The organism is Microvirga sp. GN3 (assembly GCF_055792825.1).
Window position 1 is genome coordinate 1 of record NZ_JBVVAK010000007.1, and the last position, 56,134, is coordinate 56,134.

Below are 56,134 nucleotides of genomic sequence, written 5' to 3' on the forward strand. Positions count from 1 at the left end.
ATCATTGATGCGCGACGAGATCGAACCGAACTCTGCGTTACACCGATGGCTGTGGTTCGTCGGCCTCTGGGCCGTCGGCGTTGGCACGACGGGAGCGGTCAGCCTCGTCATCAGGTTCTGGCTGGTCTAACGCCCCATGCAGGACCCGATGCAACGCGACCGAGCGCGATCAGCGCGTCTCGTGTCCCCGCCCGTCGTCCCGGCGACCTTCTTCGGCATGGTCCTCGGCCTGGGCGGGCTCGGCAACGGATGGCGCGGCGCTACCAGGGTGTGGGGCGCCCCCGCGTTTATCGGCGAGACTCTGTCCCTCGCCGCGACGCTCGTCTGGCTCGCTTGGCTGGTACTATACGTCCTGAAATGGGCGACCTCCCGCGAGGAGGCGCTCGCCGAATTCCGGCACCCGGTCCAGGTCTTCTTCATCGCGCTGGTCCCGGTGGCGACCCTTATCGCCAGCATCGCGGTCGTCCCATACCTGCCCGTTATGGCGTGGACGATGTTCGTGCTGGGCATCGCGAGCCAGATCGTGTTCAGCGCCTGGGTCATGGGCGAGCTATGGCAGGGCGGACGCCACACGGACGCAACCACCCCGACCCTGTACATGCCCACGGTCGGCGGATGCTTCGTCAGCGCCATCGCCTGCGGCTCCTTCGGTTACCCCGAAGCCGGATTGCTCTTTCTCGGGGCGGGCTTCCTGTCGCTTGTCGTGCTGGAATCGATCGTGCTGCACCGCTTGATGACCCAAACGTTGCCTGTTGGCCTGCGTGCCACGATGGGCCTGCACCTTGCGACCCCTGCCGTGGGATCCGTTGCGTATCTTGCCGTCACCGACGGTCCACCGGACCGCTTCGTGCAGATGCTGTTCGGGTACGCCCTGCTCCAGACGCTTGTCATGCTGCGCCTTGTGCCGTGGCTGCGACAACAGCCGTTCTCGCCTGCGGCCTGGGCCTATACCTTCGGCGTCTCTGCCCTGCCGCTCGCGGCCATCCGCTTCGTCGAGCGAGGGCAGACGGGGCCGATCGCCTTCTTCGCCATCCCGCTCTTCATCGGCGCCAACCTGATCATCTGCTGGATTGCGCTGCGGACCCTACGACTTGCCTTCATGGGCAGGCTCCTGCCCGAGCAGTGATCTCGCAATATCCCAGGATATCGGGGCCTGATCCGGCACCGATGGGCGCAAGCCCGTTCTCCAGCGCCGTGTACCAGTGGCGGCCGCGGTAGTAGTTCCACATCTTCGCGATGCCGTAGCAGAGAAGCGATGAAGGGATGAACAGCGCGAGCGTCGCCACGACGGTGCCGGTTCTCTGACAATTGATCGAGGCATCACACTCTGAGGCATCACACTCTGCAAACACCGTCTCAATAGCCTACGTCACTCAAGCGCCAGCGTCGCCTGCTCCTGCTCGAGACTGTCGCCGGTCTCGATCACGCCGCCGTCGAGCACTTCGGCATAGATGCCGCAATCGAAATGGCCATAGGCTTTCATCAGGCTTTTCGGGATTTCCAGGTCGCGGATGCCTCTCTCCGGATCCACATTGGTGGCGGCGCAGCGCGTGATGCGACTGGTGACTTTGAGACGCAGGCCCGAGGGCGCGGTCAGCACCTGGCCGACGAGGTCGAACTCGGCCCACGGCGCGAGACCCTCGACGTGGATGTTGCCGCGAAACCGCAACGGATCAACCGGGGTGCCGACCACATTCTCCAGCTCGCGCACGCTCGCGAGGTTGATGAGCGAGACGAAGCCACGCCTTGAATCGGTGAAGCGGAATCCGTCGGGTGCTGAAAGCACCTTCGGCGGGCCGCGCAGTTCCTTCGGCATAAAGCGACGGAAGTAAGCTTCGATGGCAAGCCGCCCTTCCCGTGTCGAGAGATCGCCGCGCGCCACCTCGCGCCCGCCCTGCTCGATGAAGAGCGTGGTGATCGAATCGAGATAGCGGGTTTTCAGCCGCGCCAGGCTCTCGTTCTTCATCAGCATCAGGAACTTGATCTTGGGCTGATGCTGCGGCTTGTCCGGATCGAACCCGGCCGGCCCGTTCTCGATGGCAAACAGCCGGTCGCCGGGAAAGTAGTCGCCCTTGGTGAGAGTGACGGACGTCAGCGGCTCGGGCGACAGGCCCTTGACCGGATAGCGCTGGAGGGAGGTGATGCGGATGCTCATGGCTTCAGCGATAGAGGGCGCGGGGGTGCGGGGCAAGGGACCTGCTTAAGCGTTCCGCGCCTCTCCCGTCATGGCCGGACTTGTTCCGGCCATCCACGTCTCACGCCAGTGCCGAATAAGACGTGGATCCCCGGGACAGGCTCAGGGATGACCTGGAGGGATTGAACAATGAAAAAGCCCCGCCATTCGGCGGGGCTTTCGCCAAAAAAGCGTAACCGCCACGCTTAAGAAGCGTCGCCCGAGCGGGCCACCTTGGAGCGCTTCATCTGGGGCGTGAAGCCGGCTTCGCGACGAGAATGTTCCACCTCCACCCGGTGCGGATCCTGGTGCATACCCTCGTTCGCGGTCTTATGCTCCGGAATATGGGCGGTGGGTCCGGCCTCCTGCTTCATGCGCAGGGCCTTCTCGGCATTGGCCTTCAGCTCCTCGCGCGCCTTGTCGGCCTGGTCGGCCTTGCGCTTCTTGGGGCTGAGGCGGGACATCATCTTCGACAGAACCATGGTGCATCACTCCTTTGCGCGCGACAGGATGTCTTCGTCATCGTCCGGCCGCTCGGTTTCCAATTCATCGGGGTAGACGGGAACGCGCCCGCTTGGCGGAATTGTTCCGGTGCCTGTGGAATCCCCATCATCTGTCTCAAGAGGCTCGGCACGCTGGGCGGCGGCCTGGTCCCGAGCTTCTTTCCGGGCCATTTCGGTGGTGTCGCCAAAGGTCTCCGGGGTGACAGAGGGTCCTTCCTCGACCGGGCTTTCGGGCACCGCAAGGCCAAGCTCCGCATTGCGGGCAAGGTCGGCGCGGGCTTTCTCGGCGTCTGAGCGCGGATCGCGGATCATGGAAACCTCCTCGAATGGTTGCAGGGTCAATGCCAGCGCCGCGAGCCGGTTCCTCCCCTTGTTGTGACGGATTGGACACACCACCTAAGGTTCGCGGATGCTCCAAAGGGAGGTCCGACATCGCAGGATCGGCCTGTGCCTCCAGGAGGGCGGGCGGATCTGAGGAGGGATGAGAATGAATTTTGAAAAGTATACCGAGCGTGCCCGGGGCTTCGTTCAGGCGGCGCAGAACCTTGCCGTGCGCGAAGGCCACCCGCAGCTCGCTCCCGGTCATGTCCTGAAAGTTCTGCTCGACGATCCGGAAGGCCTCTGCGCGGGCCTGATCGACCGGGCCGGCGGGCGCTCCCGCGACGCGCATGCGGCCGTCGAGCAATGGCTCGCCAAGCAGCCGAAGGTGTCCGGTTCGGCCTCGCAGCCGCAGGCGACGCGCGAGCTGATGCGCTTCTTCGACACCGCCGAGAAAGCCGCCGAAAAGGCGGGCGATTCCTTCGTCACCGTCGAGCGGATGCTGCTGGCGCTTGCCGTCGAGAAGGACACGGAAGCTGGCAAGATTCTGGCCCAGGCCGGCGTGACCGCTCAAGGGTTGAACACCGCCATCAATACTCTGCGCAAGGGCCGCACCGCCGACAACGCGACGGCAGAGAACGCCTATGATGCGCTCAAAAAATATGCGCGCGATCTGACGGAAGCTGCCCGCGACGGCAAGCTCGATCCGGTCATCGGCCGCGACGAGGAAATCCGCCGCACGATCCAGGTTCTGTCGCGTCGCACCAAGAACAACCCGGTGCTGATCGGAGAGCCCGGCGTCGGCAAGACCGCCATCGTCGAAGGCCTGGCGCTGCGCATCGTCAACGGCGACGTGCCGGAATCCCTGAAGGACAAGCAGCTCCTCGCCCTCGACATGGGCGCGCTGATCGCCGGCGCGAAGTATCGCGGCGAGTTCGAGGAGCGCCTGAAGAGCGTGTTGCAGGAAGTGACGGCTGCCGAAGGCGGCATCATCCTGTTCATCGACGAGATGCACACGCTTGTCGGCGCAGGAAAAGCCGATGGCGCGATGGATGCGTCAAACCTCTTGAAGCCCGCGCTTGCCCGCGGTGAGCTGCACTGCGTCGGCGCGACCACGCTCGACGAGTACCGCAAGCACGTGGAGAAGGACGCGGCGCTCGCCCGTCGTTTCCAGCCGGTCTTCATCAGCGAGCCCACGGTGGAAGACACCGTGTCGATCCTGCGCGGCCTGAAGGAGAAATACGAGCAGCATCACGGCGTGCGCATCACCGATAGTGCGCTTGTTGCGGCAGCGACGCTCTCGAACCGCTACATCACCGACCGCTTCCTGCCGGACAAGGCCATCGACCTCGTCGACGAGGCGTCGTCCCGTCTGCGCATGCAGGTCGACTCGAAGCCGGACGAGCTCGACAATATCGACCGCGAGATCGTGCGCCTCAAGATCGAGCAGGAGGCCCTGAAGAAAGAGACCGATTCGGCGTCCAAGGATCGCCTCGAGCGCCTCTCGAAGGAGCTTGCGGATCTGGAAGAGCAGTCGAACGCGATCACCACGCGCTGGAAGGCGGAGAAAGACAAGCTCGGCACCGCGGCCGATCTCAAGAAGAAGCTTGAGGAGGCGCGCAACCAGCTCGCCGCCGCGCAGCGCAACGGCGATTGGGCGAAGGCCGGTGAGCTTTCCTACGGGGTCATCCCGGGGCTCGAGAAGCAACTCGCCGATGTCGAGGCGAAAGCCGATGGCGGCGGCCTGATGGAAGAGGCGGTGACGCCCGACCACGTTGCTGGCGTCGTCTCGCGCTGGACCGGCGTGCCGGTCGACAAGATGCTCGAAGGCGAGCGCGAGAAGCTGCTGCACATGGAGCAGGATCTGGCTAAGCGCGTCGTCGGTCAGGCCGAGGCCGTCTCGGCGGTCTCAACCGCCGTGCGCCGTGCGCGTGCAGGATTGCAGGATCCGAACCGACCCATCGGCTCGTTCATGTTCCTCGGCCCCACAGGCGTCGGCAAGACGGAGCTGACAAAGGCGCTGGCCGCGTTCCTGTTCGACGACGAGACGGCGCTGATCCGCCTCGACATGTCGGAATACATGGAGAAGCACTCGGTCGCCCGGCTCATCGGCGCCCCTCCCGGCTACGTGGGCTACGAGGAGGGCGGCGCATTGACCGAAGCCGTCCGCCGCAGGCCCTATCAGGTGGTGCTGTTCGACGAGATCGAGAAGGCGCATCCGGACGTGTTCAACGTGCTGCTGCAGGTGCTCGACGACGGACGCCTCACGGACGGGCAAGGACGCACCGTGGACTTCCGCAATACGCTCATCATCATGACCTCGAATCTCGGTGCCGAATATCTGGTGAACCAGCCCGAGGGCCAGGACACGGATGCGGTGCGCGACGAGGTCATGGGCGTGGTGCGCTCGCACTTCCGGCCCGAGTTCCTCAACCGCGTGGACGAGATCATCCTGTTCCACCGGCTGAAGCGTTCGGAAATGGGCGCCATCGTGGACATCCAGATGCGCCGCCTGCAGAAGCTCTTGGAGGATCGCAAGATCGTGCTGCAGCTCGACGAGGAGGCACGCAACTGGCTCGCCGACAAGGGCTACGATCCGGCTTACGGCGCGCGCCCATTGAAGCGCGTGATTCAGAAGAACGTGCAGGATCCGCTGGCGGAGCTCATCCTCTCCGGCGTGATCAAGGACGGCGAGACCGTGCCGGTGCATGCAGGCCCCATGGGCCTGATGATCGGCGACGTTACGGTCAGCGGCGCCGAGCGGCGGCCGGAAGGTGCGCGGCTGAACTGAGCTGCGTGTCGGTAACGATTAAGACAATGGCCGGGCCTAAAGCCCGGCCATTTTTGTTTTCGACTTATCCACCGATGTCATTCCCGGCCGGAGCGTAGCGGAGGGGAAGGGAATCCATCGGCTTCGAGCACATGAGTGGATCCCCTTCCCGGCCTGCGGCCGCCCGGGATGACAGTGACGCGTTAACTTGTCGGATTATTCAGCGGCGGCGCGGTAATCGCCTTCGTCATTGGCCGCCGGGATGGTGCTTTCCTCACTCCGCTCCCTGCGGCTCGGCGCCATGCCTTCACGCAGGAGCATGTCCTTGTCGACACGCTCGGCCTTGTCCTCGCGCAGTTCGCGCTTCGAACGGCGAAGCTGCTTGGCAGTCTTCTGCAGGGCCGCACGGAAAGCCGTATAGACATCCTTGTCCTTGGCCTCCCCGGTCATCATCTTGAGTGCGCCCATCTGCATATTGACCGTACAGCGATAGGTGATGCCCTCTCGCGTGACATGCACGGATGCCGCACTCAAGTGACCGAAATATTTTCCGGCGACCTGATGGATATTGGTTTTTGCATATTCGGGAAACATTTCGCCCAGATCGACTGCTGAGCTTTGCACCAGGATGTTGGGTTCGGTGCTATCAGGTTTCATTCGCTCCTCCGTTGGTGAAGGTTCGATGACTAACGATGGGACTGAACGAAAGTTTCGGCCCTGAGGAAACAAATCAGAGCCTGCAAAGTTATGTTCTCTTTATGGTCTGCGCATGCGCGACGTCTGTTCTCCCACGTCGACGACAGCCACATCGACCGTCTGTCGCTCATTGTCCCGGAGGATGGTGAGGGACACGGTCCGACCCACACCGGTCCGTTCAAGCCTGTCCGTCAGATCGGACAGCTGCTTCACGGGTTCATCCTCCACCGCGACGATGATGTCGCCGATCACGCCTGCCCGCGCATCGACACCGTGCAGACCAGCCCGGTCCGCCGGCGAGCCTGGCACCACGTCCGCCACGATCACCCCGTTCACGCCAAGCTGCGCCGCGAGCGTTTCGTCGCCTGCGAGAATCCCGATCCCCGGCGTCGGCACGCGGCCGCTGCGGATCAGTTCAGGCACCACCCGGTTGACCACGTCGACGGGAATGGCAAAGCCGATGCCTGCATTGGTGCCGGAGGGTGAGAAGATCGCCGTGTTGACGCCGATGAGCCGCCCGGCGGAATCGAGCAGCGGACCGCCGGAATTGCCCGGATTGATCGCCGCATCGGTCTGAATCACATCCGCGACTTCACGCCCGCCGCTTGTGGGCAGGCGGCGCTTGAGCGCGCTGATGATGCCGGTGGTGAGCGACTGGTCGAGACCGAACGGATTGCCGATGGCATAGGCCGTCTGGCCCACTTTGAGATCGGCGGAGCTTCCCACCGGAACCGGTGGCGGCAATCCGCCCTGGCGCTCGACGCGCAGCACGGCAAGGTCATAGTTCGGCGCCTGGCCCACGACCTCGGCCGGCAGCACCTCGCCGGAGGCGAGCCGCACCACGAACGAGGAACCGTTGGCGACCACGTGATCGTTTGTCACCACATGGCCCGCCGCATCCCAGACGAAGCCCGTGCCCGAACCGGATGGCTCGCCGCCCGCAGGCCCGCGGCCCGACAATCCGACCACCTGAACGACGGAAGGCGCGACAGCCTCGAAGACATTGATTGTCGACTTCTCATAATCCGAAAGGTCTCCACGCGCCGCGACCGGTCGCGGTTCCCGCGCCGAGAAGAGATAGATGTTCACATAGGGCTGAAACACGAGGATCGCGAGCAATACCGCGACGACCACCATGACAATTCGTGTTGCCCGATCCTTCATCTCATCCCCACAATCGATCTGTCTCACAACGGACACGCTTGCCTGAAGTTCGACCTCTTAAAGATATTAAAGATAAAGGTGAAAACAGGCACCTCGCGAACAAAAACTTTCTGCAAACGTTCGCCCTTACAACTCGTTTGCAGGAGAATTCTTGATGTCACGCTCGCTCGTGATTGCCGGTCTCATCGCCGCCATCGGCCTGCCCGCTATCGCCCAGCAGCAGAACCGGGCCATTCCCTATCCCGCCACGCCGCAGCCTGCCGAGACACAGCCCAATCCGGCCCTAGGGCAGAATGTGCAGGAGCGCCAGCAGCGCACACAGCAGGGCGGCGCGCCTCAGGATACGCAGACGCCCTTGCGCCAGGGCCAGGCGAGCGCGCCAGCCGCCATGGGCCAGCAGCAATCGCAGGCCGATCGACAATACATTCAGCAGATGCTGGCGCTCAGCACCGTTTCGCTACAGCAATCGAACTTCGCTCACGGCAAGGCTCAGAATCCACGTGTGAAGCAATTCGTGGAATTCGAGATCGGGGAACAGAACCTTCTCACCGAGATTATGCAGTCCTTCGCCGATCCTTCTGCGACAGCGTCGACCACGCGAGGCGCTCAAGCTGCCGCCTCGACCGCGCCCGAGCTGCCACCGAGCGATGCGCAGGCCATGGAGCGCCTGTCGAAAGCACGGCCCGGAGCGGCCTTCGACAAGGACTACGTCGCCTTGCAGATCGAGGGGCATCAGAAGTTACTGAAGCTTCAGGAAAACCATCTCCAGCAGGCGTCCGGCAATCGCGAGATGACGAACATCGCCAAGCTCGCACGCGGGCAGATCACGGAGCATCTGGCGCTGCTGCAGGACATCCGGAAAGAGCTTGGCAATTGAGATAAACCGGCCCCGCTTTTTCACTCATGCGGGGTCGGAACACCCGTCCTCGACAGGACGTTGCCTCCTGGACTCGCAGGCTGCGCGAAGCCTGCCCAATCACGAAGAGGAATAACCCATGGCGCGAGACAAGCGCGGACAGCCCACCGAGCCGGATGTGGATGAGGTCATGAACGAGCTGGCTCAGCAGGAAGGCGGCGACGATTTCATCGCCGGCCCGACCCAGCGCAACGATGTCGGCAACGCTAAGCGTGCTGCGGCAAAAGCCACCGGTTCGATGGGCGCCTCGAAGAAACTCGATCCCGATCTCGACATCGACCATGTGGACGACAACCGCGTGACGAGCGGCTCGAAGGCAGGCCTGCGCTCGTTCAAGGAAGTGCCACCGGAGAAAGGCGCGAACGATGCCGGTTTCGAACTCTCCAACAAGGACATCGCCGAAAGCGTGAATACGACCGCGACCAAGAGTCCCGCTCCCCGCGCCGCGCAGACCCGAGGCAAGGTGGGTCCGACCGGCATGAGCGGCGGTGCCACCTCCCGCGCCCGGGTGCCGGCGCCCGGCAATGCGGTGGATGTGCCCAAGGGCACCCTGGTGCGCGGCCATCCCACCGCCAGCCAGTCCGGCGGACGCTCGATGTCCTCCACCGGCGACGAGAAACCACCGAAGCGCTCTGCCCGTGCCGGCGGCGGGCAGCACGAGCGCCATGTGGCCAAGGGCGGCGAGGAGGAGCGGTAAGCCCGCCCTATTCAAGGTGTCATCCCGGACGGTGCAAACCGATCCGGGATCGCAGGACAAGGAAAACACTGTCATCCCGGGGCCGCGCAGCGGAACCCGGAATCCATGACCGCTGACGGTTTTTCATTCTGCCAAGACGGTGTTTATGGATCCCCGCCTGTGCAGGGATGACAGTGTTGAGGTTCAAGCGCTACATTCTGCCGACGATCCCGGATCTCCGTTGTGCTTCGTCCGGAATGACACGAATATGACCCCACTGCATAGCTTGTCCTCTCTTACTGCATATCTGCATCAACGGAAGGCGGAGTGACGCGGCGCGCCTCCCGCTTTATGGAATGTTCAGCCGAACCGGCAGTGACGACATAAATCGGTCGAGGAAATGCTCATGGATAGAAGAAAAGTTCTCAAAGGCGCGGGCCTGGCAGCTGCAGCAGGTGCCGTCGCCTCCCCCGCCATCGCGCAGGCGCAGCCGGAAATCCGCTGGCGCATGACCTCGGCCTATCCGAAGAGCCTCGATACCCTTTTCGGCGCGGGCGAGATGATCGCCAAGCGCGTGGCTGCTGCCACCGACAACAAGTTCCAGATCCAGCCCTTCGCGGCAGGCGAGATCGTCGGCGCGCTCCAGAGCCTGGATGCCGCGCAGAACGGTACGGTCGAGTGCGCCTATACCCTGTCGAGCTTCTTCATCGGCAAGGACCCGACCTTCATGTTCGAGACTTCCGTGCCGTGGGGCATGAACGTGCGCCAGCACAATGCCTGGATGTATTACGGCGGCGGTCTCGACCTCGTGCGCGAGTTCATGAAGGACTACAACATCTATCCGATCCCGGCCGGCCAGACCGGCGCGCAGATGGGCGGCTGGTTCCGCAAAGAGATCAAATCCATCGCCGACCTGCAGGGCCTCAAGATGCGCATCGCCGGCATGGGCGGCCAGATCATGGCCAAGCTCGGCGTGGTGCCCCAGGTGCTCGCCGCAGGCGACATCTATCCGGCGCTCGAGCGCGGCACTCTCGACGCGGTCGAGTTCTCTGGTCCCCACGACGACGAGAAGCTCGGCTTCGTGAAGGTCGCCCAGTATTATTACTACCCGGGCTTCTGGGAAGGCGGCGCGCAGCCCTCGCTCTACGTGAACATGAACAAGTGGAACGAGCTGCCCGCGAACTACAAGGCGATTCTCGAAGCGGCCTGCGCCGAAGCCAACGCCATGTGCGTCGCCAAATACGATGCCCAGAACGCCGATGCGATCCGCCGCCTCGCGAGCCAGGGCGTGCAGCTGCGTCCTTTCCCGCGCGACGTGATGGAGCAGAGCTACAAGGAAGCCTACAAGCTCTACAACGAGCTCGCGGCCTCCAACGCCAAGTTCAAGAAGGTGTATGACTCTTGGAACGCCTTCCGCGAGAAGGAACTGACCTGGTTCCGCATCGCCGAATTGCCCTTCGACTATTTCGTCAACCAGCAGCAGGGCCAGCCGCGCTAGCGCATCGTGCAGAAAAGTGGACCCGGTTTTCCGCGTCCGCGATGCGCTGCTTGGAGGATTGTGCATCGGATGGGTCCCAAAAGCGGATTCCACTTTTGGGTCCGATGCATCAAGGTTTCCTAAAAATGGCGCCGAAAGGCGCCATTCTCTTTTGAAGCGGATCGAAGCTTGGCCTGATGCGTTGTCTTCTCAAAGGAAGTTCCCATCCGAACGGAGACATCACGATGGACAAGAACCGCAAGCCGGACGCCTCGAAGGACAAGCACGAGCGCAAGGACGACAAGTCGTCCGAGAACAAGAAGAAGCACGAGGACGAACTGCTCGACGAGGGCGTGGAAGAGACCTTCCCCGCCAGCGATCCAGTGTCCGTGAAGATCACGAAATAAGTTCGCAAAATAAATTCGATTGCCGACGAAGCCCCGGAGCATCCGCTCCGGGGCTTTTTTACGGTTCAGCTGCGGCTCGCCACCGCGACGCCGAGAGCCGCAAGCGCCATGCCGGCGAGCTGGATCGGGCTCAGGGTCTCGCCGAAGAGCGCGAAGGCCATCAGGGCGGCAACCGGCGGCACGAGATAAAGCAGCGTTGCCACGCCCACGACCGCTCCCTGCCGGATCAGGAAAAGCAGCAGGCCGATGGCACCGATGGACAGCCCGAGCACCGCCCAGGCCATGGCGCCGAGGAGCGGCAGGGTCAGCTCCATGTGTCCTTCCTCGGTCAGGAGCACCAGCGGCAGGGTGACGGCACCCGCGCCGATATACTGGATGGCTGCATTGACCCGCAGGTCGAGATTGCTGCCGGTGCGCTTCTGCCAGATCGTGCCGAGGGTGATGGAGAGCACCCCCAGCACGCAGATGGCAAGCGCCAGGGGCGGCACGCCGCCCGCCCCCAGTTTCGGCGCCACCACGAGCGCTGCGCCCAAAAAGCCGATGCCGATCCCGATCCAGCGCCCGCGCGAGACCCGCTCGCCCAGGAGAGGCCCGGCGAGAAGTCCGGTCGCGAGCGGCTGAAGCCCGGCGACCAGGGCGGAGATCCCGGCTGGCAATCCGTGCTTCACCGACCAGAAGACGCCGCCGAGATAGAGTCCGTGCAGGAGAATGCCGGCGATCAGGCTGTTGCGCCAATCGTGCCAGTGGCGCGGCCAGGATACCCGCGCAACGGCAACGATCACGGCGAGGACGAGCGTTGCCAGCACATAGCGGACGAACAGGAAGGTCAGCGGCTCGGCATAGGGCGCCACGAACCGGGCTACGATGAACCCCGTCGCCCAGATGAGCACGAAGAGCGGCGGCGCAAGGCGGGCGAGGACATTGGGGTTCATGGCTTGATACGAAGGAAGGGACGACAAAGCGAATTAACCGCCTTGTAGGCCTGATCCATGATCCTTGTCGATTGACGATGTCTTAGTCCAAACGTCGATAGGATGGTTCCGGAGACAGGCGTTGCTTCCTTGCCCTTGGCTCTTGGCGCACCATCTCCAGCAGCCTGGAGACCCGTCTTTGAACCGCCTTCGCCTCTCGTTCGAACTCCTGGCCATCGCCTCCACCCGCTTCGTGCTGCACGACGCCTGGGCGATCGCGAGTCACATCGCCCTCTCGGTCCTGACCTCGCTGTTCCCGTTCCTGATCCTGGTCACCGCCATGGCGAGCCTGTTCGGAACCGGATCGCTCGCGGACGAGGTGGCGGACATCATTCTGGAGGCCTGGCCGCAGGAGATCGCCGGGCCGATTGCTCGCGAGGTGCACACCATCCTCACGGGACGGCGCAGCGATGTGCTCACCCTGGGTCTCGTGCTCGCACTCTATTTCGCATCGAGCGGCGTAGAGAGCCTCCGGGTGGGCCTCAACCGCGCCTATGGCGTGCGCGAAACACGGGCCTGGTGGCTGACGCGGCTCGAATCCATCGCCTTCGTGATTGCCGGCGCCTTCATGCTGATCGCTCTTGCCTTTCTCGTGGTGCTCGGCCCTTTCATCTGGCGCTTCGTGCTCTCCTGGGTGCCGGCATTGCAGCCCTTCGATGGGCTGATCGCGTTTCTGCGCATCGGCGTGGCGACCCTTGTCATCGTTGCAGGCCTGCTGCTCTCCCATAAGCTCGTGCCGGCCGGACGACGAAGCTTCCGCGCCGTTCTGCCGGGAGTGGGCGTGACGCTGGTCCTGTGGCTTTTGGGCGGCTTCGCCTTCAGCTGGTATCTCGAATTCTATCCCGGCGCCTATGCCTCCACCTATGGAGGACTGGCCACCGCCATGGTGGCCCTGATCTTCCTCTACACGCTCGGCGCCATCTTTCTCTTCGGCGGAGAACTCAACGGCACCATCATCCTCGCCAAGCGCAAGCGCCTCGGCAAGGAACCGAAGCCTGAAAGCATGAGCGACCTGATTACGCTGCCCTGAGCGTGGATCTCGGCCCTTAACCTAAAAATCCATATCCAATGAGGCTGACGAGACCCAGGCCCACCAGGAAGAGGTGAAACCAGCCCGGGCAGTGAAGAGCACAATCATCCGTATCCAAGCGCTCACCGAAAATATCTTTGCTAAATTGGTTCGTCATGCGGCGCGAATAACGCCGGAATATCTCAGTTTCGTGACGCAGCAGAACGAACGAGTAAGGAGCGGAAGCTCACTCCGCGTCAGAGATTGGGCGCGATCCGCAATTCGAGTTTCGCGGAAGCGACAGGCTGGGTGTTGGGAGCAAGGCCATAGCCCAGCCTGACATTGAGATCGGACCGGAACCGGTCCGCGGGTGAGGTCAGCCGGGTCTGGCCGACGATCTCCGACAAGAAACCGGTGTGGATGTCTCCACTGATGCTGTCCAAATTCATGCTGGGAGAGAGACGCAACTCAGTGCTCCATGTCTGCAGAGAGAGGTCGAGCGGGATGTCCATGGTGCCGATGAAGGATTGCGAATAGCCATTCTGAACGCTGTCGACGAAGCCCGCCGTCGAGAGACCGATCATGACGCCGAGGCCCTGCCAATCCCGTTTCAGATAAGCCTCCCAGCTCGCTTTCGAGGACAGAAGACTCGACTCGCCGCCACCACGGATCAGTTCCGTTCCGACCAGGAAATTGTAGTCCTGAAAGGGTTGCATCTTGGCCCCGATGGCGCGATCGAAATCCGTCGGCAGGAACGCATGCATATCGGAGCGGGCGATGCCGTTCGCCCAGACCTGCGTGCGGTTCAAGCGCGGCGAATGGCGCGGGCGGCCCGCGCGCTTTGCCACCACATGATCGTTCAGCCAGGTGGGGGTGATGTTCGCGCTCCAGATCTCGTCCTCATTGGCGATGGCAATCGTCGACATCACCCCCCATGCGAGCAGACAAAATCCCAATCTGCGAAGAAGCAAAATCATCGACAAAACCAGAATAAAATGAGGATCAAAAACGCAACGATTCCGTCATTCGAAGTATCTCTGGTTAACGCGGCGTTAAATTCGATTCAATCGCCGAGCGCGGTGATCTTGCAGTCAGAATGAGCACAAAAAGATGCAGTCGATTTCGGCCGCGACATCAATCACATGGCGAAATGTGCTGCCTGTTTCGCCATCAGTAGTCAAAGTGACGCAGCAAGCGATCATGCAGGTGTGATTCTTTTCTGCCCATCATCTGCACAAATGAAAACGGCCGGGCATGTGCCCGGCCGCCACGCATCTCGATGAGAAGAGTAATCAGCTCACGATGCGGTACTTCACGAAGCCTTCCGGCGCATCGCCCATCTTTTCGACCTTGATGCCGGCCGGTTGATAGTTGGCGGCGTTCGGGCCGGTGGTAAAGGTCATGGTGACGCCGGCGGGTGCTGCGAGCGACCAGGAGCCGTCCGCCTTCGGCGCCACTTCCTTCTTTTCGATGATGTAGCGCATGATCGCATCGCGGGTGAGATCCGGCGCCTCGAACACGATGGTGGTGCCGTCCGCGCCAGGGAAGTTGCCGCCGCCGCCTGCGCGGTAATTGTTGGTCACGACAATGAACTGCTGATCGTCCGTCACCGGCTTTCCGTTATAGGTCAGGTCCTTGATGCGATGCGCATTGGCATTCACGACCTTACCGTTGTCATCGTAGCGCGAGGCTTGCGTCGGATCGATCTTGTACTGCACGCCCGCGATGACGTCGAAATTGTAGGCCGGGAATTTCTGGTTGATGAGATCCTGCTCGCCGCCCTTCGCCACATCGATCTGGTTGTAGACGCCGGCCGAACGCTCGAGCCATTCGCGCACCTGCGCACCGGTGATCTTCACGACGCGGATCGTGTTCGGATAGATGTAGATGTCCGCCATGTCCTTGATGGCGAGCGGACCGGGCTTGATCTCGGTAAAGTAATTCGGACCGCCGCGTCCACCGGCCTTGAACGGCGCTGCTGCTGAGAGAATCGGCAGGTCCTTGAAGGCGGAAGCTTTGAGCTGATCCGCCACGTACCAGGCCTGCGCCTCGGCCACGAGCTTCACGGAAGCGTCGTCCGCCACGAGCGAGTAATAGGAGTGGATCGGAACGGCCGTGGTGCCGACGGGCTCGCGCACGTATTTCAGCGTCGCGTCGTGACCCGCCTGCGCGGCTGCCATTACGGCTGCATCGGAATCCACCTTCGCGACAACTTTACGGTCGACGCGATCGTAGATCGGGCGCGCCTCAGTGCGGAAATTCGCGACCTTCCAGACATTGCCTTCTTTCGTCAGCTCAAGATCGATGAGGCCGAGATGGCTGCCCCAGAAGCCGGCCATGACGGCAGGCTTGCCATGCAGCGTGCCGGCCTTCACGTCGACGCCGGGGATGTTGTTGAATTCCTTGCCACCCGGGAACGTGAAGTGCTGGTGACCGGTGAGGATCACGTCGATGCCATCGACCTTGGCGAGATGCAGCGCCGCATTCTCCTCGCCCCCTTTTCGCTCGCCGCCGGCGATGCCGGAATGGCAGAGCGCGACGACGATATCGGCGCCGGCCTTCTTGAGATCCGGCACATGCTTGTTCGCCGCATCGACGATATCGATGGTGGTGGCCTTGCCGTCGAGATGCGACTTGTCCCACTGCACGATCTGCGGCGGCACGAAGCCGATCACACCGATTTTGATCTTCTGCTTTGCGCCGGCCTCATCGGTGAATTCGCGGTCGAGCACGAGCCACGGCTTCTGCAGGGTCTCGCCGTTTGCCTTGATGACGTTGGCGCAAACCAGCGGGAATTTCGCGGTGCCGAGTGCGTTCTGCAGGAACTCGAGGCCGTAGTTGAACTCGTGATTGCCGAGCGTGCCGCAATCGTAGTTGAGCTCGTTCATGGCGGCGACCATGGGATGCACATCACCCGCCTTCATGCCGCGGCGATAGGCGACGAAATCGCCGAGTGGCGAGCCCTGGATCAGGTCGCCGTTGTCGAAGAGCAGGCTGTTCTTGGCCTCCGCCCGCGCGCCCTTCACGAGGGTCGCGGTGCGCGCGAGACCCACCGTATCATCGGCCGCATCGCGATAATAGTCGTAAGGGAAGATGTTCACGTGAAGGTCGGTCGTCTCCAGGATGCGGAGCTTTACGACAGGACCGGCCGCCCAGGCGAATTGGGGGATTCCGGAAATAGCGGCAGCGGCCACGCCGGTCTGCAGGACGCGGCGGCGGGTGATGGAGTGAGTCATGGTCTTCCCTCGGCTTGTTCTTTGCGAAACAGGGTTCGCCTGTAGCGGAGAGAAGCACAGGTTTTGTGACAAGATCAATATAGCTGGCTAAGGGGCACCCATTATCCACTGTCCCCCTTCGGCCGTCATCACCGGCCTTGTGCCGGTGATCTCGATTAAGAAAAGTGTGGTGCTTCAAGGATCAGGATGGCCGGAACAGGCCCGGCCATGACGACACGATGTCATCCCTGGCGGTCCGCAGGACCGGGAAGGGGATCCATGATCAGGCGCAGCGCTATGGATTCCCTTCCCCTCCGCTACGCTCCGGCCGGGATTGACAGTGGAGCGTCACCCCCTCAGCGCCTCATCGAGATCCCGGTAAAGATCCTCCATGTCCTCAATGCCGGTGGAGAGACGCAGGAGGTCCGGCGGGCATGGGGTGCCAGGACCTTCGATGGAGGCGCGGTGCTCGATCAGGCTCTCGACGCCGCCGAGGGAGGTGGCGCGCTTCCACAGGCCGACCCGGGCGGCGGTGCGGATCGCGGCGGCCTCGCCCTCGGAGATCTGGATCGAGAGCATGTAGCCGAAGCCGTTCTCCATCTGCCGGGCGGCGATGTCGTGGCCGGGATGCTGCGGCAGGCCAGGATAGAGCACGCGGGCCACCTTGGGATGGGCGGAGAAACGCTGCGCAAGATCGAGTGCGCTCTTCGCCTGCGCGGCCGTCCGTACATGGAGCGTGCGCATGCCGCGCATCAGGAGATAGGCCTCGAAGGGCCCGAGGATCGCGCCCTGCATCTTGCGGATGGAGGCAACCCGCGCCCAGAACTCATCGGCCTTCGCGCCGGCGAGCGCACCCGCCACCACGTCGGAATGCCCGTTCAGCACCTTGGTCGCCGCGTGCATGACGATGTCGGCACCGAGCGTCAGCGGCCTTGTGTGGATCGGCGAGGCGGTGGTGGAATCGACCGCGAGCCGGGCACCTGCCGCATGGGCGATCTCGGCGGCGGCCGCGATATCGGTGATCGTCCAGAGCGGGTTCGAGGGCGTCTCGACCCAGACCAGCTTGGTCTCGCCGGGCTTCACCGCAGCCTTGAGGGCATCGAGGTTGTCGGTCTCCACGAAATCGACCTTGAGGCCCCAGCGCACGGCCTCCGTCATCAACCAGTTGCGCAGGGCCCAGTACATGACCTTGGAGGCGACGATGTGATCGCCGGGGTTGAGCGCCTGGAACACGGCGGTCGCCGCCGCCATGCCGGAGGAGAACAGCAGCGCGCCGGCCTCGGCCTCCTCGAGCATCGCCAGCACTTCCTCCGCCTCGCGGATGGTGGCGTTGTCAGGACGGCCATAGACGAAGCCGGAGGAATAGGCGTTGTCCTCGTCGCGGATATAGGTGGTCGTCACATGGATCGGCGGCACGATCGCTTTCGTGATTGGATCCACATGGCCCATCGCCTGAGCGGTCAGGCTGCGCTTCGACCATGGGGAACGCGATGACGACATGAGGGAACCTCCGCAAGCGTGACAGGTTGCGTCACAGGGACAACGATGCGCCCCTCATAAAGGGATTTCGAGCATGCATACAGACCAAACTGCGCCGGGCAGCCATGCAATGCCGCCGCTGCCACGCTTTCTGGTGGCCGTATTGCTGGTGGTCGCGGTGGCCGTGTCGGCAAGCCTCATCACGCAGCCGAACATCCCGACCTGGTATGCGAACCTGCTCAAGCCCGGCTCCACCCCGCCGAACTGGGCCTTTCCGGTCGCTTGGACGACTCTTTACGCCATGATGGCCTATGCGCTCTGGCGCATCCTCAGCACCCCCGAGAGCCGGCCCGGCCGCTCGGTGGCGATCGTCGCCTTCTTCGTGCAGCTGATCTTGAACGGAATGTGGTCCTTCACCTTCTTCGGCGGCAAGAGCCCGCTCGCGGGGCTCGTGATCATCGCCGCCCTGATCGTGGCGATCCTCGCCACGATCCGCTCCTTCTGGCGGCTCGACCGCGCCGCCGGCCTGCTGCTCGTGCCCTATCTCGCCTGGGTCGCTTATGCGACCCTGCTCAATGGTACGATCTGGCAGCTCAACGGCTGAAGCTTTGGCTGACGCATTTTCTTAACGGCGAACCGGCATCCACTTCGCCTGAAAATGCTATTGTCCCGGCTTGTCGAACAGGTCCGGGCTATCGTCATGGTGATCGAGCACGCCGACATAAGGCAGCTGGCGGTAGGAATGGGCGACATCCATGCCGTAGCCGATGACGAAGACGTCGGGGCAGGTGAACCCAACGTAATCCGGGTGGATCTGGACGGCGCGCTTGCCGGGCTTTTCGAGCAACACGGCGGTCTTCACGCTCTTGGCGCCGCGGGCCATCAGGAGGTCCTTGGCGAAGGTGACCGTGCGGCCCGACTCGAGGATATCGTCCACGAGCAGCACGTCGCGTCCGCGCACGTCGCTCTCCACATCGCGCAGGATCGTCACATTGCCGGTGGAAACGGTGCCGTCGAGATAGCTCGACAGGTGCACGAACTCGACCTGCGGCGCCAGACCGGTGCGATGCAGGGCGCGGATCAGGTCCGCCGCAAACATGAAGCTGCCCTTGAGCACCGCGACGACGAGCAGGTTCTCGGGCTTGGCCGCCGCGATCTCCTGGGCCAGCGCCTCGTTGCGCTTGGCAATGGTGTCTTCGTCGAAAAGGACCCGGATACGGGGGGCAGTGTTCATCGTCATCAATCCAGCAAAGAATACTAAAAGCCTTGGGCTTGCCTCTTCACGACCATGCTTAGACAAGGATGTCAAACGGACTTGGTGACTTTTCGAGCTAATAGACCCTTCAGTGTCATTCCCGGCCGGAGCGTCAGCGGAGGGGAAGGGAATCCATAGCAACAGCGCGTGCAAGTGGATCCCCTTCCCGGCCTACAGCCGCCGGGAATGACACGACGCGTCCCTCCTGCGGCAATCTCCCGCGAAACGCTCGCTTTCCGTCGTCGTTTGCCGAGTTTATGGCTTGCTAACCATACAGGGGCGATAAGAAGGCGAATCGCGGTCCTGTCCGCCACAAGAACCGACAACCTCCAAGGATGGCTTGAGCACGCGTGAGGGCGCTTTACGACGAGGACTATGATGAGGGCGCGGCTCCGGCCGTGCACTTCGAGAATGTGGGCGTGCGCTATGGCATGGGGCCCGAGGTCCTGCGTGACCTGACGTTTTCCATCGAGCCCAATTCCTTCCAGTTCCTCACCGGCCCGTCCGGTGCCGGCAAGACGACACTGCTCCGCCTCATCCTGCTTTCAGTGAAGCCGACCCGCGGCCTGATCTCGCTCTTCGGCGAGGACGTGTCGCGGATTTCCAAGGAGGAGCTCACCGGGGTCCGCCGTCGCATGGGGGTGGTCTTCCAGGATTTCCGCCTGCTCGACCACCTGACAACTTATGAGAACGTGGCCCTGCCCTTGCGCGTCCAGGGCAAGGAGGAGTCGAGCTATCGGGCCGAAGTGGTCGAGCTTCTGCGCTGGGTCGGCCTTGGCGACCGCATGCATATGCTGCCGCCCGTGCTCTCCGGCGGCGAAAAGCAGCGCGCGGCGATTGCCCGCGCGCTGATCGTGCGCCCCGACCTGCTGCTCGCGGACGAGCCCACTGGCAACGTGGACCCGTCGCTCGCCCGCCGTCTCCTGCGCCTCTTCATCGAACTCAATCGGCTCGGAACCTCGGTGGTCATCGCAACCCACGATTTCAGCCTCATGGATCAGCTCGACGTGCGCCGCCTCGTGCTCGGCGACGGCCGGCTGCATATCGACGAGTGAGCCGGATGGGTGCGTCTCCCAAACCCCGCCTCAGAAAGGCCGCCGCTCCGGACGGGCAAAAACGCTCCCTGCCGGCCTCGTTGAGCCGCAACGCGCCGCTCGTGCCGGTGGATTCGGCAGGCGGACAGGCGCTGGCCGCCGTCATCGCCATCCTGACCTTCCTCGCCGCGCTCTGCGCCGGAGGAGCGGAACTCGTTTCCGCCTCCTCCGCCCAATGGCGTTCCGAGATCGCCCGGGAAGTCACCATCCAGATCCGCCCCAATGCCCAACGCCCGATCGATCAGGACGTGGACCGTGCCGTGGCGCTGGCCCGGCAGACACCGGGCGTTGAGCAGGCCCAGGCCTTCTCCAAGGAGGAATCCGAGCGCCTGCTCGAGCCCTGGCTCGGCACCGGCCTCGATTTCAAGGATTTGCCGGTGCCGCGCCTGATCGTGATCAAGATCGGGCAAGACGCGAAGCCCGATTTCAGCACCTTGAGACAATCCCTGCAGCGCGACGTGCCGGGGGCAACCCTCGACGATCATGCCCTCTGGGTCTCGCGGCTCTCGACCATGGCCAACACCATCATCGGCGTCGGCGTGTTCCTGGTAGCATTGGTGCTCGTCGCTGCGGGCCTTGCCGTGATCTTCGCCACGAGAGGCGCCATGGCCGGCAACCGGGAAGTCGTGGAAGTGCTCCATTTCGTCGGGGCGAACGACGATTTCATCGCCAAGGAATTCCAGCGCCGCTTCTTCCGCTTAGGGTTGCGCGGCAGTGCCATCGGAGCCGCCGCCGCCCTCATTCTCACCCTGATCTTGGGCTTCGTCGCCAGTTCCTGGCGGGCCAGCCCCACCGGTGACCAGCTTGAGGCGCTGTTCGGTGCCTTTACCATCAGCTGGCGCGGCTATGCGGTGGTGGTCCTGATCGCGCTCCTCGTCGCGCTCATCACCGGCATCGTCTCACGCTTGACCGTGAGACGCTTTCTTAACGAAAATGGTTGATGGTGACAGTTAACCCGAACCGAGCGCATCATGCGGAAAAGGGGATCCGGTTTTCCGCGGACAATGATGCGCCAGTTAAAAAATGAGCATCGAAACGACCCCAAAAGTGACCTCACTTTTGGATCCGATGCTCTAGGAGGCCGCCTCTCCATTGCCGCATTCTCCATTATGGTCGTCCAGGATGATCTCGCGAACGCAGAGTTGGAGTGCGCCGGGCGCCATGGATCCCACCGAGGCCGTAGGCTGGGGCTGGACGATGCCCGCATCGACTAGGCACCCAGTTGGGCGATCCATCTTAAGCCGCCTGCTCGCCTTCGGATTCTGGAGCTGCATCGCGGCCCTGATCGTCGGGTTCCTCGGTTTTCTCGGTTTCGTCTATCACCTCGACCGCTTCGAGCAGCCGCCCGAGACGCGCGCCGACGGGATCGTCGCCATGACGGGCGGGGCGCAGCGGATCGGTGACGCCATCGACCTTCTCGCCAAGGGCTATGCCAAGAGGCTCCTGATCTCCGGCGTCAACGAGAACACCAGCCGCGACCAGATCGCCCGCCTCAATCCCGGCCAGCGGCGGCTGTTCGATTGCTGCGTGGACCTCGATTACCGGGCCCGCAACACCATCGGCAACGCCATCGAGACAAGGCGCTGGGCCGACAAGAATGGTTTCGATACCATCATCGTGGTGACGTCGAACTATCATATGCCGCGTACCCTGGTGGAGCTCGACCACGCCCTGCCGAACCTCCAGAAGATCCCCTATCCGGTCGCGGCCACCATCGACCCGCACGAATGGTGGCACAATCCAGCCGTCGCCCGGGTGATCTTCACCGAATACCTGAAATTCCTGGCCGTCTGGGTCCGGACCCGCTTCGAGGCCGATCCGGAAAGGTCCTCGGTGGCGAACATCATCAGCGGCGGAGCGCCCATCAAGGCCCAGGTCGTCGCCGAGCCGATGTGGCGCTAGTGAACTCTCAGAAAACTCATTAAGGTGCGCCGCCCACGGAGCCTCATGCTCCGCTTTTCGTTTTCAAGAAATCATGCTGATCGTCCGCTCCCTGCTGTTCAACATTGCCTTCTACGCCAACCTGATCCTGTGGCTGATCATCCTGATCCCAGGCTTCCTGCTGCCGCGCCGCATGTTCATGGAACTGGTCAAGATGTGGGGGCGCACGTCACTCTGGCTTCTCCGCGTAATCGCAGGGACGAAGGTCGTCATTACCGGCAAGGAGAAGATCCCGTCTGGCGGGGCCCTGGTGGCCGCCAAGCATCAGTCGTTCCTGGAAACCTTCGCCCTGATAACGATCCTCGACGACCCGACCTACATCCTCAAACGCGAGCTGATGTGGATCCCGTTCTTCGGCTGGTATCTGGCGAAGGCGCGCTGCGTTCCGATCAACCGCAAGGCAGGTTCGCTGGCGCTGGTGCAGATGACGGCGCGGGCCAAGGACGAAGCCCAGCACGGCCGCCAGATCATCATCTTTCCCGAAGGCACCCGCCGCCCACCGGGCGCTCCCCCGGCCTATAAATACGGCGTGGCGCATCTCTACCAGAATCTTGGCTTCCCTTGCATTCCGGTCGCCATGAATTCGGGCCTGTACTGGCCCCGCCGCCAGTTCATCCGCCGCCCCGGCACGGTCCACATCGAGGTTCAGGATGCCATCGCTCCCGGGCTGCCGCGCGACGAGTTCTTCAAGTTGATGCAGGAGCGGATCGAGTTGGCCTCCAACCGGCTGCTAGACGAGGGCCGGAAGGGACTCGGCATCGGCGCCGGTTCCTCGTCAGAGGCCTCGCTGTCCAAGGTGTGAGGATTGGCAGCACCGTGTCATTCCCGGCCGGAGATGGCGCAGCCATCGGAGGGGAAGGGAATCCATGGTGCTGAGCGTGTGAGGGGATCCCCTTCCCGCGCTTCGCCCGCCGGGGATGACACCCTCTTCACGTCATGGCCGGGCTCGTCCCGACCATCCCAATGCGGAAAGGCGCGGCGCTTTTCCAATTGAGATCACCGGGCACAAGGCCGGTTATGACGCAGGGGTGTGGGCACAGCGGAAAAACCCGCAAACCCAAGCACAGCCAAGCTTTCAGCGACCTTGACGACTCACTTGGCCGTTCTTACATATAAGAACATATGGCGAACAAACGAACCATATCCTGGAATGCGGCCATGCGGGATCTCCGCAACGACCGAATGCGGAGGTCTGGTGTGCGCGAGGAAAGGCTACGGGCGACCGCAGGGCTTCGCTCCTCTTCCACCTTGAGTTCCTGGCGCGGCCGTTCGGGACGCCGCTACATCGTCGGCGTGCATCCGTTGAACGAGACGGAGCTTCTCGAAGTCACCGATGCCGTGATTCTTGCCGTGAAGCGGGACCGGTCGGGCAACGGTATCGTGGTCGATGCCGCGATGGCGGCCTCCGATCCGAGTGAGCAGATCCGAATGCGCTGGCTCGCCAAGGTTCAGGAACGGGGCGCCACCGAACTCCACATCCACCGCCTCGCTGCAACCGAGGACGACCGCCGCGCAATCTTCGAGGACCTGCGCGAGAACGAGACTCACGCCTCCTGATCAAGTGAGTCGATGATTTTGTGCAGGAGCGGATCGACCACGTGCATGCCAATGAGATGCTCGTAGGTAGAACGCACATAATCGGGATTGCGTCCGGAGATGCCCTGCCCCTGGCGCACGAGCCTCAAGACCTCGTCATAAGAAAGCCGGCCCGCATATTGCCCATGGTTGCGGTCGACCACATAGGCGAGCGCGCGGATCCGGCGCGCATCGGCAAGCCGTACCGGCAGATGCCGCTCCAGATAGACCGAGGTGACCTGCTCGCGCTCGCGTAAGTACTGGATCGTATCCTTCTCGTTTTCAGGCGCGACCCGGAAGGCGACCCCGTGGCAGCGCCCGCCCCGGTCGAGACCCAGGACCAGACCCGGGTGCTCCGGCGTTCCACGATGGACATGAGAGAAGACGCAGAGCGACCGGTGATAGCCGAAAAGATGGGCGTGGACCCGTTCAACGAAGGGAAAGCCCGGCCGCCACATGAGCGAGCCGTAGCCGAAAACCCATAAATCCTCCGTGAGGTCCTTCATCTCACCCGCGCCCGAACCTTGCCTGCTTCGGGCCTATAGCATCGAACCCAACAGTGGGAACCACTTTTGGGACTGAATTCGATGCTTTGTCTTTTCGTGAGTGCATCGTTGTCGCGGAAAAGTGGGGTCCACTTTTCCGCACGACGCGCTAAGCAGTAGCCACGCATCAGCACAACAGGAGATCACGCATGGATCAGGCCGTCCCGGAGGGGAGTGTTCGCCGCAGTCGTTTCTGGCTCTACGCGCCCCTCGTTCTGCTGCTCCTCCTCGCCATAGCCTGGAGCATCGCCTGGTTCGTGATCCGCAACCGCACGGCGGGGGCGCTCGATGGCTGGATCGCAGCGGAGGCCAGAGCGGGGCGGCAATGGACCTGCGGCGACCGCACCATCGTCGGCTATCCGTTCCGCATCGAAATCATCTGCAACACCCTCGATCTGAAGCGGGGCGCCGTATCCGCCTCCTTCGGACGCACCGAGACAGTCGCCCAGGTCTATCAGCCCCGTCGAATCATCGTGGAGGTGGCCGGTCCCTTGCGGGTGACCGATGGAACCGTGACGGTCGATGGCAGCTGGGATCTCCTGCAGGCGAGCATCAATGCCTCGCAGGCCGGGCTGCAGCGCCTGTCGCTGGCCGCCAATGCCCCCAAGGTGTCGGTGACGGGCCTTGGCGGTGGTGAGATCGCCGGATCGGGCAAGCACCTGGAGCTTCATGTGCGGCCCAATCCCTCAAGGCGAGCCGAACTTGCCGGCGACGTGGCCGCCTCCCTGACGGAAGCCCGCATTCCCATCCTCGATGCCTTGGTCGGCGGCGCGGAGACCACCAATCTCAATGCGGACATCACCGTGACCCAGGCCGACGGGTTCAAGGGCGGCACCATCGCCGAGGAGCTGGAGCTGTGGCGCAATGCCGGCGGCAAGCTCGACATCCTGATGCTGTCCGCAGCCAAGGGGCCCCGCCAGATCGAGGCCAATGGTGAGCTGCGCCTCGACGGGCAGCACCGGCCCGCGGGCCAGCTCAACGTGGCCGCCGCAGGCCTCGACGGCATCATCGGCACTCTGACGGGCGGGCGGCTCGGCGGCAACCTTTTGGGCATGCTGCTCGGGCAGAATCCGCGCACGACCCAAGGCCAGCCCAATGCGAAGCCGCAGCTGACCTCTCTGCCGCCGCTGCGCCTTGAAAACGGCTTCCTTGCGATGGGTCCCTTCGTGATCCCGAACGTGAGGCTGCAACCGCTTTATTGAGAGCGATTGTGTTTCTTCCCTCCCCCTTGCGGGGAGGGATCGAGGGTGGGGGTCGCAAAGTCGAAGCCCTGCACTTCCTCCAGCAGGTGTGAAGGCCGCTACAACCTCACCTCTCCTTGAGGGAGAAGTTGTCCTGCGCCCGATCCATTGATCGCTCGCCCCGTCGCACCACCCCCACCCCTGCCCTCCCCGCAAGGGGGAGGGAAGAGGAAGGCCGTTTACGCCTTGTCCTCGCGCCGACGGCCGAAATCCGGTTCCGGCGTTTCCTGGCCCGACGAGATGATGCCGCGCCGGATGGCGCGGGTGCGGGTGAAAAGGTCGAAAAGCTTGTCGCCCTCGCCCCAGCGGATGGCGCGGGCGAGCAGTGCGATATCCTCGTTGAGGCGGCCGAGCATCTCCAGCACGGCCTCGCGGTTGTGCAGGAAGACGTCGCGCCACATGGTCGGATCGGAAGCCGCAATGCGGGTGAAGTCGCGGAAGCCGCCGGCGGAGAACTTGATCACCTCGCCCTGCGTGACGGTCTCCAGATCCGCCGCCGTGCCGACGATGTTGTAGGCGATCAGATGTGGCACGTGGCTGGTGATGGCGAGCACGAGGTCGTGGTGCTGCGCGCTCATTACTTCCACATTGGAACCCATGGCCTCCCAGAAGACGCGCACGCGCTCGATGGCCGTCTCATCTGTTCCCTCGGGCGGGGTGAGAATGCACCAGCGATTGTGGAAGAGCGTCGCAAAGCCGGCATCAGGCCCCGAATGTTCCGTGCCCGCCACGGGATGCGCCGGAACGAAGGACACGCCCTGCGGTAGATGCGGCTGCACCTGTGCGATCACAGAGGCCTTCACCGAACCCACATCGGACACGATGCAACCGGGCTTGAGACCCGGCTTCATCGCCTCGGCCACTTTTCCACAGACGCCGACCGGCACGCAGAGGATCACGAGATCCGCATCCTTCACGCCAGCAGCGACGTCAGTCGTTGCCTCGTCGGCGATCCCGAGTTCCCGCACCCGCTCGACCACCGACTCGCTCGCATCGATGGCGACGATTGTGCGGGCGAGATTGAGATGTCGTGTGGCGCGGGCGATCGACGAGCCGATCAACCCGAGACCGATGAGAGCAACGCGCTCGAAGAGCGGCGTTTCACGCGGGGGACCGAGACGCTCAGGCATGTTTGCCACCGAGAAAATCGCGCAATGCCGCCACCACGAGACCGTTCGCCTCCTCGCCGCCCACGGTCAGGCGCAGGGCATGCGGCAGACCATAGGCGTCGATCCGGCGCAGGATCAGGCCGCGGCCGGATAGGAAGGCATCCGCATCTTTCGCCGTCTTGCCGGACTCCTGCGGGAAATGGATCATCAAAAAATTGCCGACGCTCGGCGTGACCTTCAGGCCCAGGGCCTCGATCTCGCGGGTAAGCCAGGCGAGCCAGCGCTCGTTGTGCTCGATGGCCTTCGCGATATGCGCCTCGTCCTGGATCGCCGCGATTCCCGCCGCCATCGCCGGCCCGTTGACGTTGAAGGGACCACGAATGCGGTTGACAGCATCGACGATATGGGGCGGCGCCACCATCCAGCCGAGACGCAGGTTGGCAAGACCGTAGATCTTCGAGAAGGTGCGCGTCATCACCACGTTCTCGGACGTGGCGACGAGTTCGAGGCCCGACTCGTAATCGTTGCGGCGGACATATTCCGCATAGGCCGCATCGAGCACCAGCACCACATGCGGCGGCAGCGCCGCGTGCAGGCGCTTCACCTCGTCGAACGGGATATAGGTGCCAGTCGGGTTGTTGGGATTGGCGAGGAAGACGATCTTGGTCTTGTCCGTCACACAGCTGAGGATCGCGTCCACATCCGTGCGCAGATCCTTCTCCGGTGCCACGACGGGCGTGCCGCTGGCGGCCAGGACGGCAATGCGATAGACCAGGAAGCCGTGCTCGGTGAAGATGCCCTCGTCGCCCGGACCTACATAGGCATGGGTGATCAGCGCCAGAAGCTCGTCCGAGCCTGCGCCGCAGATGATCCGGTTCGGATCGAGACCGTACTTGCCCGCGATGGCCTCGCGCAGCTTGGTTGCTGTGCCGTCCGGATAAAGCTCGAGATGGTCGAAGGTCCGGATCGCCTCCAAGGCTTTCGGCGATGGCCCGAGCGGTGTCTCGTTCGAGGAAAGCTTATGGACCTTGGCAACCCCTGCGGCCTTGCTCTTGCCGGGCACATAGGCGTCGATCTGCATCACGCCGGGGCGGGGTTGGGGACGAACAGACATCATGACTTCCTAGCAATCGATTAGTTGGGACAGGCTCTAGCGCAGCTTCATGTTCATTTCACGTGGAAACGTTCCGCATGGCTGCCGATCTCGACGAGCTGGGCGGGGCTGGCTCCCGCCTTGGTGAGAGCGGCCTTGAGCGCCGCGGGCTCAACGGTGCCGGGCACGGCGATGAGTTCGGAGAGGCCGTTGGTATCAGCGGCGCTTGCCACGACCTCGCCGCCGAGCTGGGTCAGGGCCTCGTTGGCGCCCTTGTGCCAGCGCTCGAACTGGGCGGCATAGAGCACCACGTCGCGCACGGCCGCATCGGTCAGGGGCTTCGAGATGACGAAGACCGGGGTGCCGGCCGGATGGTCGGGCCGTTCGATGAAGGGCAGGCGGGCGATGATCTTCGGACGGCGCTTGTCGGCGAGCGTCCGCCACCACGCGCCGCTCGTGGCCCCCTGGTCGAGCCGGAAGATGCCGAGATCGCCGCGGGAGGAAGCCACCGCCTCGATCACGGCCGCGGCACTCGGATGCGTGATGTAGGGCACCGTGAAGCCGAAATGGAACCGGGCCGAGTCGCGCATGGGGGCATCGCCCCCGGAAATGTCGGCATGGACCGAGTAGTTGGACTGGACATAGGTGAAGGTGCCGATGATCACCCGCCAGATGCTCTCGACCGTATCGAGCGGGAGCAGTCCCTCGTGGCGCTCGGCCAGGGCCTTCATCATCGAGGCCTCCCGACCGGGGCGGAAGGCCGAGCTCAGGCCCGCCTTGGAGGCCTTCTTGGACGCGATCAGCCGATCGATGATGGTGCCGCGCTCCATGAGCAGCCGGTGCATCGCCTCGTCGATGCGGTCGATCTCCTGGCGCAGATCGGCAAGGGACGGAGCGGACGTCTCAGTAGACATGGGCAGGATCCTTAGGGGTCGGGCGCCCTTCTTTGACGTTTTTAGGCCCCCTTGTCATCCGGGATTGCGCGACGAGGGCTTTGGGCAGGCATGCATGAGAGGAACAGCTTGCGCCCTATCTGGCCCTCGGCCGCCGTTAGCCGCCCACCAGGAAATCGATGACGGCCCTGACGGCTGGAAGCTCACTGCGCCGATGCGGCGTCAGGATCGTCGAGGTCACGCTGCCGGCAGGCCAGTCCGGCAGCACCGCTGCCAGCTCCCCGGCTCCAATCAATGGCGCCGACATGGCTTCAGGAAGACAGGCGACGCCAAGTCCGGCAGCCGCAGCTTTCAACAGCACCATGGATTCATCCGCAACCAGCCGCGACGCCGGGGTGACCTGAACCTCTCGGCCGTCCTTGTGCCTCAGGCGCCATGTCTTTGATGCGGGTCCTGTCAGCAACCCGTCATGTCCAACGATGTCATCGGGGTGCTCCGGCATGCCCCGGCGGGCCAGGTATTCCGGCGAAGCAACCAGCGTGATCCGCTCCTCCGTCATCCGCCGCTGCACGAGGTCGGAATCAGGCAGCGGCGCGAAATGGCTCCGGATGGCAATGTCGAAGCCCTCGCGAACCAGATCGACGAAACGGTCGGTGATGTGGAGTTGCAGATCCAGTTTGGGATAGGCGCGCGCGAGAACCGGCAGGCGATTGGCAAGATGGAACTGTGCCACCGGCACGGAAGCGGTGATCCGGACCAGACCCTGCGGCTCCGCCTGCCGCCGCTGCACCACGCTCTCGGCCGCCTCCGCCTCAATGACGGCCGCGCGGGCATGATCATAGAAATCCCGGCCGACATCGGTCAGCACGAAACTGCGCGAGGTGCGATGGATCAGGCGAATGCCGAGGTCGGCCTCAAGTTCGGCGACGCGCTTGCTGATGGTCGACTTGGGCATGCCCAGTTGCCGCGCGGCAGCGGCAAAGCCCCCGTTCTCTACGGCTTGCACGAAAATATGCAGATCGTTGAAGTTGAACCTCATATGCGTCGTTCACAATCATGGACTTTGGGTTTCAAAAATACCGACTACAGCCTCAAAGTCCACACAGGCATGATGGTGTCGTCACAAACAAGGAGACACACCATGGTCCAGACCCTCATGTACGGCGTCCCATCAGGATGCTCGTTCGGCTCGATCGTCGCCCTGGAATGGCTCGGGGAACCATATCGGCTCTGCCGCATCGAAATGCCGGCGATCGTGACGAGCGATGCCTATCGGACGATCAATCCGGTCGGCGAGACCCCGACGCTGGTGACCGCCACGGGCGAGCGGATCAGCGAAAGCATGGCGATCCTCAATCATCTCGGGGCGCGCGGCATCGACAAGGGCCTATCCTTCGCGCAGGGCACAGCGGGGTTCGACCGCCTCAATCAGATGCTGGCATTCCTCAACACCAGCTTCTTCGCTGCCTTCGGTCCACTCTGGTACGCCCTCGAGCACGGGGCAGAAGGGCCGGATAGGGATGTCCTGAGAGCCTATGGGGCGGCGCAGGTCGCGAAAGCGCACGCCAACCTGGAAGCCATGCTCAGGGATAAGGAATGGCTGCTGGGTGATCGGCGCACATTGGCGGATGCGTATTTCATCGGCATCGCCCGCTGGACCAAGTATCACGACGTGGTCGACCGGCGCGACTACCCAGGCTTGCAGCGGCTGTTCGAGCGGCTGGAGGCGGATCCGGCGGTGCGGTTCGCGCATGCCATCGAACGTGGCGAAGCCCCTGTCGGCACCGGCGGGTTCCAGGGAGAAGTCTCGTTGAACGACATCCTGCGCCAGCAGGCGCTCGCAGCCTGATCGAGAATGGGAAGCCCGCCTCTCACCAGGAGGCAGGCTTTTCGCAAAATGTGAGGTCGTTGGGGTGGTCCTTCATAGGACCCCTCAGCTCCCAGAGCGCGATGCTCGTTGACGTGACAGCCTTACCGCAGTACCCGTCGTTCGGAGAAACGAACATTTCCACTTAACGATGTCATTTGCGCCCCTGTCCTCCGAACCGCGAAGCCAGGTCGACGATCCGTCGAGCCTGGTCATGCGCTTTGGCGCGGACGAGCCCCTGATGATGGATTCAGGGGTGGCGCTCGCTCCCTGGCAGATCGCCTACCAGACCTACGGCACGCTCAACGCGGAAAAATCCAATACCGTGCTGATCTGCCATGCGCTCACCGGCGACCAGCATGTGGCGAACGACAACCCGGTCACGGGCAAGCCGGGCTGGTGGCTGACCATGGTCGGTCCCGGCAAGCCAGTCGATACCAACCGCTTCTTCGTGATCTGCGCCAACGTGATCGGCGGCTGCATGGGCACCACGGGCCCGGCCTCGATCAACCCGGCGACAGGCCAGCCCTATGCACTGGATTTCCCGGTCGTCACCATCCGCGACATGGTGCGGGCGCAGGCGGCGCTGATCGACAAGCTCGGCATCGAGAGCCTGTTCTGCGTCATCGGCGGCTCCATGGGCGGCATGCAGGTGCTGCAATGGGCGGCGAGCTACTCAACCCGGGTCTTTTCCGCCCTGCCCATCGCCGCCGCCGCCCGCCATTCGGCCCAGAACATCGCTTTCCATGAGGTCGGCCGTCAGGCGGTGATGGCAGATCCGGAATGGCGCGGCGGACGCTACCTGACGGAAGGAACGCGTCCCTCGAAGGGCCTCGCCGTCGCGCGGATGGGCGCGCATATCACCTATCTGTCCGAGATGGCCCTGCACCGGAAGTTCGGGCGCAATTTCCAGGACCGCAGCGCGCCGACCTTCTCCTTCGACGCCGATTTCCAGATCGAGAGCTACCTGCGCTACCAAGGCATCTCCTTCGTCGAGCGGTTCGATGCCAATTCCTATCTCTATGTTACCCGCGCGATGGATTATTTCGACATCGCGGCGGAGCATGGCGGCTCGCTGGCAAAAGCCTTCAAGGGATCGGCCACGCGCTTCTGCGTGATCTCCTTCACCTCCGACTGGCTGTTCCCGACATCGGACTCGCGCGCCATCGTCCACGCGCTCAATGCAGCCGCGGCCTCCGTCGGTTTCGTCGAGGTGGAGAGCGACAAGGGCCACGATGCCTTCCTGCTCGAAGAGCCGGAGATGTTTGCGGCCGCGCGCGGCTTCATTGACGCAGCCGCGCGGGTGCGGGGGATCGCATGACGCTGTCCACCCTGCCCGCAGCCGATCTTGAAACCGGCCATCGCCTCGATTTTCTGATGGTCGCCGACATGGTCGAGCCGGGCTCGCGCGTGCTCGATATCGGCTGCGGCGACGGTTCGCTTCTCGCCATCCTGCGCGACCGCAAGGGCGTCGACGGGCGCGGCATCGAGATCTCGCGCGAGGGCGTGAATGCCTGCCTCGCCAAGGGGTTGCCGGTGGTCCAGGGCGATGCCGACACGGACCTTGCCGATTATCCGGACGACGCCTTCGATTACGTGATCCTCTCGCAGACGATTCAGGCGACGCGCCAGCCCAAGGTGGTGCTGGAGCATCTTCTGCGCATCGGCCGCCGGGCCATCGTGTCCTTCCCGAATTTCGGCCATTGGCGCGTGCGCGTCGATCTCGTCCTTCGCGGCCGGATGCCGGTAACCGAGAACATGCCCTATTCCTGGTACGACACGCCCAACATCCATTTCTGCACCATCCGCGATTTCGTGGAACTTTGCCGCGAGGTCGGCGCGCAGATGGAAAAGGCCGTAGCGCTGAATGCCGGCGGCCAGCCCATGCGCGTGACCCTGCCCTGGTGGGTGTGGAACCTGCTCGGCGATCAGGGCGTGTTTTTGTTGAAGCGGCGCTAAAAACCTCACACACATCATGGCCGGGCTTGTCCCGGCCATCCACGTCTTCGGGACCACAACGTTGCTAAAGACGTGGATCCCCGGAACAAGTCCGGGGATGACGGGCAGAGGTGCTACCCCTCCCCGCCTTCCGCCAGCGGGTGCAGATCGCGCACCATGCTCTTCAGGCGTTCATCCAGCACGTGGGTGTAGATCTGCGTGGTCGAGATGTCGGAATGGCCAAGCAACTCCTGCACCACGCGCAGGTCCGCCCCGTTCTGGAGCAGATGACTGGCGAAGGCGTGGCGGAGCACGTGGGGGCTGATCTTGTCGGCGCGCAGGCCCGCCGCCCCGGCCACGACTTTCAGGTCGCGGGCGAAGGACTGGCGGGTGAGATGGCCACTCTCGCTGTCGGCCGGAAACAGCCAGGGGCCGGCAGCCTTTGTCTGCTCCTCCTGCAGGGCGAGATAGGCGCGTGCGGCGTCCCGGGCGGCATCGGTGAGCGGAACGAGCCGTTCCTTGGCGCCCTTGCCGCGCACCACAAGGAACCGGTCGCGGGTCCTGGCGGCGCTGCGCGGCAGAGCGACCAGCTCCGAGACGCGCAGGCCCGTCGCGTAGAGCAGTTCCAGCAGGCAGGCCATGCGAGCGGCGCGCAGGCGCTCGCCGGGCGTGGCTTTCGGGTGCTGGACGCCCTCATAGGCCACCTGCAGCAGGCAGTCGACCTCGGCGACAGAGAGGACCTTGGGCAACGCCCTGCCCCGCTTCGGAGCTGACACCGCGGCGGTCGGGTCGGCGGGGGCATAGCCCTCCACGTAGAGGAACTTGTGGAACTGGCGCACGGCAGAGAGCCTGCGGGCGGCCGAAGAGGCTTTCAGGCCACGTTCTTCCAGGCTCGCCATGAAGCCCCGAATGGTGACGGAGGTCGCGTTGTCGGGCTGACCGCCGGCTTCCTTCAGATATTCAAGGTAATCGTCGAGATCGCGCCGATAGGCATCGAGCGTGTTCTTGGAGGCGCCGCGCTCGGCGGCGAGCATGTCGAGAAAGAGGCTGGCGTGGCGTGCGCCGCTCATCAAGAGGATGGTGTCCGGCTGGTGGGAACCGGCACCGTGATCTCGCGCGGATCGGGATCGACGAAGGTCGCAAGCGCGAACATGGCGGCGAAGCCAAGGCCTGCGAGAATAGCGACGACGAGGAGAAACCGAAACAGGGTGGGCACGGGAGCCTCTTGAAACGTTAAGTCGCTAGAACCATGCCACAGCCTTGAAGGCAAGCCCCTCGCATCGGCTAAGTTTGGCAGGGATAGGAGGATAACGCCCTTGTGACAGGGCGCCGCGCCCGTGCTAGGACATGGCACATGAACAATATCAGCCGCTTCAATTCGCTCGATGAAGTCGGCGGGCAAGACCAGGCAAGCCAGCGCGGCCATCCCATCAGCCGCCAGCTTGGCACGCGATCACTTGTGCTCGTCGGGCTCATGGGCGCCGGAAAGAGCACCGTGGGCCGCAGGCTCGCGCAGACGCTCAAGCTGCCTTTCCGTGACGCCGATCACGAGATCGAGGCCGCGGCCGGCATGACCATCCCGGAAATCTTCGCCATCCATGGCGAGGATCATTTTCGTGACGGCGAACGCCGTGTAATCGCCCGCCTCCTGCAGGAAGGCCCGATCGTGCTCGCCACCGGCGGCGGCGCCTTCATGAACGAGGAGACCCAGAGCCGCATCGCCGAGCAGGGCCTCTCGCTCTGGCTCAAGGCCGACCTCGACATCCTCATGCGCCGCGTCCGCAAGCGGACGACCCGCCCTCTCCTGCAGAACCCGGACCCGGAAGGCACCATGCGTCGCCTGATGGAGCTGCGCTATCCGGTCTATGCCACGGCGGACATCACCATCGACTCCCACGAGGCGCCGCATGACCGGGTGGTCGCCGACATCGTCAAAGCCTTGGGCGAGTGGTTCGAGAAAGAAAGACAAGGGAGCGCCGCACCATGACGAGCGCAGCCGCCCGGATGGAAAGCCCATCCTTGATCACGGTTCCGGTCCCGCTCGGCGACAGGGCCTATGACATCCTGGTCGGGCGCGGCCTGATTGGGACGGCAGGAACGCGGATCGCAGGCTTAGGCGCCCGCGCAGCCGCCATCGTGACCGACGAGCACGTCGGCCCGCTTTATGTCGAGGCGCTGTCAAAGTCCCTGGAAGCGCAAGGGTTGCGCACCTCCGTGATCACGCTTCCTCCCGGCGAGGCCACCAAATCCTATGCCAGCCTGGAACAGGTCTGCGACGCGGTGCTGGCCGCGAAGATCGAGCGCGGCGATCTCGTGGTGGCGCTGGGCGGCGGTGTGATCGGGGATCTCGCAGGCTTCGCGGCCGCCGTGGTGCGCCGGGGCGTGCGCTTCGTTCAGGTGCCGACCACTCTGCTCTCCCAGGTCGATTCCTCGGTCGGCGGCAAGACGGGCATCAACTCCCGCCACGGCAAGAACCTCGTCGGCGCCTTCCACCAGCCGAGCCTCGTTCTCGCCGACACCGCCCTCCTCGACACGCTCCCGATCCGCGAAATGCGCGCCGGCTATGCGGAGGTGGCGAAATACGGCCTGATCGACGACGCGCGCTTCTTTGCCTGGTGCGAGGCGAACTGGCAGGGCGTCTTCGCCGGCGGCCCCGAGCGGGACGAGGCCGTGGCGCAGAGCTGCCGCGCCAAGGCCGACGTGGTGGTGCGCGACGAGCACGAGAACGGTGACCGGGCGCTGCTCAATCTCGGCCATACCTTCGGCCATGCGCTGGAAAAGATCACGCGTTATGATTCCGCACGCCTCGTCCATGGCGAAGGCGTCGCCATTGGCCTAGCTCTTGCTTTCCGCTTCTCCGCCTCGCTTGGTCTCTGTTCAGCGGCGGATGCAGAGCGCGTCGAGGCGCATCTGTCGGCCGCGGGACTTCCCACGCGTCTCGCCCATATTCCCGGAGGCTGCGGCACGGTCGACGAGCTTCTCAACGCCATGGCCCAGGACAAGAAGGTGAAGGGTGGCGCCCTGACCTTCATCCTGGCGCGAGGCATCGGACAGAGCTTCATCGCTCCCGGCATCGAGGCCGACAAGGTCCGCGCCTTCCTGGAAAGCGAACTTAAACCGTCACGGTCATGATCGAAGAATCCTCCGGCGATCTCTGGTTTGCGGCCCTGGTCGTCATCTTCTGCCTTCTGCTCTCCGCCTTCTTCTCGGCCGGCGAGACGGCTTTTACGGGCACATCGCGCTCCCGCATGCTGGTTCTGGAAAAGGGCGGCGACCGGCGCGCCAAGCTGGTGAATCGCCTGCTCGAAATCCGCGAGCGCTTCATCGGCACGGTGCTGATCGGCAACAACATCGTCAATATCGGCGTCTCCGCCTTCGCCACCAGCGTGCTCGTGGCGATCTTCGGCGACGAGGGCGCGATCTACGCCACAATCATCATGTCGGTTCTGGTGATCGTCTTCGCCGAGGTGCTGCCGAAGACCGTCGCTATCTCTTCGCCGGAGACCGTGTCGCTTTTCCTTTCGCGGCCGATGTCATGGGCCGTGGCGCTGCTGGGGCCGCTGGCAATCGCCATCGAGCGGCTCGTGAAGCTCATGCTGCGGCCCTTCGGCATTCGCATCGGCGAGAACACACCGATCCTATCGGCCAGCGAGGAGATCCGCGGACAGGTCGCTTTACTGCACAAGGAAGGCGGCGTCGCCAAGGTGGAACGCGACATGCTCGGCGGTCTCCTCGACCTCGAAGACCTGACGGTCTCGGAGGTCATGGTCCACCGCACCAAGATGCGCACCATCAACGCGGATCTGTCCTCGGAAGAGATCGTGCGCGAGGTGCTTTCCTCGCCCTATACCCGCATGCCGCTCTGGCGCGAGAGCCAGGAGAACATTGTCGGCGTGCTCCACGCCAAGGACCTGCTGCGAGCACTCGACGCGGTCGGCGGCGATGCGAGCAGGCTGAAAGTGGAGGCGATCGCGCTGGAAACCTGGTTCGTGCCGGATACCACCTCCCTGCGCGACCAGTTGAAGGCCTTCCTCGCCAAGAAGACGCATTTCGCGCTCGTCGTCGACGAGTACGGCGAGGTGATGGGTTTGGTGACGCTCGAGGATATCCTCGAAGAGATCGTCGGCGACATCAAGGATGAGCACGATCTCTCGGTCCAAGGCGTGCGTCCGCAGCCCAACGGCTCGGTCAATGTCGACGGCTCCGTGCCGATCCGCGACCTCAACCGCGCTATGGACTGGAACCTGCCGGACGAGGAAGCCACCACCATCGCGGGCCTCGTCATTCACGAAGCCCAGACCATCCCCGACACGGGCCAGATCTTCACCTTCCACGGCTTCCGCTTCCAGGTGCTGCGCAAGTCGCGCAACCGGATCATGGCGCTCAGGATCATGCCACTTACGCAGGTCCGTGCCAGGGCGGAGTAAGTTCAGGATTTCAGAAAATCCAGCAGCGCCGCGTTCACGGCATCGGGCTCTTCATGCTGGACCCAATGAGTGGCATTCTCAATCCAGCGAATATCGCCTGACTGGCATAAGGCGAGACTTGCTTCCGCCAAACCCTTCTCCAAAAAACGGTCGCGAATTCCCCAAACAACAAGTGTTGGGGATCGAACAGTTGAATCCTTCATGTCGGGCTTGAATGGCAGCGCCCGATACCAATTGAGCATGGTCGTGAGCGCGCCGGGCTGCGACCAGGCTTTCTCGTATCGAGCGATATCCTCGTCCGAGAACGTGCCGCGACGGCTCGTGCGCAGGAGCGCATCCTTGAGGCTGCGATAACCGTTCGCCGAGAGCATGGACTCAGGCAGAAGTGGAATCTGGAAGAACCCGACATAGAGGCTTTTCAGCATCTGGCTCGGATGCGAGCGCATATAGGATCCGGCGACGCTCGGATGGGGTGCGTTGAGGACGACGAGCTTTTCAACGCGATCGGGATAGCGCGAAGCCGTCCACCAGGCGACGAGCCCGCCCCAATCGTGGCCCACCACGGAAAATGTCCTGCGCCCGAGCGTATCCGCCAATCCGACCACATCCTTCGCAAGCGTATCGAGATCATAGGCACGCCGGCCTTCGGGCTTGTCGCTCAAGTTGTAGCCGCGCTGGTCCGGCACGAGCACGCGAAAGCCCGCTTCCGCCAAGGGGCCGACCTGATAACGCCACCCCCACCAGAACTCGGGAAAGCCGTGGAGCAGGATCACCAGCGGCCCATCCGCAGGTCCTGACTCGACGGCATGAAGCGTCACACCGTTGACCCGGTGGCGGACGCCCTGTGTCCGCGGATCGAAGGCCTGCCTCACGCGTGCGCCGAGACTCTCACCCGCTTCGGAGGAGGCTCCTCGGTGGCCATGAACTGCGCCTTGGCTAGCTCCGCGAACCGGCCGCCCTTCGCGACGAGTTCCTCGAAGGTGCCAGTCTCGATCACCCGCCCCTGATCGAAGACCAGGATGCGGTGGGCGTTGCGGATGGTCGCGAGACGGTGGGCAATGACAAAGGTCGTGCGCCCCTTCATCACTTCGTCCAGCGCCAACTGCAGCTTGCGTTCCGTGGCGGCATCGAGCGCGCTCGTCGCCTCATCGAGAATGAGAATCGGCGGGTTCTTCAACAGCGCGCGGGCAATGGACAAACGCTGGCGCTCGCCGCCGGAGAGAGAGCGTCCGCGCTCGCCGATGACCGTATCGAGGCCTTCCGATTGGCGCGAGATGAATTCGATCGCCTGCGCGCGTTCCAGGGCCTCGATCATCTCCGCATCGGTGGCGTCGGGCCGCCCGACCTGCAGGTTCTCGCGGATGGTGCGGGCAAACAGCATCGGTTCCTGGAACACCACGCCGATATTGCGCCGCAGGGACGAGAGCGTGACATCGCGGATGTCGAGATCGTCGATGCGGATGCTGCCCGATTGCGGATCGAAGGCGCGGTGCAGAAGACCCAAAGTGGTCGACTTGCCGGAGCCGGTGGCGCCGACCAGCGCCACGTTCTCACCCGAGCGAACGGCGAAGGACACGTCCTGCACAGCGGAGCGCTTGCCATCATAGGAGAAGCTCACATTGTCGAAGACGACGGTGCCCCGATACCGTTCCACGTTCCTGGCATTGGCGCGGTCATGAACGACGGGAGCCGTGTCCAGGATCTCGAAGAATTCCTGCAGCTTCGGCGCCTGCATGAAGAGCTGGTTGATGAAGCTCACCGCCTGCTCCAGCCTCCCGATCAGCATGGTGGCCATGCTCATGAACATGACAATCTCGCCGATGGTGGCCAAGCCGTTCAGGTGCAGCCAAGTGCCCATCAGGAAGATCGCCGTGACTGTGATCGTGGCAGAGGCTCGGGAGGCGACGGAGGCCAGAGCCCACCAGGACAAGACCGGATTCTGCGCCTGCAGCAATTGTTGGATAATGGACCGCAGCGAGCGGCTCTCGGCCTCGACGCGGGTGAAGGACTGAATCACCGGCACGTTGCCGAGCGCATCCGAAGCATGCTCGGCGAGGCTCGAGTGATAGCGCTCGACCGTCCCCTGCAGGGTTTCCGTCTTGCGCAGAACGATCGCGGTGAGAAATGTGAAGACGCCCACAAGCGCGACGAGAAGCAGGCCCAGGCGCCAGTTCAGGAACACGGTGAGCGGCAGCAGCACGCAAAGCGCAATGATCGCCGAGAGATGCTCGCGGAAGAAGCCGAGCCAGAGCCAGGACATGGCGCCCGAGCCCTCCAGCATCACCTTCAGCACGCGGCCCGAATGGGTCGAGGTATGGAAGGCAAGCGGCAGTTCGAGAACGTGCTCGAAGTAATTCGCCACCACGGCCAGTCGCCGACGATGCGCGAGACGGTCCGCATGCAGCGCCACGAGCGCGCCTGCGCCGATGGAGAACAATCCGAACGCCACCCAGGCGAGAATGAGAGGAGTCAATGTGCCGAAGGTCACAGGCACGGCATTCGCCGCCTGGGCACGGGTGAGAACATCGATGATGCGCCCGAACAGGATGGGCTCCGCAAAAGCCGAGATCGCGAGGGCGATGTTGGCCAGGGCCAGCAGCGCGCCGACCTTCATATCGGATCCGAGCTCGCCCAACACACGGATATAAAGCCTGATCAGCCGCATGGGGATCTACCTGCGAACGTGACGACGGGCATTCCGTCTCCGATCAAGATTTACGCACTTCACCCCGCTTGAAAAGCCGGAACCTTTCGGGTCGCTTCTCATCATGCCCGGCCCCGGGCCGGCTTCAGGCTCCGGCGAAAGCGCCCGATCCATTTCGGTCCGAGCTTCGATTGCGAGCGCCCATTCGGTCGCGACCGGGGACGGGCCAGAAGAATGGCCCCTTCCTTGGTCTTGCGGATGTGGAGCGTTCGGGTGTGAAACTCCTCAAGGCCGGGCCGGTGTCCGATTGACAGAACGCTCGCACCCTTCAATTCGTTCTCGAACAGCGCCAGCATGGACGCCTGATTCTCCTCGTCGAGCGCGGAGGTCGCCTCGTCCATGAACACCCATCGGGGCTTGTGCAGCAACAAGCGGGCAAACGCCACACGCTGCTGCTGGCCGAGCGACAGGCTCTTGTCCCAGCGCTCATGCTTGTCGAGCATCTCGACGAATTCGCCCAGTCCGCAGCGATCGAGGGCCTCCCTCAATTGGGCATCGTTGAAGGTTTCGGGCGAGGCTGGATAGCTGATGGCCGCCCTCAGCGTGCCCAGAGGCAGATAGGGCCGCTGCGGCAAGAACATCATTTCCTCGGGCTTGGGGATGCGGATCCGGCCCGATCCCCAGGGCCAGAGACCGGAAATGGCGCGAAACAGCGTGCTCTTGCCAGCGCCCGACTCGCCCATGATCAGCACCCGCTCGCCGGGCTGGATCTCCGCCGTTGCATCCTCAATGAGGATGCTGCCATCGCTGAGCGCAATCGAAACGCCTTCGAAGCTGAGGTAGTCCTTGGGATGAGGCCCGATCTCGATCTGGCGGGTCTCGGCCGCAACCTCCTCGAGATCGATGGCGGCCTGCCGAAAGGTGGCAACGCGCAGGACGGCGGAACGCCAATCGGCGATCTTCGGGAAATTGTCGACGAAGTAGCGCAAGGCCGATTGCACCTGATTGAAGGCGCCGACCACCATCATCATCTCGCCGAACGAGAGGCGTCCCGAGAAATAGTCCGGTGCCGCCGCCAGGATCGGCACTACGATGGCCAGCCAGCCGTAACCGGAGGTGATCCAGGTCAGGCGGGCGAGACCGCTGGAAAGGCGCCGGGACGCCGTGAGGACGGCTTCGACGAATTCATCGAGGTTGCGGCGCTCGTCCGGCTCTCCATTGTAGAGAGCGACGCTCTCTGAGCTCTCGTTCACGCGCACGAGCGCGAAGCGCAACTCGGCCTCGCGGGCGTAGCGGAGCGTGTTGAGGCGGATCATCGGGCGACCGACGAGCCAGGTGAGACCGGAGCCGATACCGGCATAACCGACGGCGACCCAGACCATGTAGCCGGGGATCGTGATCTCACGGCCGCTTAAAGTGAAGCTCACGGGACCGGACAGTGCCCACAGGACACCGATGAAACTCACGAGGAGGAGGAAAGCCTGCAGCATGCCGACCCCGAGCTCCGTCGAGAGCTCGGAAAAGAGACGGCAATCCTCCTGCATCCGCTGGTCCGGTTGGGCGCTGCTTTCGCCCATGAAGCCGAGCTGGTAGGCCCGGTTCGGCTTGAGCCAGATATCGAGCAGCACCTGCGTCAGACGCTGCCGCAACCGGATCTTGAGACGCTCCTGCAGCCAGGTCTGCGCCACCACCAGCGCCAGGAGCACGACGACGATGACTAGGAAGACAAGAAGCTGATGGAGGAATGCGGAGGTATCGCGCTTCTCGACCGCATCGAAGAAGGCGCCGTTCCATTCGTTGAGCCGGACCTGACCGACCATGTTGCAGACGAGGATGACGAGAATGGCGGCCGACAGCCGCAGCATCGGCCAGCCCTTGCCGTGCCGGAGCATGTCGCGAAAGAGCAGGTACAGCTCGCGCACGATGCTCGGGGCCATCTCATGAGGATGCGGAGGCTCCGGATGATGGGCAGCCGCATTAGCGGCTTCTTTCGCCAGCGTGTTGCCTTGCCCGGGACCGACTTCCTGTTCACTTCCTGTCGCAGGGGGCGGAGGCAGCTGCCTGCCCAGTTTGGGGTCGAAATCGGGCATGTGTCGAGACGCGCACTCTTTTCAGCTTGGGAGTTCCTCAAGCTAAAGCGCGCTCGCTCGGCGAATGTTCCAAACGCTGCCGTTCTGGGCCCTGAGACTGATCAGCGCTTGTCGGATGCCAGCGCGAGGACCCAGTAAACCTTGTACTTGGAATTCGGCGCATAGGCCGTCGCAATCCCGATCCGTGTCGCTTTCGCGTCGAGAAGGACGCGGTTGTGCTGCGGACTCTCGCGCCAGCCCGAGAAGGCCTCGGCCAGCGTGTGGTAGCCCGCGGAAAGGTTTGCCGCCGGTGCGGCAAATCCCCTCGCAGCCAGCCGGGCCTTGAAGGCCTCGGCGGAACTCGGCTTGTCGGCCCTCGCCATGGCATCGGCCTCCGCCTGGGCGGCAGCCTGGAGATCGGGATCGAGGGTCAGGGGCCGCAAGCCGTTGTTGCCGCGATAGGCGCCGATCATGTCGCGCGCCATGGCGGCGTCCACCTCGGCACTGGCATTGGCCATGGAGACGTAAAAGCTCGGAGTCTGGCTGCGCTGGACAGGCTTCTCGCTCTGGCAGGCGGCGAGAGCGAGGGCGGGAAGGATCAAGAGGATAAGACGCTTCATGCAGGCGTCTTATCCTTGAGAAGGGTTAAGGTTTCGTCCTCTTTCTCCTCCGCCTTCGGAGCCTTGTCCTGCGGCTCCTCTTCCGGTTCGAGGGCTGGGGCCGGCACGGGAACGCCGATTCCGGCTTTGCGCAGGCCGCGGAAGATCTCGAAATAGATGTCGCTCGAGACGCGCCCGGCCGCATCGATATCGTCCACGAAACAGATGAGATCGAAATCGATGGTGTTTTCCGTCACCTTCTTGAACAAAACCCGCGGCGGAGGCTCGCTCATCACCTCTCGGTGGGCGAGCGCAGCCTTGCGCATGATCTCCGCCACCTGATCCGGATCAGACGCGCGGGGAACCGGAACCGAGACGAGCACGCGCCCGACGCGATCGTTGCGCACGCGGTTGCGCACGATGCCGGAGATCAGGTTCGAGTTCGGCACGATGATCATTGAGCGGTCGAAAGCCTGGATCTCGGTCGAGCGCACATTGATCCGGCGCACATAGCCCTCGCCGTCGCCGACGACCACAAGATCGCCGACGCGGATCGGGCGCTCCCAGAGCAGGATCAGGCCGGAGATGAAGTTGTTGACGATGGATTGCAGGCCGAAACCGATACCGACCGAGAGCGCACCGGCCACGATGGTCACTCGCTCCAGGCTGAGGCCGAGATAGGTGAAGGCCATCACACCCGCGATAATGATGCCGACATAGCCCGCTGCAGTGCTGATCGAATTGCGCAGGCCCGCATCGAGTTCGGTCGCTGGCAGGAAGGTGTTGTTGAGCCAGCGCTGGATCACGCGCGTGATGGCGAAGCCCGCGGCGAACAGCAGGGCCGCAATGAGGATCGACGACAGGGAGATCGTGACGTCGCCGACATTGAAGCCGAAGAACACCGCCCGCAGGGAGCCCGTCACATCGGCCGATTCGATGCCCCAAGGGGCGAGCACCAGCAGGATGCCGACGATGATGAGGGCGAGCCGCGCCACGCCGCTGCCCAGAACGCCGATCTGCTCCAGGGAACGACGGCGCAGGCCGGTATTGGCCTGCAGCGCCGTGGCGAGCTTGGTTTGACCGCGCAGGGAGCCGCCGATGAACTCGTCGGCAAGTGCGACACCCAGGACCAGCAGCGCGATGACGATGGAGATCCAGACCGCCTGATCGACCAGGAAGGAGGCCAGCGCCACATAGCCGCCGAGCACGCTGCCGACGATGAGGGCCACGAGGAACCAGCCGAGGCTGCGCAGAGGCCCGCCAACGTCCACATCCTGCGCGACGTAGGGCCCGAGGCAGGCCTCGTCCTGCGTTTCTCGGGTTGCGAAGCGCCGCAGCAGCTCGGCGAAGATCAGAGCCGCCGCCAGGGCAAAGACCGCCCGGGTGATGACGGTGACGGGCAGGGCCGCGGCAATGGCCGTGTTGAACGCCTCGATCACCTTGCCGGCGACCATGACAGTCGCCAGGGTAACGGAGAAGCTCATGAACCGCGTGGCGGAGGCATCCCTGACCGGAATCAGCCGCCAGGGGGTATGGTCCGGCGCCAGGATGGCATCGATCAGGGCGCGCACGAAGGCGATGAAGGCGAGGCCGCTCAGGAGAGCTTTGACAACCTGCTCCAGCCGCGGTGGGACGACATCGGCGGAATCGAAGGCCACCCAGACGATCCAGCTGCCGGCGATGGCCGGACCTGCTCCCAGGATCAGGACGCCCAGAGCGGCCAGAAGACGGCTGCGGCGCGCGGGATCGGTTATGGCGGGATCGCGCTTGACGAGACGTGGGGCAATCGAGCGTCGCCCGGCATAAAGCGCGATGGCCGCGCCGATGGCGAGGCCGAGAACAAGCAGCACGCCGAGCGAAGTGTTGCGCTGGAGCTGCTCCAGGGCGTCGCCCAGGACGATCCGCAGCGCCCGCAGTTCCCGCGGAACGGCCTGCACCACGTTCATCCACAGGTTGGGGCTGACGATCCCGTCGCTCTGCTCGAACAGGGCGCGGGTAAAGCCCGCCCGGCGCAAATCGCCGATCTGGGTGTTCAGCTGCTCGGCCTGGACGAGCAGGGCGCGCCCGAGCCGCTGGGTCTCGTCGAGCTCCGCCACGGCCGCCTCACGCTCAGCGCGATCGCGGGCAACGTCGGCGCTCTCCTCAGGCTGGCCTTTGTCCGGCTTCGGCCCGAGCTGGCTCAGGCGCTGCTTGCTGGCCTCGAGCTTCGGGGTCTGTTCGTCGATGACGGCGCGGATCTCGCCGATAATCGGTTCGATCTGCACGCGAATGTTCTGCAGATCCGCGTCGGACATGGTCCGGCCCTGGATCGCCGCTTCCTTCTGATCGAGATCGGCCTTGAAGCCGTCGAGCTTGGCGCGGGCAGCCTTCGTCTCGGCCGAAATCGAGGTGGCGGGGGCTGCCGCTACAGGAGCGGGAGCAGCTTGGGGCGGAGCGGCGGCCGGGGTTTGAGCCTGAGGCTGGGTATTGGGGGAGGTCTGAGCCTGCTGTGCATAGGACGCGCCGCCTGCTGCAATGCTCAACGCAATCACAGCGGCCCCGAAGAGCCGCTTCATGCCAATACTCGTCATTCAGTCTACCCTAGAGCACCGGATCGATCCGGTGCTCCCCTTTTGAAGAAGCGCGTTGTTCCAGGCCGAAGCTCGGCTTCGCTTTTGCAGCGCAATGCGTCGGCGGGCCGGTTCTTTGCGAATCATTACGGCGAAAAGTCGCCGCCCGGGCACCGAAGCGCAACAAAAAAGCCGGGAGAGGATGATGGCCTCTCCCGGCTTCCCTAAGGGAAAAAGCGTTACGGCTTCGGCGCTTCGTTGGCCGAAGGCTGGGCCCCAGGCGCAGGATAGGCCGGGTTTGCAGGGGAGACGCGGTCGGTGGGATTGGCGGACGAGCCAGTGGTCGAACCCGTCACATTGGCGCGGGCCGCATCGGTTCCGGGATGGTCAGGTGACGTGGAACCGACCCACAGCATATAGCCGGAAATCGCGACGCCAGCGAGCAGAAGCGCCCCGATCAGAACACCCAGGACCGGGCGGCCCGGGGGTCCCTGTCGGACGCGATCGTCAGGAATCTGTTGAGCCATCTCTAGCCTCTTTAAAAAGTGGTTTGTCGGGCGAGCAGCGCGGCTCGGCATTGTCAGGGCAACGCGAGATGAAAGAGCGGGTTCCTGGCCCTCTCGCCACCCTGCCGGTCGGAGGTTCCCGGTTCGTCCCATCCCCGGGATCAAATGAAGCGTTTCTCCGTTGTTCGAGACGGGCCACCGACGACAGTCAGAGACGAGGGGCCGATGGGTCGAACGCGCTTCGGGGACACGCGATGTCGCAGGCCGGATGCCTTCCCGCATTGCTTGCCGTCAGTCATGTTTTCGCCGCTTTCAAAACCTTTGGGTAATCTCTGATTCAAGGAGATATCATGCAGGACAATCGCATCAGTCTGGACGGGACTTGGGAATTTTTGCATGTGGCCGACGACCGTCTGTCGGGCCCGGCGGAGGTTCGCCAGATCACGGTGCCGAGTCCCTGGCAGGCCCAGTTTGCGGATCTGCGCATGCGCGCCGGCATCGGCATCTACCGCAGGACGATCGAGATCGACGAAGCCTGGCTGCATGACAGTGTCTGGATCCGCTTCGGCGCCGTCTTTCACAATACGAAGGTCTTCATCAACGGTGAGATGGTCGGCCACAACGAGGGCGGGTTCCTGCCCTTCTCGTTCGATGTGACGGCCTACCTCAAGCCGGGCGCGAACGAGATCAAAGTCCGCGTCGACAGCCCGACCGACAACCCGGCCGAGTTCCCGGATTCGCCCTTTGCTGAAATCCCGTTCGGCAAGCAGAGCTGGTACGGCCCGCTCTCAGGCATCTGGCAGTCGGTCTGTCTCGAACGCCGCATCTCCGATCACATGAGCCGTGTCCGCCTCGTTCCCAACCTGACGACGGGACGGGTGACATCGGGCGTGTTCTTCGCGCGTCCGCTGACGGACGCAACCCAGATCCGCATCGAGGTCACGGATCCGTCGGGCGACGTGGTGCTCGATGAGATGCACGAGACGCAGGTCGGCGTCACCTCCATGCCGTTCGAGTTCACGCTCGACGATGTGCGCGCCTGGTCACCGGACCATCCCAACCTCTATCGTATCCGCCTCGAACTCAGGCGCAACGGCGAGGTGAAGGACGAGATCGCGGATCATTTCGGCTTTCGCTCCATCGAGACGCGCAACGGCAAGTTCTATCTCAACGGCGAACCGCTTTACCTGCGCTCCGCTCTCGACCAGGACTACTATCCGGACACGATCTGCACCGTGCCGTCCGTAGAATTCCTGGAAGACCAATTCCGCAAAGTGAAGGAACTGGGCCTCAACTGCCTGCGCTGCCACATCAAGGCGGCCGATCCGCGCTATTACGAAGTGGCGGACCGGATGGGCGTTCTCATCTGGACCGAGCTGCCGAACGGCGGCATGGCCACCGACCGCTCCCGCGGGCGCAAGGAGAAGCTCCTGAAGGGGATCGTCGACCGCGACGGAAACCATCCCTCGATCATCATCTGGACGATCATCAACGAGAACTGGGGTGTCGATCTCGTCAACGACGCGGATCACCGCGACTGGCTCAAGCGCACCTTCGCCTGGCTGAAAGCCTACGATCCGACCCGCCTCGTGGTCGACAACTCACCGCTCGCTCCGAGCTTCCACGTGGAATCCGACATCGCGGATTATCACTTCTATGCGGCCTATCCCGATCATCGGGCGCAGTGGGACATCTTCGTCGACGAATTGTCGAGCCGCGCCTCATGGCTCTATTCGCCCCATGGCGATGCGGTCATCACCGGGCGCGAGCCGCTGATGTGCTCCGAGTTCGGCAATTGGGGCCTGCCCTATCCGAAGGACCTGCGTGACGAGAAGGGCGAGGAGCCTTGGTGGTTCGAGACCGGGCACGATTGGGGCGAGGGCGTGATGTATGCCCACGGCGTCGAGAACCGCTTCTCGGACTGGAGCATGGATCGCGTCTTCGGCGATCTGCGCCGCTTCGTCATCGCGGCGCAGTGGCAGCAGTTCCGCGCCTTGAAGTACGAGATCGAGTCGATGCGCCGCAAGCCAAATCTGGCGGGCTACGTCATCACCGAGCTGCATGACTGCCATTGGGAATCGAACGGTCTGCTCGACATGCGCCGGAACCCGCGCGTGTTCCACGAACTGTTCCACATCATCAATACGGACACGGTGATCGCGCCGAAATGGGAGCGCGCTTCCTATTGGTCCGGCGAAACGGTTGCCCTTGAGCTCTGCATTGCACACGGAGCCGGACAGCCCCTCGAGGATTGCCAGCTGGAGATCTCGGTCTGCAGCGAGACCGAACGACTGCCGCTTCCCGTTATCAAGGCACCCGACGTCTTCAACTTAGGGCGTGTCGAAATCCCCCTGCCGGCGGTCGATGAGCCGTCGCTCCGGCGCATCAGCTTCGATCTGCGTGCACCCGGCGGCAAGCTCATCGCACACAACCACCACGACATCGCCATTCACCCCACGCGCACCAAGCCGGTTCATGCGCGCGAACTGGTGTGGTCGCCGGATGAGGATATCCGCGATCGCTTCCGGGCTCTGGGCTACAACATCGCCCGTGCCTTCGAGGAATCGACCCTGATCATCTCCCGCACGCACAACAAGGCCATTGCCGATCATGTCCGCGCGGGCGCTAAGCTCCTGCTCCTGCCGGAAGAGGACATGACGCTTTATCCGTTCTTCCCGCACTGGCAGGCCGTGCGGGTGCAGGCGCGCGCCGGCACCCTCTGGTCCGGCGATTGGGCATCGTCATTCGGCTGGCTGCGTCGCTCGGGCCATTTTGCCCGCTTCCCCTCCGGCCCCCTCCTCGACGAGACCATGGACCGGGTGCTGCCGGATTACGTGATCGTGAACTGCAATCTGCTCGACTTCCAGGCGCGCGTGTTCGCCGGTCTCGTGGTCGGCTGGATTCACAAGCCGGTGGCGCTCGGTGTCGAACGCTCCTATGGGCGCGGACGCATGGTCACTTCGACCCTGCGACTGTTCCGGGACGAGCCCCTGGCCGATCCGACCGCAACCCTTCTGACGGATGCGTTGGTGGAGCTGGCCGTGGAATCCCGCGCTGCGCGCCTGGAAGAGGCCGTCCGGGCAGCAGAGGCCGCAGCATAAAATCCTCAATCTCGTTTCATGAAAAGAGCGGCGCGGAGACATCTGCGCCGCTCTTTTTCTTAAGCAATGTGCGAAAGCTGGGGAGCACGGTCTCTTACGAGACCCTGGCCGCCGATGGCGACATGACCTTCACCGAGGTGGTGTCAGCACCGACAGGCAGGGATTCGTTGATGCGCCGGAAGGTGGCAAGCGCCTGACCGACGATCTGGTCCATGTTGTAGTAGCGATAGGTGGCCAGACGGCCGACGAACCACACGTCGGGCGTCGCCAGGGCGAGCCGCTCGTATTTCTTGAACAGTTCCTGATTTTCCGCCTTCGGGATCGGATAATAGGGATCGCCCTCGGCGGATGGATACTCGTAGGTAAGCGCCGTCTTGGCATGCTCCTGACCCGTCAGGTGCTTGTACTCCGTGATGCGGGTATAATCATGGGTCTGCGGATAGTTCACCACACCCACGGGCTGGTGCCAGGCCTTGTCGAGCGTCACATGATCGAAGCGCAGCGAACGGTAAGGCAGCTTGCCGAACTGGAAATTGAAGTATTCGTCGATCGGCCCGCAATAGATGACGCGGCGATGGGGAACGACGTTCTTCACGTCATCGTATTCGGTCTGCGTCATCACATGGATGTTCGGATGCCTGAGCATTTTCTCGAACATCCGCGTGTAGCCGTGCTTCGGCATGAACTGGAACTCGTCCGTGAAGTAGCGGTCGTCCCGATTCGTGCGCGTCGGCACGCGTGAGGTCACGGACTTGTCGAGTTCCGAAGGATCGAGCCCCCATTGCTTGCGGGTATAGCCGCGGAAGAATTTTTCGTAGAGCTCTCGTCCGACGACGGAGACCACCACATCCTCCGATGTCCTGATCTCGCCGATCTTTTCCGCCCGTTCGGCGAACCAATCCTGAAGCTGCTCCGAGGTGAGGTTCAATCCATAAAGCTTGTTGACCGTATCGAGATTGATCGGGATCGGCACGAGCATGCCGTCGACTTCCGCCAGCACCCGATGCTCATAGAAGCGCCATTCTGTGAACCTGGAAAGGTAGTCGAGGATCTGCCTGGAATTGGTGTGGAAGATATGCGGGCCATATTGATGGATCAGCAAGCCATCATCGTCGTAGCGGTCATAGGCATTGCCGCCGATATGAGGACGGCGGTCAATGAGAAGGACGCGCTCGTTACGCTCGGTGGCAAGACGCTCCGCCAGGACGCTGCCTGCAAAGCCCGCGCCGACAATCAACCAGTCGTACATTCCAGATCACTCCGCAGGCGTCGTGACATAAACAGGAAGAGAGGAAGTAGGACGATCGGTTGTCGTATCGCCGGTAGCATCCAGCATGAGCTTGCGCATGGAAGCCCAGGTCTTGTCCCAGGATCCGGCCGCCAGATGGCGGTCGACCTTGGCGAGCCACGCCTCCCTTGGCCGGGCCAGGATAGCTTCGACCTTGGCGACGACCTCCTTCGCATCCTTGGCGATCTCGACGAGGCCCTTCTCGCCGTAGGGCCGCACCACATCGGTGATCGGCGTCGAGATGACCGGAACGCCGGCTGCCAGGAACTCGGGTGTCTTGGTCGGGCTGATGAATTTCGTCGCCTCGTTCAGCGCAAAATTCATGAAGCCGACATCCCAGCCCGACAGGTATTGCGGCAGTTCATTGTAGGATTTTCCGCCGAGCCAATGAATGTTGGGCCGCTGCGGCAGCGTCGAAGGGTCGATCTTCACCACTGGACCGATCATGACGAACTGCCAGTCGGGGCGCAGATCGGCGACTTGAGCCAGGAGATCGATGTCCATGCGCTCGTCGACGACGCCGAAGAATCCAAGGCGGACATGCGGAATATGCGTCTGATCGTCGGGATCCCTGTCGATCGAGCGCGCTTGGGAGAAGTGATGGAAGTCGATGGAGGACGGGAAACCGTGGACACTGCGGTGACGATGGCGCTTGGCCTCGTAAAGGCTCATGCCGCCGGTGAAGACCAGATCGCAGCGGGCGAAGAGCGCATTTTCCAGATCGAGCAATTGCTGCGATGCGCCTCGAAAGAGCGAGAGCTCATCCATGTTGTCGTAGACGCACAGATCGCACTCGAAATCGCTCGTGAAGGCCATGGCCATCGGCGTGTAGTACCAGAACACGCGCGATTTCGTGGCTTCACGGCCAATGAGCTCCTCGATCAGGTCATGCTGCTCGGCGATGATGTCGTCATGCGACAGCCCCTCCGGCAGAACCGGCGCGGCGATCGTGACGTCCTGCGGCCGCTCGCTCACATCCATATGCGGCTTCACGCCTGCCTTGAAGGTCGGCTCTTCGATGAACAACACGTCGTAATGCTTGACGGCACGGCTTAAGAGATGCTGCGGGCGCTGCCAGACGAAATCCCAGCGAAGATGAGAGAAACAGACGAGGAGAGGTTTTTCCGAATCGGCTTTGGCAGGGGAACGAAAGGCACGGGACTGCGTCATCAAACGCTCATGCATAGCGCGATCCTCAAATACATGGGTCTGTCACGATCGGACGAAAAAAACCGGTCCAGGGTGAATTAGGCGATGTTTTAAGTGAAGCGCTCCAGCGAAGGGTCGCGGTCGCAATCGATTACACAACGCAGACGATGCCATTTGGTTCCATCTACGTTCATCTTCATGAACAGCTATTCATGGCTATAGCTGCCATCACTTCTTTTCGAGCATCAGTGTTCCCTGCTTCTGGATGAAGGTCTTTGCCTTCTCCGCAATCATCGCCAAAATCCAGGGTAATTGCACTTCGACGCGGACCTGATCTTGCATCACCTCAAGGTGTCCGTTGACGTTCTGACCCATGGCGCCGACGCGGAAATCCATACGGTTTCCGCTCCAGGTTTCTTCGATGGAAGCGACCTTGTCCCCGAACTGGGATTTTAGACCTGTCATGCCGCCGTGAAGCCGCCGCATCGCTTCAGCCTGGCCGAGATTGTGGGGAATGGAAACGATCAGTGGCTTGGCCATTGTGGTGCTCCGCTTTTCATCGACAAGCGAGGCAGTGCGGCTCGGGTTCCCGAGCACCGGCCCCAAAAGTGAAGAGCACTTTTGGGATTGATCCGACGCTCGTTTTTAATTGGCGCATCGTTCTCGCGGACCCGGAGGGCCGCGTCAGCGAAAACCGGATCCACTTTTCACTGGCGTGGCCCCTCTGGGTCCGCACGATGCGCTACAGCATCTCCACCTTGATCGCGCGTATCGCGATGGTCTCCTGCTCGAACCGACGCTCCAGATCGGCGCGGTAGCGTTCCCACCAGGGATGATCGAGTTCGCGCGCCATGACCTCGAACACGACGATATCGTCATGAGATGTATGGCCGCCTTCTTTCCAGACGCCTTCCGCCGGCGCACGGGTGAAGCTCGTGATGCCACCGAACCGCTCGGACAGCTCCGTGCGAACCCGTGCATAAACCGCGCGGTCGAGACGGCGGCCCCGATTGTCGGCAAGCGGCAGAAGAATCTGAACCAGATGCATCGGCATCCCCTGAAGCGCCAGCAATTGGCAGGAAATAGTTCAGGGAATGAAAAAGGCGAGTTCTTTGCTTCGCGTCACGCCTGCAGGGCGGCAAACAGCTCGCTATCCGATTTGGACCATTCGTTGTCGATCCGATAGCGGCTCGTCGGTTTCGAGACGCGCCAGGGGCACGTCATGGACGCATGGATCGCCTCGGAGGGACGAAGCCGACGTGCCGTACCATCCGCCTGCATTTCATCAATCACGACGAAGCCGAAGATGGTGAGCCGCGTAGCCATGACCTTGGTTGCACGATCGCCCGCCTCGATCGGTAACGAGCCCGCGGCATAAACCGCATCCATCAGACTTCGTTGATCGCGATGGGGATTGGCTGACGAGCGTGCGCCCGGAAAGCGGATGACGTTCGTCGGCTGAGACGATCTCGATTCCATGTAAGCAACCCTTGGTCCCGAATCGGGCCAAGAATCGTCGGAAGGGATTAAGAAGCGCCTAATCGAGCCGATGCAAAGACACGTAGCCCGTGCCGGCGGCCGTCAGTCCGAGAGCCAGAGCAGGACCCTTGGCGAGGTCGATGATTCGCCGATGGGCAAAGGGGCCGCGATCGTTCACCCGGACGACCACCGAGCGGCCATTGGTTTCATTCACGACCTTGAGTCTCGTACCGAATGGCAAGGACCGGTGAGCCGCCGTCATGTCATTGGAATTGAAGCGCTCGCCACTGGCTGTTTTCCGACCGTGGAAGCCCGGCCCATACCAGGAAGCCGTGCCGCGCTGAAAGGCTTTGCCTGTCTCGAAATTCGCTTGTGAGATGGATCCTGTGGTGGCGGGGTCGTTGGAGGCGGTAGTATTGCAAGCTGCTACAAGAAGAAGAGGCACCATTGCAGATGCCCGGGTGAGGATGTTCTTCAAGGACAGTCTCCCCTTCCGTTTTGGTTGGAAGTGAAACTGAGCCTTAAGAAGGCAAGAATAAGGCGGTGGGGATTTTTCTACGCTCGCTCATCCTTCAGAGAGAAGGAATAATTCGAAATACTAGCCTGAGAAATTTATTATCTGCGCTGATATAGCCTGAATAATGTTTCTTTTCCGCAGAGGAAAATCATCACTATTTGATGATTTCGAACCGCTGCCTCTGGTCGAAAAGCCAAGGTGATCTAGTTTAGTCCGCTATCGTTCTGCCGGCCGGGCCGTGATCTGGAGTGCCGCGAAGGCGAAATCGCGTGCTTGGCGCCCGGCGATGGGCGCAATTGCGTCGGCTTAGATGGAGGACGTGCGAGGACCCAAAAGTGCAAAATTCACTTTTGGGTCCGATGCTCTAGCTCGCGAAAGCTTCCTGAACGTCCCGCGGGGTGGCCGTGACAAGCCCGAGCCTGTCGCGGCGCAGCCAGCGCCACAGCATCAGCAGAGCCACGACCGCAAGGGCGCTGGCGAGCCCGATCCAGATGCCGACGCCGCGAAGGCTGGTGCCGAAGGCCAGGATGGCGCCGAGCGGCAGACCGATTCCCCAATAGCCGAAGGCCGCGAAAAACATCGGAACGCGGGTATCCTGCAATCCGCGCAGCATCCCGGCGCCGACCGCCTGCGCGCCGTCCGCCAGCTGGAAGATGGCCGCCAGAACCAGGAATGAGCGCGCCAGATCGACGACGAGCGCGTTCTTGGGGTCGCTCACGTCGAGGAAGGCGCCGATCAGAAGATGGGGCGCGAACAGCATGAGCGATGCCGTCACGGCCATGAAGCCGGTGCCCAGCGCGAAGGAGGTCCAGCCGGCGCGGGTGACGCCTTCCGCATCCTGCGCGCCATAGGCCCGGCCCACGCGCACCGTCACGGCCTGCCCGATTCCGAGCGGGACGGAGAAGCAGAAGGAGGCGATCTGCAGGGCGATCGCATGAGCCGCCAGCTCGCTCTCGCCGAGACGGCCCATCAGCATGGCGGCTGCGTTGAAGATCGTCACCTCGAAGGTGAGCGTGAGGCCGATGGGGAGGCCGATCTGCCAGAGGGTACGATACCGCGGCCAGTCGGTCCGCCAGAAGCGTCCGAAGATGTGATAGCGCTTCAGTCGGGGATGAAAGGCAATGACGAGGGCAAGCGCCACGAACATGAAGGTGCTCGAGATCACCGTGCCGAGACCGGCCCCGATCAGCCCGAGGGCCGGCAGACCGAAGGAGCCGAACATCAGCGCATAGGCCGCGGCGAAGTTGACCGGGATGGCGAGCAGGCCGATGAACAGGGCCCAGCCGGGCCGCTCCAGGGCCGCCAGGAACGAGCGCAGCACCAGGAAGAGCAGGAAGGGCAGAAGACTCCACTGAAGCGCCCGCACATACTGGCCGGCGCTATGCGCAAGTCCGGGCTCCTGCCCGATCGCCAGCAGGAGCGTCTCGCCATTCCACATCACGATCCAGATCGGGATGGCGACGGTGGCCGACGCCCAGAAACCCTGGCGCACCGTGCGTCGGACCTCGCGCACGGAATGGCGCTTGCGACCGAGTTCCTCGGCGATCATCGGCGAGGTCGCATTGACGAGGCCGATGCCGAAGATCAGGAAGGCGAAATAGACATTGGTGCCAAGCGCACCCGCGGCCAGCGCCTCCGATCCCATCCAGCCCATCAGGATGACGTCGGATGTGATCAAGGCCGTCTGCGCAAGGGTTGCAAGCACCAGCGGCCAGCCCAGAGTCAGGGTCGCGCGCAGCTCTGCCAGCCAGGCGGCTCGCTCAAAGGTCGAATCTCTCGAAATCATGATGCTGGGCTTGTAGCCAACCCCAGGCCGGAAAGCCACACCCGCCGGGCCGGGGCCGGAAGTCTCCCAGATCGAGGAACCTGAGCGGAAGCGCATCCGTTCCCCTCAGCGTTCACGTTTTCGTGTTGTTTTTCGGAGTTTTCGATGGCGCAGCCTGCGCTCTCAACCGAGATCGATTTTGCCCTGCCGCCGGTCCTGCACAACGAGCAGGGACAGATGCGCACGGTCGGAATCGAGATCGAGTTCGTGGGCCCTTCCGCCGAGAAGACCGTGCAGGCACTGCAGGAGGCTCTGGGTGGGCGTCTCATCGAGGAAGACCCGCATGCCTTCGCTTTGAAGGAATCCGCTATCGGCGATCTGACGGTGAAACTCGACAGCCGGATCCTGCACCCGGGCAAGCAGGCCGGAACGCAAAGGGGCGTCCTGCCCAAGATCGCCGCCCTGTTCGGCTTTGCGGCGCGCTATCTCGTTCCTTGCGAACTCGTCACGGCGCCGATCGCCATGGACCGACTGCAGGAACTCAACCGGGTCCTGACGATCCTGCGCGGGGTCGGCGCCAAGGGCACGCAGGATGCGCCCTTCTATGCCTTCGGCCTGCATTTCAACCCGGAAATCCCGCGCCAGGATGCGGCGACCCTCGCGGCCTTCATGAAGAGCTTCGCGCTGCTCAATCCCTGGCTCCGGCGCGAGGCCTCACCGGATACGACCCGCAATCTTCTGGGCTTCGCCGATCCGTTCCCGGCCGAATACGTCCGCAGAATCGCCGATCCGGGATACTGGCCGGACATCCCCGCCTTCACCGACGACTACCTCGCCTTCAATGCGTCCCGGAATCGGGACCTCGATCTTCTGCCGCTCCTGCATCATTTCGATGCGGGACGGGTGCGTGCGGTTCTGCCGAACGAGAAGATCAACAGTCGCCCGACTTTCCATTATCGTCTGCCCGATGCACGCGCGAGCGATCCCGGTTGGAGCATCGCGCCGGACTGGAACCGCTGGGTCTGCGTCGAGCGGCTGGCAGGCGACCGGGGGAAACTGGATGCGGTCGGCTCTGCCTACCTGTCGTTCGAGGGCGAGGACAAGAGCTGGGCCAACGTGGTGGAGCAGATCGTACGGTCATGACGAGCCCCCTGATCGGCGTCACAACATCGAGGCAGGGTGGATGGCGCAGCTACCTGATGCACCGGCTGGCGCTCTATCGTGCCGGCGCGCGCTCGGTCCGGCTTGTGCCGGGGGATCCGATGCCCACAGAGCCGCTGCAGGGCCTCGTGATCGGCGGCGGCGACGATATCGGTGCGGAGATCTATGGCGGAAAGGTTCTGCCCGACGTGCGCATCGATCCAGAACGCGACAAGATGGAGCTCGGCCTGCTCAAGGCCGCACTTCCCGCAGGACTGCCGATCCTCGGCATCTGCCGCGGATCGCAGATGATCAACGTGGCGCTCGGCGGCACCCTGCACACGGACATCTACGAAGTTTATGTCCAGGCGCCGAAGATGCGCACCGTCCTGCCGCGCAAGACCGTGTCCATCGCGCATGGCTCACGATTGGACCGAATCTTGAGCTGCAATCCCTGTCAGGTGAACGCACTCCATCACCAATCCGTCGACCGGCTTGGACAGGGTTTGAAGATTGCCGCCCAGGACGAAATCGGCATCGTGCAGGCCATCGAGAGCGAGGGCGCGCCGTTCCTGC

General features: G+C 63.2%; 54 protein-coding genes (1 of these 54 cut by a window edge). 23 read left to right on the plus strand and 31 right to left on the minus strand.

What is annotated here, in order from left to right; translation table 11 throughout:
• Positions 1-148: 148 nt before the first annotated feature.
• Positions 149-1,126: a dicarboxylate transporter/tellurite-resistance protein TehA gene (gene tehA / locus ACS5Q1_RS05440; protein WP_473097230.1), complete on the plus strand. Its 978-nt coding sequence runs from the start codon at positions 149-151 to the stop codon at positions 1,124-1,126.
• Here the strand turns inward: tehA and ACS5Q1_RS05445 are convergent.
• The 4 genes from ACS5Q1_RS05445 to ACS5Q1_RS05460 all read right to left on the minus strand — a co-directional run bounded on the left by ACS5Q1_RS05445 (position 1,098) and on the right by ACS5Q1_RS05460 (position 2,988).
• Positions 1,098-1,352, minus strand: a complete 255-nt coding sequence (locus ACS5Q1_RS05445; RefSeq protein WP_473097231.1) for a hypothetical protein — start codon at positions 1,350-1,352, stop codon at positions 1,098-1,100. The genes tehA and ACS5Q1_RS05445 overlap by 29 nt on opposite strands.
• A 17-nt stretch (positions 1,353-1,369) precedes the next feature.
• Complete coding sequence (locus ACS5Q1_RS05450) at positions 1,370-2,167, minus strand: MOSC domain-containing protein (RefSeq protein ID WP_473097329.1); 798 nt, start codon at positions 2,165-2,167, stop codon at positions 1,370-1,372.
• Between the two features lie 212 nt (positions 2,168-2,379).
• The gene (locus tag ACS5Q1_RS05455) at positions 2,380-2,655 is read right to left on the minus strand and encodes a hypothetical protein (RefSeq protein ID WP_473097232.1); all 276 of its coding nucleotides are present in this window, start codon (positions 2,653-2,655) and stop codon (positions 2,380-2,382) included.
• Positions 2,656-2,661: 6 nt separating this feature from the next.
• Positions 2,662-2,988 (minus strand): hypothetical protein, encoded by a 327-nt coding sequence (locus tag ACS5Q1_RS05460; RefSeq protein ID WP_203442164.1) that lies wholly within the window; start codon positions 2,986-2,988, stop codon positions 2,662-2,664.
• 175 nt (positions 2,989-3,163) lie between these two features.
• Here ACS5Q1_RS05460 and clpB point away from each other — a divergent pair, with 175 nt between their 5' ends.
• Complete coding sequence (gene clpB / locus ACS5Q1_RS05465) at positions 3,164-5,785, plus strand: ATP-dependent chaperone ClpB (RefSeq protein WP_473097233.1); 2,622 nt, start codon at positions 3,164-3,166, stop codon at positions 5,783-5,785.
• Between the two features lie 195 nt (positions 5,786-5,980).
• On the opposite strand, the gene hpf is transcribed toward clpB, so the two are convergent.
• Positions 5,981-6,421, minus strand: coding sequence for a ribosome hibernation-promoting factor, HPF/YfiA family (gene hpf / locus ACS5Q1_RS05470; protein WP_473097234.1), 441 nt, complete (start codon positions 6,419-6,421; stop codon positions 5,981-5,983).
• Positions 6,422-6,520: 99 nt separating this feature from the next.
• Positions 6,521-7,624, minus strand: a complete 1,104-nt coding sequence (locus tag ACS5Q1_RS05475) for a S1C family serine protease (protein ID WP_473097235.1) — start codon at positions 7,622-7,624, stop codon at positions 6,521-6,523.
• A 154-nt stretch (positions 7,625-7,778) separates the two neighbouring features.
• On the opposite strand from ACS5Q1_RS05475, the gene ACS5Q1_RS05480 reads away from it, so the two are divergent.
• The 4 genes from ACS5Q1_RS05480 (at position 7,779) to ACS5Q1_RS05495 (ending at position 11,100) form a co-directional block, all read left to right on the plus strand.
• Entirely contained in the window at positions 7,779-8,501 is a 723-nt protein-coding gene (locus ACS5Q1_RS05480; protein WP_473097236.1) for a DUF4142 domain-containing protein, read from the plus strand.
• A 118-nt stretch (positions 8,502-8,619) separates the two neighbouring features.
• Positions 8,620-9,237: a hypothetical protein gene (locus ACS5Q1_RS05485; protein ID WP_203442159.1), complete on the plus strand. Its 618-nt coding sequence runs from the start codon at positions 8,620-8,622 to the stop codon at positions 9,235-9,237.
• Positions 9,238-9,622: 385 nt separating this feature from the next.
• Positions 9,623-10,714: a TRAP transporter substrate-binding protein gene (locus ACS5Q1_RS05490; RefSeq protein ID WP_473097237.1), complete on the plus strand. Its 1,092-nt coding sequence runs from the start codon at positions 9,623-9,625 to the stop codon at positions 10,712-10,714.
• Positions 10,715-10,938: 224 nt separating this feature from the next.
• Complete coding sequence (locus tag ACS5Q1_RS05495; protein ID WP_203442157.1) at positions 10,939-11,100, plus strand: hypothetical protein; 162 nt, start codon at positions 10,939-10,941, stop codon at positions 11,098-11,100.
• Positions 11,101-11,165: 65 nt separating this feature from the next.
• Here ACS5Q1_RS05495 and ACS5Q1_RS05500 read toward each other — a convergent pair whose 3' ends face one another.
• Positions 11,166-12,032: a DMT family transporter gene (locus tag ACS5Q1_RS05500; protein ID WP_473097238.1), complete on the minus strand. Its 867-nt coding sequence runs from the start codon at positions 12,030-12,032 to the stop codon at positions 11,166-11,168.
• Positions 12,033-12,210: 178 nt separating this feature from the next.
• On the opposite strand from ACS5Q1_RS05500, the gene ACS5Q1_RS05505 reads away from it, so the two are divergent.
• Positions 12,211-13,101, plus strand: a complete 891-nt coding sequence (locus ACS5Q1_RS05505; protein WP_473097239.1) for a YihY/virulence factor BrkB family protein — start codon at positions 12,211-12,213, stop codon at positions 13,099-13,101.
• Between the two features lie 236 nt (positions 13,102-13,337).
• Here ACS5Q1_RS05505 and ACS5Q1_RS05510 read toward each other — a convergent pair whose 3' ends face one another.
• The 3 genes from ACS5Q1_RS05510 to ACS5Q1_RS05520 form a co-directional block, all read right to left on the minus strand.
• On the minus strand, positions 13,338-14,006 hold the full coding sequence (locus tag ACS5Q1_RS05510; RefSeq protein WP_473097240.1) for a hypothetical protein: 669 nt from the start codon (positions 14,004-14,006) through the stop codon (positions 13,338-13,340).
• Between the two features lie 366 nt (positions 14,007-14,372).
• Positions 14,373-16,316 carry a bifunctional 2',3'-cyclic-nucleotide 2'-phosphodiesterase/3'-nucleotidase gene (locus tag ACS5Q1_RS05515; protein WP_473097241.1) on the minus strand — a complete coding sequence of 648 codons (1,944 nt, stop codon included), beginning with the start codon at positions 16,314-16,316 and terminating at the stop codon, positions 14,373-14,375.
• A gap of 327 nt (positions 16,317-16,643) precedes the next feature.
• Positions 16,644-17,795, minus strand: a complete 1,152-nt coding sequence (locus tag ACS5Q1_RS05520) for a trans-sulfuration enzyme family protein (protein WP_473097242.1) — start codon at positions 17,793-17,795, stop codon at positions 16,644-16,646.
• Between the two features lie 73 nt (positions 17,796-17,868).
• Here ACS5Q1_RS05520 and ACS5Q1_RS05525 point away from each other — a divergent pair, with 73 nt between their 5' ends.
• Entirely contained in the window at positions 17,869-18,378 is a 510-nt protein-coding gene (locus tag ACS5Q1_RS05525; protein ID WP_473097243.1) for a TspO/MBR family protein, read from the plus strand.
• Positions 18,379-18,435: 57 nt separating this feature from the next.
• Here ACS5Q1_RS05525 and hpt read toward each other — a convergent pair whose 3' ends face one another.
• Positions 18,436-19,008: a hypoxanthine phosphoribosyltransferase gene (gene hpt / locus ACS5Q1_RS05530; protein ID WP_473097244.1), complete on the minus strand. Its 573-nt coding sequence runs from the start codon at positions 19,006-19,008 to the stop codon at positions 18,436-18,438.
• Between the two features lie 452 nt (positions 19,009-19,460).
• Here hpt and ACS5Q1_RS05535 point away from each other — a divergent pair, with 452 nt between their 5' ends.
• The 5 genes from ACS5Q1_RS05535 to ACS5Q1_RS05555 all read left to right on the plus strand — a co-directional run bounded on the left by ACS5Q1_RS05535 (position 19,461) and on the right by ACS5Q1_RS05555 (position 23,621).
• On the plus strand, positions 19,461-20,084 hold the full coding sequence (locus ACS5Q1_RS05535) for a cell division ATP-binding protein FtsE (RefSeq protein ID WP_473097330.1): 624 nt from the start codon (positions 19,461-19,463) through the stop codon (positions 20,082-20,084).
• Positions 20,085-20,089: 5 nt separating this feature from the next.
• Positions 20,090-21,064 (plus strand): cell division protein FtsX, encoded by a 975-nt coding sequence (locus ACS5Q1_RS05540; RefSeq protein ID WP_473097245.1) that lies wholly within the window; start codon positions 20,090-20,092, stop codon positions 21,062-21,064.
• Positions 21,065-21,284: 220 nt separating this feature from the next.
• On the plus strand, positions 21,285-22,025 hold the full coding sequence (locus ACS5Q1_RS05545; protein ID WP_473097246.1) for a YdcF family protein: 741 nt from the start codon (positions 21,285-21,287) through the stop codon (positions 22,023-22,025).
• Positions 22,026-22,098: 73 nt separating this feature from the next.
• Positions 22,099-22,866: a lysophospholipid acyltransferase family protein gene (locus tag ACS5Q1_RS05550; protein WP_473097247.1), complete on the plus strand. Its 768-nt coding sequence runs from the start codon at positions 22,099-22,101 to the stop codon at positions 22,864-22,866.
• Between the two features lie 356 nt (positions 22,867-23,222).
• Positions 23,223-23,621: a hypothetical protein gene (locus ACS5Q1_RS05555; RefSeq protein ID WP_473097248.1), complete on the plus strand. Its 399-nt coding sequence runs from the start codon at positions 23,223-23,225 to the stop codon at positions 23,619-23,621.
• Here the strand turns inward: ACS5Q1_RS05555 and ACS5Q1_RS05560 are convergent.
• Positions 23,609-24,145, minus strand: coding sequence for a gamma-glutamylcyclotransferase (locus tag ACS5Q1_RS05560; protein WP_203442144.1), 537 nt, complete (start codon positions 24,143-24,145; stop codon positions 23,609-23,611). The two genes, ACS5Q1_RS05555 and ACS5Q1_RS05560, sit on opposite strands and share 13 nt — an antisense overlap.
• A gap of 188 nt (positions 24,146-24,333) precedes the next feature.
• Between ACS5Q1_RS05560 and ACS5Q1_RS05565 the strand changes: the two genes are divergently transcribed.
• Positions 24,334-25,386 (plus strand): DUF2125 domain-containing protein, encoded by a 1,053-nt coding sequence (locus ACS5Q1_RS05565; RefSeq protein ID WP_473097249.1) that lies wholly within the window; start codon positions 24,334-24,336, stop codon positions 25,384-25,386.
• Positions 25,387-25,604: 218 nt separating this feature from the next.
• Here ACS5Q1_RS05565 and ACS5Q1_RS05570 read toward each other — a convergent pair whose 3' ends face one another.
• The 4 genes from ACS5Q1_RS05570 to ACS5Q1_RS05585 all read right to left on the minus strand — a co-directional run bounded on the left by ACS5Q1_RS05570 (position 25,605) and on the right by ACS5Q1_RS05585 (position 29,559).
• The gene (locus tag ACS5Q1_RS05570; protein ID WP_473097250.1) at positions 25,605-26,555 is read right to left on the minus strand and encodes a prephenate/arogenate dehydrogenase family protein; all 951 of its coding nucleotides are present in this window, start codon (positions 26,553-26,555) and stop codon (positions 25,605-25,607) included.
• The gene (gene hisC, locus ACS5Q1_RS05575) at positions 26,548-27,648 is read right to left on the minus strand and encodes a histidinol-phosphate transaminase (protein WP_473097331.1); all 1,101 of its coding nucleotides are present in this window, start codon (positions 27,646-27,648) and stop codon (positions 26,548-26,550) included. The genes ACS5Q1_RS05570 and hisC overlap by 8 nt, the downstream gene beginning before the upstream one ends.
• Before the next feature lie 53 nt (positions 27,649-27,701).
• Entirely contained in the window at positions 27,702-28,541 is an 840-nt protein-coding gene (locus ACS5Q1_RS05580) for a chorismate mutase (RefSeq protein WP_473097251.1), read from the minus strand.
• A gap of 136 nt (positions 28,542-28,677) precedes the next feature.
• Positions 28,678-29,559, minus strand: a complete 882-nt coding sequence (locus ACS5Q1_RS05585) for a LysR family transcriptional regulator (protein ID WP_473097252.1) — start codon at positions 29,557-29,559, stop codon at positions 28,678-28,680.
• A 102-nt stretch (positions 29,560-29,661) separates the two neighbouring features.
• On the opposite strand from ACS5Q1_RS05585, the gene ACS5Q1_RS05590 reads away from it, so the two are divergent.
• From ACS5Q1_RS05590 to metW, 3 genes are all read left to right on the plus strand, one after another.
• A complete protein-coding gene (locus ACS5Q1_RS05590; RefSeq protein WP_473097253.1) occupies positions 29,662-30,369 on the plus strand; it encodes a glutathione S-transferase family protein in 708 nt (235 codons plus the stop codon).
• A gap of 169 nt (positions 30,370-30,538) precedes the next feature.
• Entirely contained in the window at positions 30,539-31,708 is a 1,170-nt protein-coding gene (gene metX, locus ACS5Q1_RS05595) for a homoserine O-acetyltransferase MetX (protein WP_473097254.1), read from the plus strand.
• The gene (metW, locus tag ACS5Q1_RS05600; protein ID WP_473097255.1) at positions 31,705-32,346 is read left to right on the plus strand and encodes a methionine biosynthesis protein MetW; all 642 of its coding nucleotides are present in this window, start codon (positions 31,705-31,707) and stop codon (positions 32,344-32,346) included. Before metX ends, metW begins: the two co-directional genes overlap by 4 nt.
• A 113-nt stretch (positions 32,347-32,459) precedes the next feature.
• Here the strand turns inward: metW and xerD are convergent, their stop codons facing one another.
• Positions 32,460-33,395 carry a site-specific tyrosine recombinase XerD gene (gene xerD, locus ACS5Q1_RS05605; RefSeq protein WP_473097256.1) on the minus strand — a complete coding sequence of 312 codons (936 nt, stop codon included), beginning with the start codon at positions 33,393-33,395 and terminating at the stop codon, positions 32,460-32,462.
• The gene (locus ACS5Q1_RS05610) at positions 33,395-33,541 is read right to left on the minus strand and encodes a histidine kinase (RefSeq protein ID WP_473097257.1); all 147 of its coding nucleotides are present in this window, start codon (positions 33,539-33,541) and stop codon (positions 33,395-33,397) included. Before ACS5Q1_RS05610 ends, xerD begins: the two co-directional genes overlap by 1 nt.
• Before the next feature lie 138 nt (positions 33,542-33,679).
• On the opposite strand from ACS5Q1_RS05610, the gene ACS5Q1_RS05615 reads away from it, so the two are divergent.
• The 3 genes from ACS5Q1_RS05615 to ACS5Q1_RS05625 are packed head-to-tail and all read left to right on the plus strand — an operon-like array spanning position 33,680 to position 36,752.
• On the plus strand, positions 33,680-34,312 hold the full coding sequence (locus ACS5Q1_RS05615; protein ID WP_473097258.1) for a shikimate kinase: 633 nt from the start codon (positions 33,680-33,682) through the stop codon (positions 34,310-34,312).
• Positions 34,309-35,457, plus strand: a complete 1,149-nt coding sequence (gene aroB / locus ACS5Q1_RS05620; protein WP_473097259.1) for a 3-dehydroquinate synthase — start codon at positions 34,309-34,311, stop codon at positions 35,455-35,457. The genes ACS5Q1_RS05615 and aroB overlap by 4 nt, the downstream gene beginning before the upstream one ends.
• Positions 35,454-36,752 (plus strand): HlyC/CorC family transporter, encoded by a 1,299-nt coding sequence (locus tag ACS5Q1_RS05625; RefSeq protein ID WP_473097260.1) that lies wholly within the window; start codon positions 35,454-35,456, stop codon positions 36,750-36,752. Before aroB ends, ACS5Q1_RS05625 begins: the two co-directional genes overlap by 4 nt.
• Positions 36,753-36,754: 2 nt before the next feature.
• Here the strand turns inward: ACS5Q1_RS05625 and ACS5Q1_RS05630 are convergent, their stop codons facing one another.
• From ACS5Q1_RS05630 to ACS5Q1_RS05655, 6 genes are all read right to left on the minus strand, one after another.
• The gene (locus tag ACS5Q1_RS05630; protein ID WP_473097261.1) at positions 36,755-37,624 is read right to left on the minus strand and encodes an alpha/beta fold hydrolase; all 870 of its coding nucleotides are present in this window, start codon (positions 37,622-37,624) and stop codon (positions 36,755-36,757) included.
• Complete coding sequence (locus ACS5Q1_RS05635; protein WP_473097262.1) at positions 37,621-39,417, minus strand: glucan ABC transporter ATP-binding protein/ permease; 1,797 nt, start codon at positions 39,415-39,417, stop codon at positions 37,621-37,623. The genes ACS5Q1_RS05630 and ACS5Q1_RS05635 overlap by 4 nt, the downstream gene beginning before the upstream one ends.
• Positions 39,418-39,518: 101 nt before the next feature.
• A complete protein-coding gene (locus ACS5Q1_RS05640) occupies positions 39,519-41,486 on the minus strand; it encodes an ABC transporter ATP-binding protein/permease (RefSeq protein ID WP_473097263.1) in 1,968 nt (655 codons plus the stop codon).
• Positions 41,487-41,587: 101 nt separating this feature from the next.
• Entirely contained in the window at positions 41,588-42,085 is a 498-nt protein-coding gene (locus ACS5Q1_RS05645) for a CAP domain-containing protein (RefSeq protein ID WP_473097264.1), read from the minus strand.
• Positions 42,082-44,634, minus strand: a complete 2,553-nt coding sequence (locus tag ACS5Q1_RS05650) for a DUF3772 domain-containing protein (protein ID WP_473097265.1) — start codon at positions 44,632-44,634, stop codon at positions 42,082-42,084. Before ACS5Q1_RS05650 ends, ACS5Q1_RS05645 begins: the two co-directional genes overlap by 4 nt.
• A gap of 218 nt (positions 44,635-44,852) precedes the next feature.
• Complete coding sequence (locus ACS5Q1_RS05655; protein ID WP_473097266.1) at positions 44,853-45,140, minus strand: hypothetical protein; 288 nt, start codon at positions 45,138-45,140, stop codon at positions 44,853-44,855.
• Between the two features lie 329 nt (positions 45,141-45,469).
• Between ACS5Q1_RS05655 and ACS5Q1_RS05660 the strand changes: the two genes are divergently transcribed.
• On the plus strand, positions 45,470-48,220 hold the full coding sequence (locus ACS5Q1_RS05660) for a glycoside hydrolase family 2 protein (RefSeq protein ID WP_473097267.1): 2,751 nt from the start codon (positions 45,470-45,472) through the stop codon (positions 48,218-48,220).
• 94 nt (positions 48,221-48,314) lie between these two features.
• Here the strand turns inward: ACS5Q1_RS05660 and glf are convergent, their stop codons facing one another.
• The 7 genes from glf to ACS5Q1_RS05695 form a co-directional block, all read right to left on the minus strand.
• The gene (gene glf, locus ACS5Q1_RS05665) at positions 48,315-49,469 is read right to left on the minus strand and encodes a UDP-galactopyranose mutase (RefSeq protein ID WP_473097268.1); all 1,155 of its coding nucleotides are present in this window, start codon (positions 49,467-49,469) and stop codon (positions 48,315-48,317) included.
• Positions 49,470-49,475: 6 nt separating this feature from the next.
• Positions 49,476-50,678, minus strand: coding sequence for a glycosyltransferase (locus ACS5Q1_RS05670; protein ID WP_473097269.1), 1,203 nt, complete (start codon positions 50,676-50,678; stop codon positions 49,476-49,478).
• A gap of 207 nt (positions 50,679-50,885) precedes the next feature.
• Entirely contained in the window at positions 50,886-51,197 is a 312-nt protein-coding gene (locus tag ACS5Q1_RS05675; RefSeq protein ID WP_473097271.1) for a polyhydroxyalkanoic acid system family protein, read from the minus strand.
• Positions 51,198-51,399: 202 nt separating this feature from the next.
• Entirely contained in the window at positions 51,400-51,705 is a 306-nt protein-coding gene (locus ACS5Q1_RS05680; protein ID WP_203442124.1) for a hypothetical protein, read from the minus strand.
• Between the two features lie 74 nt (positions 51,706-51,779).
• Complete coding sequence (locus ACS5Q1_RS05685; RefSeq protein ID WP_473097272.1) at positions 51,780-52,136, minus strand: hypothetical protein; 357 nt, start codon at positions 52,134-52,136, stop codon at positions 51,780-51,782.
• A gap of 58 nt (positions 52,137-52,194) precedes the next feature.
• A complete protein-coding gene (locus tag ACS5Q1_RS05690; RefSeq protein WP_473097273.1) occupies positions 52,195-52,614 on the minus strand; it encodes a septal ring lytic transglycosylase RlpA family protein in 420 nt (139 codons plus the stop codon).
• Between the two features lie 403 nt (positions 52,615-53,017).
• Positions 53,018-54,439: an MATE family efflux transporter gene (locus ACS5Q1_RS05695; protein ID WP_473097332.1), complete on the minus strand. Its 1,422-nt coding sequence runs from the start codon at positions 54,437-54,439 to the stop codon at positions 53,018-53,020.
• A 144-nt stretch (positions 54,440-54,583) separates the two neighbouring features.
• Between ACS5Q1_RS05695 and ACS5Q1_RS05700 the strand changes: the two genes are divergently transcribed.
• Positions 54,584-55,561 (plus strand): amidoligase family protein, encoded by a 978-nt coding sequence (locus ACS5Q1_RS05700; protein ID WP_473097274.1) that lies wholly within the window; start codon positions 54,584-54,586, stop codon positions 55,559-55,561.
• Positions 55,558-56,134, plus strand: partial view of a gamma-glutamyl-gamma-aminobutyrate hydrolase family protein gene (locus ACS5Q1_RS05705; protein ID WP_473097275.1) — the 5' portion only. Its footprint extends 125 nt past the window's final position; the window shows 577 of its 702 coding nt (coding positions 1-577); its start codon is at positions 55,558-55,560; its stop codon lies beyond the right edge, outside the window. Before ACS5Q1_RS05700 ends, ACS5Q1_RS05705 begins: the two co-directional genes overlap by 4 nt.

Bases quoted from the DNA above. Each gene is read 5' to 3' on its own strand.
- tehA (WP_473097230.1), top strand. From the start codon at position 149: ATGCAACGCGACCGAGCGCGATCAGCGCGTCTCGTGTCCCCGCCCGTC.
- ACS5Q1_RS05455 (WP_473097232.1), bottom strand. From the start codon at position 2,655: ATGGTTCTGTCGAAGATGATGTCCCGCCTCAGCCCCAAGAAGCGCAAG.
- ACS5Q1_RS05460 (WP_203442164.1), bottom strand. From the start codon at position 2,988: ATGATCCGCGATCCGCGCTCAGACGCCGAGAAAGCCCGCGCCGACCTT.
- clpB (WP_473097233.1), top strand. From the start codon at position 3,164: ATGAATTTTGAAAAGTATACCGAGCGTGCCCGGGGCTTCGTTCAGGCG.
- hpf (WP_473097234.1), bottom strand. From the start codon at position 6,421: ATGAAACCTGATAGCACCGAACCCAACATCCTGGTGCAAAGCTCAGCA.
- ACS5Q1_RS05475 (WP_473097235.1), bottom strand. From the start codon at position 7,624: ATGAAGGATCGGGCAACACGAATTGTCATGGTGGTCGTCGCGGTATTG.
- ACS5Q1_RS05480 (WP_473097236.1), top strand. From the start codon at position 7,779: ATGTCACGCTCGCTCGTGATTGCCGGTCTCATCGCCGCCATCGGCCTG.
- ACS5Q1_RS05485 (WP_203442159.1), top strand. From the start codon at position 8,620: ATGGCGCGAGACAAGCGCGGACAGCCCACCGAGCCGGATGTGGATGAG.
- ACS5Q1_RS05490 (WP_473097237.1), top strand. From the start codon at position 9,623: ATGGATAGAAGAAAAGTTCTCAAAGGCGCGGGCCTGGCAGCTGCAGCA.
- ACS5Q1_RS05495 (WP_203442157.1), top strand. From the start codon at position 10,939: ATGGACAAGAACCGCAAGCCGGACGCCTCGAAGGACAAGCACGAGCGC.
- ACS5Q1_RS05500 (WP_473097238.1), bottom strand. From the start codon at position 12,032: ATGAACCCCAATGTCCTCGCCCGCCTTGCGCCGCCGCTCTTCGTGCTC.
- ACS5Q1_RS05510 (WP_473097240.1), bottom strand. From the start codon at position 14,006: ATGTCGACGATTGCCATCGCCAATGAGGACGAGATCTGGAGCGCGAAC.
- ACS5Q1_RS05515 (WP_473097241.1), bottom strand. From the start codon at position 16,316: ATGACTCACTCCATCACCCGCCGCCGCGTCCTGCAGACCGGCGTGGCC.
- ACS5Q1_RS05520 (WP_473097242.1), bottom strand. From the start codon at position 17,795: ATGTCGTCATCGCGTTCCCCATGGTCGAAGCGCAGCCTGACCGCTCAG.
- ACS5Q1_RS05525 (WP_473097243.1), top strand. From the start codon at position 17,869: ATGCATACAGACCAAACTGCGCCGGGCAGCCATGCAATGCCGCCGCTG.
- hpt (WP_473097244.1), bottom strand. From the start codon at position 19,008: ATGAACACTGCCCCCCGTATCCGGGTCCTTTTCGACGAAGACACCATT.
- ACS5Q1_RS05535 (WP_473097330.1), top strand. From the start codon at position 19,461: ATGGGGCCCGAGGTCCTGCGTGACCTGACGTTTTCCATCGAGCCCAAT.
- ACS5Q1_RS05540 (WP_473097245.1), top strand. From the start codon at position 20,090: ATGGGTGCGTCTCCCAAACCCCGCCTCAGAAAGGCCGCCGCTCCGGAC.
- ACS5Q1_RS05545 (WP_473097246.1), top strand. From the start codon at position 21,285: ATGGATCCCACCGAGGCCGTAGGCTGGGGCTGGACGATGCCCGCATCG.
- ACS5Q1_RS05550 (WP_473097247.1), top strand. From the start codon at position 22,099: ATGCTGATCGTCCGCTCCCTGCTGTTCAACATTGCCTTCTACGCCAAC.
- ACS5Q1_RS05555 (WP_473097248.1), top strand. From the start codon at position 23,223: ATGCGGGATCTCCGCAACGACCGAATGCGGAGGTCTGGTGTGCGCGAG.
- ACS5Q1_RS05560 (WP_203442144.1), bottom strand. From the start codon at position 24,145: ATGAAGGACCTCACGGAGGATTTATGGGTTTTCGGCTACGGCTCGCTC.
- ACS5Q1_RS05565 (WP_473097249.1), top strand. From the start codon at position 24,334: ATGGATCAGGCCGTCCCGGAGGGGAGTGTTCGCCGCAGTCGTTTCTGG.
- ACS5Q1_RS05570 (WP_473097250.1), bottom strand. From the start codon at position 26,555: ATGCCTGAGCGTCTCGGTCCCCCGCGTGAAACGCCGCTCTTCGAGCGC.
- hisC (WP_473097331.1), bottom strand. From the start codon at position 27,648: ATGTCTGTTCGTCCCCAACCCCGCCCCGGCGTGATGCAGATCGACGCC.
- ACS5Q1_RS05580 (WP_473097251.1), bottom strand. From the start codon at position 28,541: ATGTCTACTGAGACGTCCGCTCCGTCCCTTGCCGATCTGCGCCAGGAG.
- ACS5Q1_RS05585 (WP_473097252.1), bottom strand. From the start codon at position 29,559: ATGAGGTTCAACTTCAACGATCTGCATATTTTCGTGCAAGCCGTAGAG.
- ACS5Q1_RS05590 (WP_473097253.1), top strand. From the start codon at position 29,662: ATGGTCCAGACCCTCATGTACGGCGTCCCATCAGGATGCTCGTTCGGC.
- metX (WP_473097254.1), top strand. From the start codon at position 30,539: ATGTCATTTGCGCCCCTGTCCTCCGAACCGCGAAGCCAGGTCGACGAT.
- metW (WP_473097255.1), top strand. From the start codon at position 31,705: ATGACGCTGTCCACCCTGCCCGCAGCCGATCTTGAAACCGGCCATCGC.
- xerD (WP_473097256.1), bottom strand. From the start codon at position 33,395: ATGAGCGGCGCACGCCACGCCAGCCTCTTTCTCGACATGCTCGCCGCC.
- ACS5Q1_RS05615 (WP_473097258.1), top strand. From the start codon at position 33,680: ATGAACAATATCAGCCGCTTCAATTCGCTCGATGAAGTCGGCGGGCAA.
- aroB (WP_473097259.1), top strand. From the start codon at position 34,309: ATGACGAGCGCAGCCGCCCGGATGGAAAGCCCATCCTTGATCACGGTT.
- ACS5Q1_RS05625 (WP_473097260.1), top strand. From the start codon at position 35,454: ATGATCGAAGAATCCTCCGGCGATCTCTGGTTTGCGGCCCTGGTCGTC.
- ACS5Q1_RS05635 (WP_473097262.1), bottom strand. From the start codon at position 39,417: ATGCGGCTGATCAGGCTTTATATCCGTGTGTTGGGCGAGCTCGGATCC.
- ACS5Q1_RS05640 (WP_473097263.1), bottom strand. From the start codon at position 41,486: ATGCCCGATTTCGACCCCAAACTGGGCAGGCAGCTGCCTCCGCCCCCT.
- ACS5Q1_RS05645 (WP_473097264.1), bottom strand. From the start codon at position 42,085: ATGAAGCGTCTTATCCTCTTGATCCTTCCCGCCCTCGCTCTCGCCGCC.
- ACS5Q1_RS05650 (WP_473097265.1), bottom strand. From the start codon at position 44,634: ATGACGAGTATTGGCATGAAGCGGCTCTTCGGGGCCGCTGTGATTGCG.
- ACS5Q1_RS05655 (WP_473097266.1), bottom strand. From the start codon at position 45,140: ATGGCTCAACAGATTCCTGACGATCGCGTCCGACAGGGACCCCCGGGC.
- ACS5Q1_RS05660 (WP_473097267.1), top strand. From the start codon at position 45,470: ATGCAGGACAATCGCATCAGTCTGGACGGGACTTGGGAATTTTTGCAT.
- glf (WP_473097268.1), bottom strand. From the start codon at position 49,469: ATGTACGACTGGTTGATTGTCGGCGCGGGCTTTGCAGGCAGCGTCCTG.
- ACS5Q1_RS05670 (WP_473097269.1), bottom strand. From the start codon at position 50,678: ATGACGCAGTCCCGTGCCTTTCGTTCCCCTGCCAAAGCCGATTCGGAA.
- ACS5Q1_RS05675 (WP_473097271.1), bottom strand. From the start codon at position 51,197: ATGGCCAAGCCACTGATCGTTTCCATTCCCCACAATCTCGGCCAGGCT.
- ACS5Q1_RS05680 (WP_203442124.1), bottom strand. From the start codon at position 51,705: ATGCATCTGGTTCAGATTCTTCTGCCGCTTGCCGACAATCGGGGCCGC.
- ACS5Q1_RS05685 (WP_473097272.1), bottom strand. From the start codon at position 52,136: ATGGAATCGAGATCGTCTCAGCCGACGAACGTCATCCGCTTTCCGGGC.
- ACS5Q1_RS05695 (WP_473097332.1), bottom strand. From the start codon at position 54,439: ATGATTTCGAGAGATTCGACCTTTGAGCGAGCCGCCTGGCTGGCAGAG.
- ACS5Q1_RS05700 (WP_473097274.1), top strand. From the start codon at position 54,584: ATGGCGCAGCCTGCGCTCTCAACCGAGATCGATTTTGCCCTGCCGCCG.